The organism is Xenorhabdus entomophaga (genome assembly GCF_037996725.1).
Taxonomy (GTDB): domain Bacteria; phylum Pseudomonadota; class Gammaproteobacteria; order Enterobacterales; family Enterobacteriaceae; genus Xenorhabdus; species Xenorhabdus khoisanae.
The window spans coordinates 1-57,671 of the sequence record NZ_JBBMXH010000010.1; the positions used below are offsets into that span (position 1 = coordinate 1).

The window sequence follows — 57,671 nt, forward strand, 5'->3', positions numbered from 1 at the left end:
ATATATGTGGCAGCTCATCAAAAGAGTTAAGATTTTCTTGAATGCCGCTTCAGCAAATAGTTGGAAAGGAATAGGAAATATGAAATTCTCATAATTATGAAAAGTTATATAGAAATGGTAACTAAATATTACATTAACAACAAGAAATCAATCCGATTTTCGGGGGGTATGACATCACGATACAACGTATGTTATTAAATTCAATTACAAATATGGTCATGCTATATGGAAATAGTGACAGATAACTTTATTGAGAAAGCATACCTGTATTAATCATTGAATACACAACAGCATCTAAGATTATTAAGCATCAAGCGATTTATGCTTCATGTGGAATATGGCAATTATCCTTTCATTATAAATAGTTGTTTATAAATATTTCCGAACATGATTTTTCTATAATTTAATTAAATTAATCCGGAAATATTGCAACTTATCAAATTAATTTATAGGAAACACCATGAATAATATTCAAGATAAAGATCAATTTGGGTCTGAGAATACTTTTTTTTTCTAATGCCCATAATTTTCAAAGTGCTGCTGCGGGGAAGGTTGATCCGCGTACGGGGTTATTTAACTATTTGATGCCGGTTGCTCATCTAATAGGAAACAATCAATTGGGGCCAGAACAAACAATAGCACTCTCTTATAGCCCAATGAATACCCAGGATATTGGTTTTGGTCAGGGATTTTCTATCGGGTTGACCCTGTATGATGCTAATAATCGGTTGTTAATACTGTCAACGGGTGAACGCTATAAAGTGGATGAAACCAAGGATATGGTTTTTTTAAAACAGTATAAACAAGGGGTTGTACGTTTTGAAAAGGATGTGACCCAAAATATCTACCGGGTGATCCATAAATCCGGTCTGGTTGAAATATTGACGGGGCCAAAAAATGCCTTTGATCTCAAAGTACCTGTACAACTATTTGATCCAATGGGACATTACCTAAAACTTAGCTGGAATTATGATTCAAATTCTTTTCCCCAGCTTGCTTCTATTTCGGACGCAGAGAAAGTGCTATTAAGCGTACTCTATGAACCCGATATCTATACCTCTATCACAGTCTGGCCAGAGGCCTCTGAATCTTATGATATTAAATTGTTCTTTGAAAATAATCGGGTCACCGAGATCCAAAATAATACTCCCAACCAAACGTTGAGCTGGACGTTTGATTATGACGAAGACAGCAAATTCTTAATTCAGGTTTCATCCCCAACGGGGTTAATAGAATACGTTAGCTACATTTCTGACGGCCATCAGTTTCCAGAAGACTCAGGTCTTGCCCCTTTGCCCTATGTCACCCAATACACGCAAAATTCGGGACATGACCCAAATATTGTGCGGAGCTATCAATATACTGATTATAATTTCCTCGGTCACGGAGGAGAGGGAGATTGGGGCAATGATGACGACTATCTCTACGGTGTCTTGAGCGATTACCAATATGGTTCGACCGAAATTTGTAACGATGGTACAACACAGCGTTCTGTTACCCGGTATTACAACAACTATCATTTGCAGGTTTCTGAAACAATTGAGCAAGGGGAATGCAAGCGCGTACATCAGACTAAGTATTATGCCGTAGTTGGGAGTGTATTTGAGCAACAACCCCCCCAATTCCAGATGCCGAAAATGGCGACGGTTTGCTTTAATGACTCATCTGACAAGGAGACAACTCATACGCAGTTTGATGAAGCCGGCAACCCTACCGTGCAGATTGCACCAGATGGTACCCGCACAGAGTGGACTTATTATCCGGCTGAAGGCGAGCCTGATTTCTGTCCGGCCGATCCTCACGGTTTTGTGCGCTATGTCAAATCCAAAACCGTTACGCCGGGCAAGCCTTCCACCCAAGGCACCTATGAAGATGCACCTGTGCATACAGTGCTCTATCGTTATGCCCAATTGCCCGCCCCTATCGGTGCTCCCAGTCCTTACGCAGTGGTACAAATCTATCAGGGTTTGTACAGTTCAGATAAGCGGCCTATCTTCAATGGAACCCCTCCATTTGCTACTGTGGAGCGTCCCTGCCAGAACTCGCACGATATCGGCCAATTGCTGCATGAAAGCCTGCTTCACTATATCCATGATGTGAACTCTCCGGATCATGGACGTGTTCACCGCATTGATGAAACGATATACACCTATCAGGACCAGTAGGATAAGAAAGGAACAACTTTGTCTTCTCAGGATGAAGAAGGCACAGGTTTACCTTCAAGCAAGGCATGGACATGCCAGCAGACCTTCGACTATAGCGTTCAGAATGAAACCTTGGTGAAAAACATTCAGTTGGCCGGATATGACCAGTTCAACTTGACTGCCCAACGCATCCAATCACGTTTCAGTGGCAAGTTATGGCATGAAATAGATACTCAAAAACGCAAAGTCCAATATGACTATGATGATATTGGACGCATTACCAAACTTACCAATAATGCCGATACTGATTATGCCCGTGAGATCACGTATGCCTACTCCATTGAAAAAAACGGATCGCTGACGACAGTACAAACCGATACGTGGGGCAATCAGCTACGAACCCGTTTTGACGGGCTAGGGCGTCCTTATCAGCAAGAGATACTGGAAAAAGGGAAAGAAGAACAAGGCTGGCAATTGGTGCAAGAGGCTGAGTATGACAGTTGGGGGCGAGTGGTGACTCAAATCGGTTACGACTGGCTGCCCGTGGACACAGACAAGAAAGGGAATAGTCAGGGAGAAGAAAATATAACACAAATTATCTCCCACCAGCGTTTTGAATATGACAACTGGGGACAGCGACACCGGATTATCCAAAATACGGGGAAGTGCATCCAGCAGGATTATGATCCGGTGACCCGTACCGCGAAGTATACAATACAGGCGGAGGGGTTGCCCCTTAGCCAGCAGACCGTGGTGTATGATAAATGCCAGCGGCCAATCATCGTCACTCTATACGATAGCCAGCAAAGGCTCTATAACCGACAAACGCACCATTATGACGGGCTTGGGCGCTTACGGGCTACCATTGATGTGTTAGGACAAAAAACTGAGTATACCTATGATTCGTTTGGCCGGGTTTCAACCATCAAACACAGTGATGGCACAGTGATCCGGAAAACCTATGCCCCTTTTATTGCCAGTAACTTACTGACACAGATTGAAGTTAATGATCACGTTCTGGGCACCCGCAGTTTCGACAGTCTGCAACGCCTGATTTCCACTACCAGCGGCGGACGTACCTATCAGTATATTTATCAGGGAAGTAGTCTTTATCCCAGCCAGATCACCGATCCGCAGGGACAAACTGTGACGTATGACTATGAACCGTTGCTGGGTAACGCCACGACAAAAATTGACGCAGGGGGGATCGTACAGCGTTTTGGTTATAACACCAAAACTGGTGTGATGACACAGGCTGAGGCAGTCGGTATGGCCATCCACAACATGAGTTATACAGCCTCTGGCCATCTGGATAAAGAAACCTTCCGCTTTGATGATGCAGGTACTGGCACTGAACGGGAGGCCTGTTACACCTATTCCCCCACAGGATCGTTGACAGCCTACCGTGATGTGGCAGGCAAAAACCGTCGGATGCGCTTTGATAAATTTGGGCGCCCTATTGCGCTCCGAGACGCCGATATTGATGTCACCTTAACCTATGATGCAGCCGACCGGATTATCCACTGGAAAGTGCATGACCAGCAACACAATCAAACCCTGACAACCTCGCTAACCTTTGATGATTTTAGCCGTGAAATCACCCGTCAAATCAAAACGGAAACAGATACCCTGACCATTGCTCAGACTTATACCATCCGGGGACAAATAGCATCCCGTACCACCTGTTCACAACAGTCTGGTTTGTTACGACAGGAAACCTATACCTATGATCCCGCCCGCAGCTGGTTGACTGCCTATCACTGCAGCGGCACTGATCAGCCGCGTGATGCCTATGGCACGATTATTGCCAGCCAGACCTTTAGTTATGACATACTAGGTAATATGCTCACCTGCATCACAGTAGCTAATGACGGCAGCAGTGATACGGCCACTTTTACCTACAGTGAGACTGATCCTTGCCAGTTGTTGGCTATAACCCATACCCATCCCATTTATCCGGCAAACATCACGTTGGTTTATGATAAGTCTGGTCGTCTGATTCAGGATGAAGCCGGGCGTCACTTAACCTATGATGCACTGGGGCGCTTGACCACGATGGGCTTCAATAACCAGACCAGTGCTTATTATTATGACGCCACCAATCGTTTGGTACTGCAACGGATTGGCACGGATAAAACTCATGAGCTTTACTACCAGGGAGAATATCGCGCGGCTGAAATCCTGCGAGAAAGTGGGGATATAACCCGCCTGTTGCGTACCCACGGGGGAACAGTTGCCTGTATCACGGACAACGATACGAATTTACTGGGCACAGACGAGCACCACAATGTGCTATTGAGCCACAGGGGAGATGGTACTGAAACTCACTACCGTTATTCCCCGTATGGGCAGCAGGTGGCAGATGAGCGCGCCCCTGTTCCCCCCGCCTATAATGGTGAATGTCTTGATCGACTGTGGGGGACATATCATCTAGGTAATGGCTATCGTACCTATGATCCTGTGTTAATGCGATTTACTGCACCAGACAGCCTGAGTCCATTCGGTGCCGGTAGTATCAACAGCTACGCTTATTGCCTGGGAGATCCGATAAACCGGAATGACCCGAGCGGGCATATGAGCTTGGGCAGTATTTTTGGTCTTCTTTTAGGTACAGCAGGAATTATAGCTGGCGTTATTTCAGCGATCCCTTCAGGTGGGGCATCTTTGGCTCTGGAAGGCGCGATCATTGCCGGACTCGGACTGAGCAGTGATGTAACAGGAGTTGCCAGCATATTGACAGAAGACAACAATCCGCAGGCTTCTTCTATTCTTGGCTGGATTTCTATGGGGCTGGGTGTTGTTAGTTTGGGAGCCAGTGCGCTCAAAGGCATCGTCAGGGGTATGCAGCAAGTGGGTGAACAGTTGATAACCAGTTTTCGATCCAGCGGTGGGCTGAGTGGAAGAGGTTCGGCAGAGGCCCCTATGATAAATAGTGCACAAGCCGCTTTTCAAAGAGCAGTAAACAAGGGATGGGTTCAAGAAATTGAACATCCTGCGGGTAGTGGTTTTCATACGTTACAGCTTACAATATCTTCAATTGAAGATGAATGGGAGGCCCTCAGAGTAATAAATGAAGACTGTCCGTTTTTGACGCGTCTAGGGTTTAATCCGGGACTATTGGTAAGTCAGATTGATAATTCTGTTGTGTCTTTCGGGAGACTAACTTATGTAGATATTAAAATAAATACGGCGGATAATTTATATATGCGATTCATAGACGAAAATACGGATAACGCTGTTGGTAGAGTAGTTATCAAGTTACTCAGTGACGATATACATCTTCGTTTAAATCCTAATGCGTCTATGTATTTCCAGGAATATACTCCGCAATATATTAACACCTTAGAATCCTTATGGACAGACGTTCGGTTGACAGAAAATCCAAGCGCATGGCTAGCGGCCGAAGCAATGTATCAGAACCCAACTCGTCCAAATCTCAACAACTTAAATATGTTCCAATTCTATAATCGGAATATATTCTCCGGACTCCAACCACGCTAATATTACTTTATACGATCGTGCCAGTTCTGCATGACAGTCTGGCGCAAATGTAAAAAAAATCCCCGGGCCTTTCAGTCTGGGGATTGCAGGCTTTTTTGTTAATGATCGATCTTATTAACGAACCAAATGCAAAAAGTGAATGTGTTTTTCGTATTGATCCAAAATATCATGGATGATCTGCTCCTGAGTCCATCCCATTAAATCGTAATCCTGTCCACCTTCTTTAAGGTAAACTTCCGCACGATAATATTTCTGTTCCTCGCTTCTTTCATCATCTTCAAAGCCTGCAAGGGCGAATGCAGGTTGAATATAACCCCTTAGACGCACTTCATACACAAAATTGAGGTTTTCGCCAAAGTCCACTTCAAAATGAATGCGATCGTCCGTTTCATCATTGATCACCACAATTTTGTTCTGCTTATCCAACTCTTCGGCTACCATTTCCATTGCTTTCTGGATGATTTCGTTCATAAAACGTTTCACCTGTGAGCATTTAGGATAATAGACAATGTTTCTCAATCTCCGTTGCCACGGAATCGGATTGCGACTGGCTGGCGGGGCGATTGTGGTCATTTGCTGGCTATCTTTCTTGTATGCGTCAATCCGTAATGCTTTGAGTAAGCCATAGATGGATATCAATAGAATAATCGAGAAAGGAAGCGCACTGGCAATCGTGACGGTCTGCAAGGCAGACAAGCCCCCTGCAACCAATAATGCAATGGCAACAACTCCCATCAGCCCTGCCCAGAAAATCCTTTGCCAGACAGGTGTATGATTAGCGCCACCAGAAGCCAGTGTATCAACCACCATTGCGCCAGAATCCGCTGAGGTAACAAAAAACATCACAACCATTGCCATGGCAATGAATGACAGAACAGCAGGAAACGGGAAATGTTCCAAAAAGTTAAATAGCGCCAGAGAGACATCTGTCTGTACGGTATGGGCTAACTCTTTTGCTCCTTTATTGGCAATCAGGTCGATGGCGCTATTACCAAATGCCGTCATCCACATCAGCGTGAACCCACTGGGTACAAACAGAACACCTGTCACAAATTCTCTGATTGTCCGGCCCCGGGAAACCCGTGCGATAAACATGCCAACGAATGGAGACCACGATAACCACCATCCCCAGTACAGCAATGTCCATCCCCCTAACCAATTACTGGATTTGGGTTCATAGGCATAAAGGTTAAACGTTTTGCTGACAATTTCCGAAAGGTAGCCCCCCGTGTTTTCCACAAAAGATTTCAGCAGGAGTACGGTTGGTCCCAAAGCCACGACCAGAACCAACAATAAAACCGCTAAACCCAAATTCAATTCAGATAGAATGCGAATGCCTTTATCCAGGCCGGAAACAACGGAAAGGGTAGCCAGTGCGGTAATCAGAATAATCAATACCACCTGCACTGTTTCATTGATAGGCAAACCAAACAGATGGTTAAGACCCGCATTGACCTGAAGAACGCCATACCCCAAAGAGGTGGCAACACCAAATACTGTGCCAATAACAGCAAAGATATCCACGGCATGACCAATCGGCCCATAAATCTTATCGCCGATAATCGGATACAGCGCAGAGCGCAGTGTTAAAGGCAAACCGTGTCGATAACTAAAAAATGCCAGAATTAAAGCCACAATGGCATAAATTGCCCACGCATGAAGCCCCCAATGGAAGAAAGTCAGTTTCATCGCTTGTTTGGCAGCAGCAATACTTTCAGGCGTCCCCACCGGGGGTGACAAATAATGCATGACGGGTTCAGCCACGCCAAAAAACATAAGCCCGATCCCCATGCCCGCAGAAAACAGCATGGCAAACCAAGAAAAATAACTGAAATCGGGTTCAGCATGGTCAGGGCCGAGTTTTATATTACCGTATCGGGACAAACCCAGATAGGTGACTGAAAGTAAAATTAAAGCAACAGCAAGGATATAAAACCAACTGGCATTAACAAATATGTCCTGCTGTAAAGCCTTAAACCATCGGTCGGCAAGTTTGGGTTTCAAACCAGCGAATGTCACCAGTGCAATGACTAAAAACGCCGAGCAGAAAAAAACTGGTGGGTTAATGGAAGTTTTAGTCTTTACCTGTCCAGTATTATCTTGACTCATAATTATCCTTCAAAATTAGTATTCGACACTATCTCCTATTTACTCCAATAAGCAATATTTTGTAGAGATTTCTATGGCATAAAGATAAGCCCGATAAAGGGTTATCTACCTTGCAGACATCTTGTGTTCATAATTCACTCAGCCCACATGACGGGCCACCTTAACATAAAAGTAAAAATAACTGTACTTACAGAGGGGCATATCGAATGATGGTGAAAGGAACTTCGACGATGAAATAAAAATCAATAAAATTATGGAGATCACAAAAATACGTATCAAATCTAGTTTTATAACAAGCAGTTAGTTACATTTTTATTCAAGATCCACGTTAATTTAAATCCATTTGGTGTAATTATTTTGTCCAGATATAAAATAAAAAAACATGATGAGAAAATATTCAGTGAATTGCGTAAATTAGATAATCTTGCGACCTTAATATTTTTCATAATCCCTCTGGTCCTCTATCTTATCGGTGGAAAAGGAATAGCCAAAATTACTCTCATTATTTGGCCTATCTATGCCCTCATTTATATATGGATATTTCGCAGATTATCTGCATGTTTTCAAGGAAAAGGAGTGCGGGAATTTGTTAATACATCGTGGAATACATATACTTTTTACGGATTTTGCAGATTCATCCTTTACTTACCCATTTTTTTTCTTGTGTTTATTTTGGTTCGTATCATCATTGGAAAGTAAACAACAAATCTATTGAATAGAAGGCGGGATCACTCCCGCCGCCCTCTGTAGTAGCTCAAAATATAGACATGCATTATGACCAATAATAGAAAATATCCTTCAAAGAGTCTGGTCGGAAACGTGTTTTCTCCCAGAAAAAACCAAGGAATATTTATACCGGAATGCCTTCGAAACACCACAAGTAAAATCATATAAAAACAAAACGTTGGAGTAGCGCTTTGAAAGGCTTAATTCTTAATATCCTGTAAATGAGACTGCTTTAATCTGAGAAATTAAATCCAAGTAGAAATCTTCCGTGCTTGCTGTCTAATACGAATTCATCCCAGCGAATTGCATGCCACATGGGAGGAGTCATATTTAATTTATAAATCGAGGCTGTTGTAACATAGGACTGTAATAGATCTAACAATCCCGGTACTAAATTTGGTACTGATTGCTTCCATTTTTCAGCAACATCCGTTCTGAAAAACCATTTTTCTATACCTGCTTGCAAGTCCTCTTCACTTATTTGTTCTAACGTTACATACCAATACTCAATAGGAAATTTATCACAATCGTTTAGAATAGATACGTTGACTGAATCTATTAATGTCTTTCCGTCAGGGAGCTTGACGAAGAAATAATCTGAAGCGACATAATCATCGTGATTCATTAATCCGACTGCCTCCAAATAACCATTTATCTTTTCTATATCTAAAGTGATTTTCTCATCCAGCATTTTCATAGTTGAAAGTTTCCTTTTTAAATTTTAAGGAATTCTATTTCAACTGGTTATTAGATTGAAGTTTATTTTCACTGTTTGTGATTGCCTGCATATTTAACCCCCTCAGGTGGCAGTGGTTCCTCGGCATTCCCTAATGCCAAGTATTCGTTTATAACTTAAGCTTCCAAATTTTTAAAGGATATTAATTGTGAGCAAGCCAACATAAAGAGTACCGCTGGATTAACGCAATAAGTGCAATCGCTACCGGAAGGATTGATAGACTGTTCTCTGTTCTGACTTTCATCTTCGGCTTTGCTATTGTCCTGAAAGCCAACCCCTTTGTTTTTGGTGTCCTAATTGTCATTCTCACAGAAATACAGACAACCTATCAATTTGGCAGAAACTCAGGGGCAACCAAAAAGAGAGCGATTGCTTATTTGATACTGCATACTGCTGAATCAAAATATGATGATGAAGACCTGAAAGATAGAATGATTGATATTGAATCAAGGGATGAAATAATTTGGTCGTCATTACAGCATATTGCTTTGTTGAAAACTCAAATAAAACTGAATATTGTAACTGAGCAACGAGAAAAACTCTCTTTATTCGAGAAATTAGTGAAAGTTCTTCTTTGTTAATTCCTCATTGAATAATTCTAAACCTCCGGCTGGAGGTTTATATTTTTAAAGTTTGGCTCTCCTCTCCCCCCTCATTATTATTTGTGATTATTCTTCTTTCGGAGAGTAATTCCAACCGGATGAGCCGCCAAAAGTTGCTCCACCATATCCACTACTTTGAGTGCCTAGCGTGCCTGAAGATTTAGCACCAACACCAAGTGCTCCTTGTGTTTTCCCCGCGCCATCTAAAGGAACTAATCCTTTAGTGTTTCTCATCTGTTGCCTAAAACTCCAGGTAACATCAGTGATAACCATACTTTTCTTAAGCGTATCAATATCATTCATGTACACTCTTAATGAATATGGAATGGTAAAATCCTCGGTATAATTTACAGAAAATATATTCTGCCTTCGAAAGACCGAGCTACCTGCGTAGTTAAGCGCCTTAACAGAGTGAGTTGTACAGTTAACTCCAGTCACATCATAAACATCAATGATTTTCCCAAATTTTTGGGTGGACTCAGACACTGAATTACCACCTATTTTTGTACCCGTGTGCCATAGGCTTTTAAAATATCCCATTATTGCGATAATATCGGCATCTCTGATATTATAAACCTGAGCTTCCATTCTATAAAGTTCGGTTGACATATATTCAATTGCTTCATTATCCTGCAGCCAAATTAAAACGCCATCACCAGTTATTCCTAATGGACCGGTATCGGCATAACGACCATAGGTAAACACATTTATTCCATTTTCGGTATGAACAGAAATAAAGGTATGGCCTGTTCCCTTTGTTTCTACCCATAAAAAAACACCCTTAGGTAACCATCTGCAGGTAGTGCCATATATATTTAACGTATATATATCAAGTTTATCCAAGAGTCTTGATTGCCTAATTATATCTCTATTGTTCATTTGCGCTCTTCCTTGCAAGAATATAAATAATCATCATTGAGAAAGGAAATAAAATAAATATCCAGTTTAGTTCTCGATTTGTAATAAATTGAAAAAGAGTTGAGAAATTCAAAATATAAATAAATGTGGCAACGTTATTCAATAGGCCGATTAAAAAGGTAGAAAAAAGCATGCGTAAGCTGCGCTTTAATTTGTTTCGAAACAAAAACATTGCAGTACAGAGAATAAACAACAAATTGTTAGTCAGCATCACATAATCAGTGGCGTGAATAAAAAAAGATAGATCAGACGAGGTGTATTCCTTGCTTGACCATAGAGTTATTATTTCTTTGATAGTTAAATCAAGAGAAATGAATCCCGCATTGCTAATAACAAATAAAACTATTATTATCAGCATATTGAACAATGACTTAATCTGCATTCATCCCTCCTTATCACTTTTTGTCAAATCGAAAACCAACCTCAGTGAGAAAATTATTTGCCTTATCCATGATAATTTTACACTTGTGATACACCACAAGGCAGGATATACCAGAATTATTTATCTACTCCAGTGTGATTAACGATAAAGCGGCAAAATCGTGATTAACATTGTATATTAAACAAATAGATATGGTTACCTATGTTACATTTTGCTTAAGACAATATATTCAAATCACACTGACGCGCTCGCTTGTCTACTCCGTGTTACCGGTTAATGTATTAGCTCGGTAACACGGAAAGTTGGAAAAACAAGGCAACCGTATGAATGCTGATGTGGTCAACAAAAAAAAAGACCCAGCCAATCATGACTGAGTCTTTAAAGTTTAATTTTCAGGTTATTGTCTTACAAACCGCTTTTCGCCAACTGAACAATATCAATTAACGGTTGTGGCCATACACCGAGGATCAGTACCAGTAGTCCGGTAAGCAGTACAACAATCCCGCCAGAGGTGAATGCCCAATTATGTGGTGTATCGCGGTTCAGCGTTTTCGGTGCCGGCAGGTACAAACTCACCATTACACGCAGGTAGTAGTAAAGGCCAATGGCACTACCCAGAACAACTGCGCCAGTCAACCACCATAACCTTGCTTCAACACCAGTTGCGATGACGTAGAATTTACCGATAAAACCAAAGGTTAATGGTATCCCTGCCAGTGACAGCATCATGATAGTCATAACGGCTGACAGGATGGGCTTATGCCAGAACAGGCCACGGTATGAAAACAGTGAATCTGCATCTGGCCCTCTGTATGGGCTGGACATTAAGCTGACGACACCGAATGCACCGATACTGGCAAGTAAATAACCCACCAGATAGATACCTGCTGTCTCTTCTGCCAATGAGTGATCTTTGATGGCAACCAGCACCACCAGTAAATAGCCCAGATGTGCAATGGACGAGTAACCCAGCAGACGCTTGATATTGCTTTGTGTCAGAGCCAGCAAGTTACCAAACAGGATAGAGGCAATAGCAATTACCGTCAGAACAATACGCAGGGTTGCACTATCCGTCACTGGTGCTTCAAGGAATAAACGCATAACCACAGCAAAGATAGCAACTTTGCTTGCCGTCGCCAGAAAGGTCGATACCGGTGCCGGCGCGCCCTGATAAACATCAGGTGTCCACAATTGGAAAGGCACAAGGGAAAGTTTAAAGCCCAGTCCCACAATCATCATGCCCAATCCTGCCAGAACCAGAGGCTCATGCAGCTTACTGTCACTCAGACTCTTACCCAGTGATGCGAAGGATAAGTCACCGGATTCTGCATACAGCAGCGCAATACCGAAAAGCAAGAACGAAGATGCCGCCGCAGACAGCAGCATGTATTTGATACTTGCTTCCAGAGAACGCTTCTGGCGATACGCATAGCCCACCAAACCAAACAGAGGCAGGGTAATCAGTTCAATCCCGATAAACAGTGATGCCATATGATTAGCCGAAGAGAGCAGAATTCCCCCGACAGCAGCAATCAGCACCAGCAGATAAAACTCTTCTTTATTATCGGGATAGTTCTCCAGCCATGAATAAGCAAATGTCGTCGTTGCAAGGCTCGCAATCAGCACCAGTGCTGTATAGAACATCGCAAAACGATCCACATGAATCAGGGGCGTGACATCCATTGGCTCCTGCTGTCCCACAAAGTAGAGAGAAAGCAGGGCCATGTTAAGACCAATCACCGTCAGGGCGACATTGGTGAAATGATCGCGTCGCCACGCAATGGACAGCATCACAACCACCACCGTCAATCCGACGATTAATAGCGGCAACAGTGCGATCAATTGTTCAGAAGTTATTGTCATGGCGAATTACGGCCTTGTAGTTAAAAGTGAAGCTGAATACCAATTCTGGATGTTACTCATCGCTGCGGCAGAGGTATCAAGGACTGGCTGCGGGTAAACACCCAAAATTACCAGCAAGACAACCAGCAGCAGCAAAATGGAAATTTCACGAGCATCCATCTGCGGCAAGGGTTTATCAGTTTTCGGCGTTCCGTAATAAGCTTTCTGCATCAGATACAGCGCGTAAACAGACGCAAAAACCAGACCGAACACGGATACCGTAGTAATCAGGGTGAATTTGCTGAAGCTACCAAACAGGATCATGAATTCACCGACAAAGTTACCGGTTCCCGGCATACCCAATGTCGCTACCGCGAAAAACAGGGATATCGCAGGCAGAAGTTGAATTCTTCCCCACAGGCCGCCCATTTGACGCATGTCACGAGTATGCAGACGTTCATATAACTGACCACATAGAATGAACAGACCGGCAGCCGATAGACCATGTGCAATCATCTGAATGACCGCTCCCTGGTAAGCCAGTTGGCTACCGGTATAGATGGCGATAAGTACGAATCCCATATGGGAAACACTGGTATAAGCAATCAGACGTTTGATGTCAGTCTGGCTAAAGGCCATCCATGCACCGTAGAAGATACCAATGACACCCAGCCACATCGCAATTGGCGCAAAATCCGCAGAAGCTTGTGGAAACAGGGGTAAACCGAAACGTAACAGACCATATGCCGCGGTTTTCAACAAGATCCCCGCGAGGTCAACTGAACCCGCTGTTGGTGCCTGACTATGGGCATCCGGCAACCAACCGTGCAGAGGAACAACCGGCATTTTCACTGCGAATGCAATGAAGAAGCCCAACATCAACAAATACTGGATGGTATATGACATCGGCGTATTCAACAGTTTTTCATAGTTGAATGACCATTCACCCGTTGCATCATGGTGAATGAAGGCCAATGCCAGAATCGAAATCAACATCACCAGACCACTGGCTTGGGTATAGATGAAGAATTTCGTTGCCGCTGTGATACGGGTTTTACCTTCTGAACCTCTATGACCCCAAAGTGCGATCAAGAAGTACATCGGTACCAGCATCACTTCCCAGAAGAAGAAGAACAGGAACAGGTCGATGGCAAGGAAGACCCCCATCACCCCACCGAGTATCCACAACAAGTTCAGGTGGAAGAACCCTTGGTATGGCTGGTTTTCATTCCACGAACAAAGGATAGCCATCAACCCCAGTAATGCAGTCAATACCACCATCAGCAAGGACAGACCATCCAGTGCCAGATGAATGCTGATGCCAAAACGTGGGATCCACGGAAGCAGAAACTCTGATTGCCACTGTGGAATACCCTGAGGGTTGGTGAGTGTATAACCGCCCTGCAACCACAGTTGCAGGGAAAGTAACAACGTCAGCCCCATCGCCAGAAGCGCTATCCAACGCGGCATACGAGTGCCGAAGCGCTCCGCCTGCCAGCACAGCAGGCCTCCGATGAAGGGCAGTAGAATTAGCCAAGGTAATAGCATGGCGCAATGTGTCCCTTAATTAAACCAAAAGCAGCAGAGCTAAAACCAGCACTGCACCCAACCCCATAGAGGTAGCGTACCAACGGACTTGCCCGTTCTCACTCCAACGCAGCCCTTTATTACCCCAACGGGATAATATGGCTGGAATGTTCATCAGTGAGTTCAAAGGATCATTCTGCAACAAGCGGGTAATGCCTTTGAATGGTTTCACGAATACCCAGTCATACAGTGCATCAAACCCCCAAGCATGGAACCACCATGTGGAGAAGAAACGCCCCGGCGCACTGTTTGCAGTGGCATTGACCACATTGCGTTTGCCAAGATACAGCGCTGCCGCCAGCAAAATACCGACAACGGCAACGACACCAGAAATAATTTCCAGTGTCACTTTGCCATCATGTCCTGCGTTGCTTTCTGGCAAAACGCCCGTCAGAGGTAGTGTAATTAACGCACCAACAAAGGTGGACAGCACCAACAATACTGACAGTGGTAAGGTGTGGGTAATGCCTTTAACTGGATGAGCATGGGTATTTTCTTCACCGTGGAACACAATGAAGATCATGCGGAAGGTGTACAAGGAGGTCATCAATGCCCCAGCCAACCCTGCCAGCATCAGGTTCATATGACCATTTGCCAGTGCGCCCCACAAGATTTCATCTTTACTGTAGAAACCTGCGGTCAACAGTGGCAATGCCGACAGTGCCGATCCACCGACAAGGAAGCAGGCATAAACAAACGGAATTCGCTTGCTCAAGCCACCCATTTTGAAGATGTTCTGTTCATGGTGGCAGGCCAGAATCACAGAGCCGGAAGCCAGAAACAGCAATGCCTTAAAGAATGCGTGGGTCATTAAGTGGAAGATAGCGGCATCCCAGGCTTGTACTCCCAGCGCCAGAAACATGTAACCAATCTGGCTCATGGTTGAATAAGCCAGTACACGTTTGATATCAGTCTGTACCAGCGCGGCGAAACCGGCCAGTAACAGAGTCACTGCACCAATCACACCAACCAGATGCAGAACATCTGGTGCCATTAAGAACAGGGCATGGCTGCGGGCAATCAGATAAACACCCGCAGTTACCATCGTCGCGGCATGGATCAGCGCAGACACTGGGGTCGGGCCAGCCATCGCATCTGCCAACCATGTTTGCAATGGCAACTGCGCTGATTTACCGACTGCACCACCCAGAACCATCAGGGTTGCCCAAGTGATCGCGGTAGAGCCTGCTTCGATATGTTGTGGAGCCAATACCGCCAGCTCGCGGAAGCTCAACGTACCCAATTGGTCGTAAAGGATAAACATCCCAATGGCAAGGAACACGTCACCCACCCGGGTCACGATGAAGGCTTTCATTGCCGCAGCACCATTGGCCGGGGTTTTGTAGTAGAAGCCGATCAGCAGGTAACTGCACAGGCCTACCCCTTCCCAACCGAGGTACATTAACAACATGTTATCTGCCAGCACTAATACCACCATGCTGGCGATAAACAGGTTGGTATATGCGAAGAAGCGAGAATAGCCCTCTTCACCCCGCATGTACCATGAGGCGTAAATGTGGATCAGGAAACCAATGCCGGTCACCACACCCAACATAGTCAGTGACAGCCCATCCAGTACCAGATTCACGGGGATACTGAAATTATCCACGTCCATCCAGTTCCACAATGTCTGGCTGTAAACCAGCCCCCCTGCTTCATTCTGGGAAAGGAAATCGATCCCTGCCCAAAGCGTAACCAGTGCTGCCAGCCCAACAGAACCGATCCCAATAGTGGCTGACAAATTTTCAGACCAGCGGCCACGGGAGAATGCCAATAGCAAAAACCCCAGCAGTGGCAACAGAATTGTTAAATAGAGTAAGTTCATCCGCGCATCTCACTGACTGTATCAATGTTCAGGTTCTGGCGACGACGGTGCAACTGTAGTAACAGTGCCAAACCGATACTCGCCTCGGCTGCTGCCAGAGTAATGGCCAAAATGTACATCACCTGACCATCAGGCTGGAGCCAGTAGCTGCCGGCAACCACAAATGCCAGCGCTGAAGCATTGATCATAATTTCCAGCCCGATCAACATGAATAACAGGTTACGGCGGATAATCAGGCAGGCGAAGCCCAACGTAAATAAAATAGCCGCCAGAATAAGACCATGGTGTAACGCTATCATTGTTGGTCCTCCACTCGATTGCTGATCACTTCACCTTGTCGATTTTCACGGCCAACGTGGTAAGCCACCACCATTCCCGCCAGAAGCAGCAAAGATGCCAGCTCAACTGCCAGAACATAAGGGCCAAACAAGCTGATGCCCACTTCTTTAGCACTGACCACTTCACCGCTAATTTCAGCAGGTGGCAGCGTGCTGATGGCATAACTCAACACAATCAGCAGCACGATAGAGAGAATAGACGGGCCGATCCAAGCCCGGGGCTGTAACCATGCCCGCTCCTGCTCGACGACCGATTTCCCTAAATTCAGCATCATTACGACGAAAACGAACAACACCATGATCGCACCCGCGTAAACGATGATCTCCAGTGCACCAGCAAAATAAGCGCCCAGTGAAAAAAACACTACAGACAGTGCCAGCAAGGAGATAATCAGGTACAACAGCGCATGTACCGGATTGGTATGGGTTACCACTCTGAGTGTTGCGAGGATGGCAACCAGCCCTGCGACATAAAATGTAAATTCCATGAATATCGCTCCTTACGGCAACAGGCTTTTAACGTCGATAGGCTTGGCTTCGTTGTCGCCTTCACCTTTATCTTTGCCGTCAATCGCCATACCTGTCTTACGGTAAAAGTTATAGTCAGGATATTTGCCCGGCCCTGAAATGAGCAGGTCTTCTTTTTCATACACCAGATCCTGACGCTTGAATTCACCCAACTCAAAATCCGGCGTCAACTGGATAGCGGTAGTTGGGCACGCTTCTTCACACAAGCCGCAGAAGATGCAACGAGAGAAGTTAACGCGGAAGAATTCAGGATACCAACGACCATCTTTATGCTCGGCTTTTTGCAGGGAAATACACCCTACAGGGCACACCGCCGCACACAAGTTACAGGCAACACAACGCTCTTCACCGTCTGGATCACGCGTCAGAACGATGCGCCCACGGTAACGGGGTGGCAGATAAACCGGCTCTTCCGGATACATTTTTGTTTCGCGTTTATGGAAGGCATGAAGCCCTATCATCCAAATACTGCGTACCTGGGTGGCGAAACCGACCACTAACTCTTTCAATGTCATGGTTCAATCACCCCTTTATTGAGCGTTGTATAAAATCACTGCGGCAGTCGCCAGCATATTAAGTAACGTTAACGGCAGACAGACTTTCCAGCCAAACGACATTACCTGGTCATAACGAGGGCGCGGCAATGAAGCACGGATCAGGATAAACATCATCATGAAAAATGCCGTTTTCAGCGCAAACCAGATGAACGGAGGCAAGAGAGGCCCATTCCAGCCACCAAAGAACAGTGTGACGATTAGGGCAGATACCGTCACGATAGCGATGTATTCCCCGACAAAGAACAAACCAAACTTCATGCCGGAATATTCGATGTGGTAACCATCAGCCAATTCTTGCTCTGCTTCCGGCTGGTCAAAAGGATGACGGTGACAAACCGCCACGCCTGCAATGGCAAAAGTCAGGAAACCAAAGAATTGAGGAATGATGTTCCACACATTTTGCTGTGAGTTAACGATATCCACCATGTTAAAGGAGCCGGCTTGTGCCACAACACCCATCATGGACAGGCCAAGGAAGACTTCATAACTCAATGTCTGTGCTGATGCCCGCATCGCACCCAACAGGGCATATTTGTTATTACTCGCCCAACCCGCAAACAGCACGGAATAAACCGCCAGACCTGCCATCATCATGAAGAACAGGACACCGATATTCAGGTCAGCTACCATCCATGTTGGACTCACTGGCACGATCACAAAGGCCAGAAGCAGTGAACAAAACGCAATGACCGGGGCTAAAGTGAAAATAGCCCGATCAGAGAAGCGTGGTGCCCAGTCTTCTTTGAAGAACATTTTGATCATGTCTGCGACGAGCTGTAATGAACCGCCCCAACCCACACGGTTTGGTCCGTAACGGTTCTGGAACAGACCAAGGATGCGGCGTTCAAAGAAGCTCATGAATGCCCCGCAGATAACCACCACCAACAAAATGGCGGCGGATTTCAGAACAGCTATCAGGATTTCAATCACATCGGGAGTCAGCCAGCTCATTATGCAGCCTCCCGTAAGTTATTGATTGACTTGCCAGCCAGAACCGGTGGAATACCCGGCATACCCAACGGCAGACCCACTTGCCCCTGAGCCAGATTGCCACTCAAGCGCACTGCCAGACGCAGTTGCTGTCCTTCACAATCAAACTCCATCACGGTTCCTTCTGTCACATTCAAATGCTCCGCATCTTTATGATTGATCATCACATACGGCTCAGGAGTGCGCTCCTGTATGACATCAGAACGCTGTGATAACTCATCACTGCCGAACAGATGGAAATAAGGCGCAACATACCATTGATTTTTTTGTGCAGTAAATGCCGTTGGAATGCTGTCAAAATAGTTCAACCCACCATCAACCGCTTCAATCAAACGAACACCCGGATCACCGAAACGCAGTTTGCCGCCGACTTCGGCCTGAAATTTATTCCATGCCTGTGGTGAGTTCCAACCCGGCGCCCATGCAAACGGAATTTGCTGGCGAGGGGCATATGGGCTGTTGTTCCCTTCCATCGAGAAGGCAAATGCCGTATCGATATCCTGTGGCTGACGTTGTTCGTGAACACTGACATCAGCCAGCATGGCGGTACGACCACTGTAACGATGAGGTGAGCGGGCCAGTTTTTGCCCACGAATGCGGAAAGTAGCATCCGGTGCTGCATTAACGATGCCTTTAAACTGCGGCATAGCTTTGACACAAGCCTCAATAACGTGGTCAAGTTGCGTCCAGTCAGTCTGGCATTGTGTATACGTGGTATACAGAGAGTGCATCCAGCGCCAGCTTTCCAGCATAACGATAGATTTGTCATAGAATGCAGGTTCGTAGACTTGGAAATAGCGCTGTGCACGACCTTCCTGATTCACCAGCGTGCCATCACTTTCAGCGAAGCTGGACGCCGACAGAATCAAATGGGCCTTATCCATAATCGCGGTACGCTGATGGTCAACGACGATCAAATTTTTCAGGCTATCAAGTGCGCTATCAATTTTATCCGCAGGTGCATGACGATAGAGATCGTTCTCCATCACAATAACGGTATCTGAATCCCCTCTGTCAATACGTCGTAAAGCAGCATCTAACGGCTGCGCTTCCATCATCGCCAGACCCAGGCTATTGGCATAAGCCGCCACATAGGAAAGCCCAACATTGGCACCTTTATCTTTCAATGCCCACGCAATATTAGCGGCAGCCTGAATCAAAGTATCACTACCCGGATTGCTGCCACTGATAATCAACGGCTTTTTCGCTTCGCGCAGTGCCTGGGCAATGATTGCTACTTTTGCTTTCAGCTCATCCGGCAGGTCACTGACAGCAGGAGCAATGTTGTTCAACGCGTGCGCCACCGCAAAACCAAAGCGAGCCTGATCATCAACAGGCGCACGGTAACTCCATGCTGCGACATCATCCAGTTTGGTCTCATCGACGCTGGTCAGGAACAGAGGATATTTGGCATGTTGACCAATATTCATGACCGCAGCGATTTGCCAGTCTGCCACTTTTTGAGCGGCGGCCATTTCGCGAGCCTTGCCCTTCACTGCCTGACGCACAGATAATGCCATGCGGGCAGCGGTTTGAGTCAGATCTTCCCCTAATACCAATACGGCATCATAACCCTCAATGTCACGCAATGATGGGGTGTAAACGCCACCTTGTTGGAGAATTTCCAGCATCATATCAAGACGATGTTGTTCTTCCGATGAAATACCGCTGTAGAAGTTTTCCGCTCCGACTAATTCACGCAAGGCAAAGTTACTTTCAATGCTGGCGCGCGGTGAGCCGATACCAATGGCATTTTTTGCCTGACGCAAAATATCCGCGCCCCCTTGCATAACCTGCTCGGCATTCAGTGAGATCCATTGATCGCCACGCAATTGTTGTGGCTGGCGGGGACGGTCGTCACGATTGACATAACCGTAGCCAAAACGCCCGCGATCACACATAAAATAGTGGTTAACCGTGCCGTTATAACGGTTTTCGATTCGGCGCAATTCACCGTAGCGTTCACCGGGGCTGGTGTTACAGCCGATACTGCATTGCTGGCAGATACTCGGCGCAAACTGCATGTCCCACTTACGGTTATAGCGTTCTGAATGGGTCTTGTCGGTAAATACCCCTGTCGGGCAGATTTCGACAAGGTTACCGGAAAATTCACTTTCCAAAGTGCCACTTTCAGGACGGCCAAAATAGACGTTGTCATGTGCGCCATAAACGCCAAAGTCCGTCCCATCCGCATAATCTTTGTAGTAGCGAACGCAACGATAGCAGGCGATACAGCGGTTCATTTCATGAGCAATGAATGGCCCCAGTTCCTGGTTTTGGTGAGTTCGTTTGGTAAAACGGTATTTACGGAATGAATGCCCCGTCATGACCGTCATATCCTGCAAGTGACAGTTTCCCCCTTCCTCACAAACAGGACAGTCATGAGGGTGGTTGGTCATCAACCATTCAACAACACTTGCGCGGAATTGTTTTGCTTCTTCATCATCAATGGAGATATACGAGCCATCTGATGCGAGTGTCATACAAGACATCACCAGACGACCGCGCGTATCTTCCGCGTTCTGATATTGCTTGACCGCACACTGGCGGCAAGCGCCAACGCTTCCCAGCGCCGGATGCCAGCAAAAATAAGGTATATCAAGCCCCAATGAGAGGCAGGCTTGCAACAGGTTATCAGCCCCGTTTACATCATAATCTTTGCCGTCTACATGTATCGTAGCCATAGTCAGCATGCTTCCCAATGGCCTGCCAGTGGCAGGCGTTAATCAAAATTCTGCTTTAGCACTGTTTTTGCTTGCAAAGCCAGCTTTACCAACGTTGCTTAAGCAGGTTTGGTTGAATACCCGCAATCAGGCTGGTATTGCCGTAGTCTTTGGTGACGATTCCCGCTTCAAATTCTTCACGGAAGTATTTGATAGCGCTTTGCAAAGGCTCTACTGCTCCGGGTGCATGGGCACAGAAAGTTTTACCCGGGCCAAGGAAACGGCAGAGTTGTTCCAATGTTTCGATATCGCCCTGTTGGCCTTTACCATTCTCAATGGCACGGAGAATTTTTACACTCCACGGTAAGCCATCACGACATGGTGTACACCAGCCACAAGATTCACGGGCAAAGAATTCTTCAAGATTGCGAGTCAGGGAAACCATGTTGATCTCATGATCCACTGCCATCGCCAGCGCAGTTCCTAACCGACTGCCCGCTTTAGCGATGCTTTCGAAATCCATAGGCAAATCAAGGTGATTTTCTGTCAGAAAGTCGGTTCCGGCACCACCCGGTTGCCATGCTTTGAATTTCAGGCCATCCCGCATCCCCCCCGCGTAATCTTCGAGAATTTCACGAGCCGTCGTACCAAAAGGCAGCTCCCACAACCCCGGATTTTTGACCCGACCGGAAAAGCCCATCAGTTTAGTGCCGGCATCTTTACTTTTGCCTTCACTCAGACCGATGTACCACTCTTTCCCATGTTCGAGGATAGCCGGAACATTACACAGTGTCTCAACGTTATTGACACACGTTGGTTTACCCCAGACACCGGATGTCGCAGGGAACGGAGGTTTTGAGCGGGGGTTTGCACGGCGCCCTTCAAGGGAGTTAATCAATGCGGTTTCTTCCCCGCAGATGTAACGTCCCGCGCCGGTATGAACAAACAGTTCAAAATCAAAGCCACTGCCCAAAATATTCCTGCCAAGCAGGCCAGCCGCTTTTGCTTCTTCAATCGCTTTGCGTAAATGAACAGCCGCCTCGACATACTCACCACGCAGGAAGATGTAACCACGATAGGCTTTCAGCGCAAATGCACTGATTAGCATACCTTCCACCAGCAAGTGCGGCAGTTGCTCCATCAGTAAGCGGTCTTTGTAAGTGCCGGGCTCCATTTCATCCGCATTACACAGCAGGTAACGGATGTTCATGCTTTCATCTTTTGGCATCAGGCTCCATTTCAAGCCTGTAGAGAACCCCGCACCACCACGGCCTTTTAAGCCAGCATCTTTTACCAGAGCGATAATGTCATCTGGAGCCATGCCCTTCAGTGCTCTTTCGGCTCCCTGATAACCATTTTTGCTTCGGTATTCATCCAACCAGACAGGTTGTTGGTCATCACGCAACCGCCATGTCAGGGGATGAGTTTCCGCTGCGCGGATAATTTCTTTCACTCCTGAATGCGTTGTCATTGATACTGCTCCAGTAATTTTTCAATTTCTTCTGGTTTCACGTAACTATGGGTGTCCTCATCAATCATCATGGTCGGCCCTTTGTCACAATTACCCAGGCAGCAGGTTGGCAACAGAGTGAAACGCCCATCTGCCGTGGTTTGCCCCGGACGAATGTTCAGGTGCGATTCTATCGCTGCCTGAACGCCCTGATAGCCCGTGATGTGACATACAACGCTGTCACAGTAGCGGATAATGTGGCGACCTACTGGCTGACGGTAAATCTGGCTGTAAAACGTCGCCACACCTTCCACATCACTGGCTGGAATGCCTAACACCTCAGCAATGGCATAAATGGCGCCATCCGGTACCCAGCCACGGTGTTTTTGCACAATTTTCAGTGCCTCAATTGACGCAGCACGCGGATCTTCGTAGTGGTGTTTTTCTTGCTCGATGGCATCACGTTCTTCAGTGCTCAGCACAAACTTATCCGGTGTCTGAGCGTCCGTTACGTTAACCACATCAAGACGTGCTTGCTTGTTTGCGTTAAATTCACTTTGCATCGTTAGCGATCCACATCAGACATAACAAAATCGATACTGCCCAGATAGACGATAAGGTCAGAAACCAGACTGCCGCGGATCACCGACGGAATTTGCTGCAAGTGAGCAAAGCTTGGTGTGCGGATACGGGTGCGGTAACTCATGGTGCTACCATCACTGGTCAGGTAATAACTGTTGATCCCCTTAGTCGCTTCGATCATCTGGAATGATTCATTGGCAGGCATGACCGGTCCCCATGACACCTGCAAGAAGTGGTTAATCATGGTTTCGATGTGCTGCAAAGTGCGCTCTCTTGGTGGTGGGGTAGTCAGCGGATGATCAGCCTTGAATGGGCCTTCTGGCATATTTTTCAGACACTGTTCAAGGATGCGCATACTCTGACGAATTTCTTCCACTTTCAGCATCACACGGTCATAGCAATCGCCGTTGTAGCCGGTCGGTACTTCAAAATCAAAGTTTTCATAACCGGAATACGGACGCCATTTACGCACGTCAAAACTGATGCCGGTTGCACGCAGACCCGCGCCAGTCACACCCCAGTCCAAAGCCTGTTTCGAATTATAGGAAGCAATACCCACAGAGCGTCCTTTCAATACACTGTTTTTCAGCGCGGCTTTGACATAGGAGTTCAAACGTTTCGGTAACCAGTCCAATAATTCACGCAGAAGTTTATCCCAGCCGCGTGGCAGGTCATGGGCAACTCCGCCGATACGGAACCATGCCGGGTGCATGCGGAAACCGGTGATTGCTTCAACCACATCGTAAACTTTCTGTCGGTCAGTAAAGGCAAAGAAGACGGGAGTCATCGCACCAACGTCCTGAATAAACGTACTGATATACAGCAGGTGACTATTGATACGGAACAACTCGGACAGCATGACACGGATGGTTTTCACCCGATCCGGTACCTCAATGCCTGCCAGTTTTTCAACTGCCAGTACATAAGGCATTTCGTTGACGCATCCCCCCAGATATTCAATCCGGTCGGTATAAGGGATATAGCTGTGCCATGATTGACGTTCACCCATTTTTTCAGCACCACGATGGTGGTAGCCAATATCGGGAACGCAATCTACGATTTCTTCACCATCAAGTTGCAGAATAATGCGGAATGCACCGTGAGCAGAAGGATGGTTAGGGCCGAGGTTGAGGAACATAAAATCTTCATTATCGGTACCCCGCTTCATGCCCCACTCTTCTGGTTTGAAAGTCAGCGCTTCCATCTCCAGATCTTCTTTCTGCTTGGTCAGCATGAAAGGATCGAATTCCGTAGCGCGAGCGGAGTATTCCTTGCGTAACGGGTGACCTTCCCATGTTGGCGGCATTAAGATGCGACGCAAATTTGGATGACCGTTGAAGGTAATGCCAAACATTTCCCAAGTTTCACGCTCATACCAATTGGCATTCGGAAAAATTGACGTCATCGTTGGGATATTCAGATCTTGTTCAGCAAGCGCGACTTTCAACATGATGTCGCGGTTACGCTCAATGGAAATCAAGTGATAAAACACTGAAAAGTCGGCAGCAGGCAAGCCGTGCCGGTGAGAGCGCTGACGCTCATCAACGCCATGCAAGTCAAACAGCATGACATAAGGTTTAGGCAACTTTTTCAGGAATGTCATTACTTCCAGTAATTTTTCCCGTTTGAGCCAAACAACAGGCATGCCGGTACGGGTAGGCTGGAAAGTAAAGGCATCCGGGCCAAATTGACGATTAAGCTCGCTAACAACAGGATCATTAAGATGATCTTGTGTTTGCCAAGCTGGCCGGGCGCTTTCTTGCGCTATCTGATCTGTCATCATTCTTCACCACAACGCTTGATCAGGGTTTTTGTGATCGCAACACATTGCTCTGGTTACGCTATATGGCTAAAAGCCTTAAATTTCGTCTGGAGTACGCAGGTTTTTCACTGCAATACGTTCACCGCGCTTCCGTTCTCTTTCTGATTGCATATTGGCACGGTAAACCCCCTGATCACCGACAACCCATGACAATGGGCGGCGTTCTTTGCCTATGGATTCCTGCAACAGCAACAATGCCTGCATATAGGCTTCCGGGCGGGGAGGACAGCCGGGAATGTAAACATCGACAGGGATAAACTTATCAACACCCTGAACCACGGAGTAAATATCGTACATCCCCCCAGAGTTTGCACAGGCTCCCATGGAAATAATCCATTTTGGTTCCAGCATTTGATCGTAAAGACGTTGAATGACAGGGGCCATTTTGACGAAACAGGTTCCGGAAATCACCATGAAGTCAGCCTGACGGGGAGATGCCCGCAATACTTCTGCACCAAAACGTGCAACATCGTGGACTGCGGTAAATGACGTCACCATTTCTACATAACAGCAAGAAAGCCCGAAGTTATAGGGCCACAGGGAATTTTTTCTTCCCCAATTCACCATGTCATGCAAAGCATGTTCTAATTTTCCCATATAAACACTACGGTGAACGTGCTGTTCCAGGGGATCGCTAACAATTTCCTGTTTTTGCAGGGGATAACGGTCATTCTCACCGTTCGGATCTATGCGGGTGAGCGTATAATCCATCTTTCATGCCTCGCTATTACTGCATATGACTGTTGTTGGTATAGGTGTCAACACTCGGTTTACTGACTTGGCGTTTTGAACGTGCCGGAGTCCAGTCCAATGCACCGATGCGCGCCAGATAAACCAAGCCTGCCAATAACACCAAAATGAAAATGCTTGCTTCGACAAAGCCCAACCAACCGCTCTCTTTGATTGAGACGGCCCAGGCATACAAGTAAAGGGCTTCAACATCGAAGATGACAAAGAACATGGCAACCAGATAGAATTTTGCCGACAGACGCATACGAGCACTGCCGACAGAATCAATACCTGATTCATAAGGTACGTGTTTTGCCCTGGCTTTCGCCCTGCCCCCCATGAAGTATCCGCCCAGTAACATGAACGCACACAACCCAAGGGCACCTATCAGGAAAACCGCAAATGCCCAGTGATGGGCTAAAATTCCAGTGGATGTAGACATACTCGTTGCTTACTCATCAAAAGTGGTGTCAAGGTGTCTGCTCTTTTAGCTGGCAGTATTGCACCACATCGATTCATGGGAAGGGATAACAACCAAATATGAAGCAGCGCTAATCAATATCTTTTGGCGCTTGGATCGTCTTGGTTTTTATTCCTCTCAACAATATTTTGCCACAAGGGCAAAAAGCGCTTACCTATTTATTTACAAACAAAAAACCATTAATTAACAGATTGTGCTGGTATATCGCTAAAACGTGTCAGTCGTATAAAAAAACAACCCCCTGACATGACTAGTCTAACCGATAACTCGACTTTACTACACCATTATCGCAGGAAAAACCTGTCTTTCCACTGTACTGTCTGGGGTATTTTTATGATCAAGCGCACATTTTCATTGAAAAACATTCAATACATGAACGTAATTTATTCAACTCTTAATAAATTGTTTCTAAAAAGAACTATTTGATTGCGATAACGCCGTTATTTCTAAAAACGGATTTATTTTATCAATTTAGCAAAATGAAATTTGTTAACACAGCAACATTCTTTTAACTAAAATTCGAAAGTGATAGGAAAATTAGTAGAGTATATTTCTTAATGGAAATATCAGAAATGGGAATGAAAACCTGAGAGGATTATTAATACACAATTAGCAAATAGGCTAATATCTCCACAAATAAAATGGAAATATTAGCCTATAAAACACATAATACTTAAATACTTATTCGTCTATATTTTCGACGGAAGTTTCATCAAGTGACTCAGCCGATTTAGTAATATCAATGGATTCAATAGATTCATCCATTTCATTAGGTTCATCGGATTCGACAGGCGTCACGGTATAAGGTGTTTTCTTATTTTCTATAGCATCAAAAACAGTCAGGACAGATTCATTCTGTTCATTACTGTTGCGATATAGGTAGAATTGAATTTCCGGCAAACGTGGTAACCCTTCACTTTCACCCAAAATTCTAAGGTCTGCATTATGCATTTCCAGAGGGCGGGCTGTGATGCCAACTTCTGCATTTACAGCAGCACGCACGGCAGACAGGGAAGCCGCTTCATATGCGATACGCCATGAGATGCCTGCCATATCAAGCGTATCCAGCGCAATCTGGCGGAATGGATTGGTTTCATCCATGACAACCAATGGCACGGGTTCATTTGTTTGTAATTGGAAATCCGGCGCGCAATGCCATAAAACAGGCGAAGAGCGTAGGGCTGTTTTGGGGTGGTGGTTAATTTTTGCTGTGGTTAATGCCAAATCAATCTCATGGTTATCCAACATGCTTTCTATAAACTGAGCGCGCTTAATCCGCACATCAACAGCAACACGTGGATAGACTGAGGCAATACGGTTCAACAAGAAGGGAAGCAGTGTATCAACAGCGTCATCTGATACGCCTATTCTCAATTCACCGTCTGCATCATTGTAGGTTAATGATGCTGTTGCATCGTCATTGGCACGAAGAATCTGACGTGCGTAACCAAGAAGTTGAAGCCCGTGCTCGGTCAGAAGCTTATTGCGGCCGTGGCGAGCAAATAATTCTCTCCCCACGAGATGTTCCAACCGCTGCATTTGCTGACTCACAGCTGACTGCGTTCTAGAAACAGCTGCTGCTGCTGCTGCAAAAGTATTTAAGTCAGCAACGGCAACAAAAGTTCTTAGCAGATCGAGATCGAGGTTTATTATCTGACGATTTGCATTTATCATTGTTTATTCATCACTTTTTTTTGATTTTAATTACTAACTAACCTGGTGTTTTTACTTCAGCAGTATCAAATAAAATAATACCGATTGTGACATTACTCTACTCTATTAAATAGGGCAAAGGTTTACTGCATTTTTTTCACTATTTAGAACATCACGGGTTTTATTTTCTCCTTTCTTAACAAAATTTATGCAACCCAAAAAATAAATTAGAGATAAAACCCTATTTACATCACATAATCCCCAATTTCCAGTACAAATATCCTTTTTCTGACTTGCTTCAAAGAATAACGTAACCTGAATTAGGAAAACTTAATGCGCCAAGATAATATAAGTATTTTTAATGAGTTAACATTTTTACAAAATAAGCCCAAAAATGTTATGGGTAAAAACTCAAAAAAATTATCAAACTATCATGTGATAAAAAATCTAAATTAACTTTACGTAAGCCAAAGATAAATTATAAGAATACATTATACAAACCTTCTTACTTTTATTGACAATTCGAGATTTACCTAACCAGTTTGACCAAAGAACCATTGTCAAAATGTCATCTGCTGCACTCTCAGGCAACTAAAAAAATGCCATTATTCAGAATATAGCTTCATCCTAACATTAAAACAAAGAATAAAATACCAATAAAAACGACAGTTTTAGATAGCAGGCTTATACATTTATTATTAAAACAACCGTTTTAACCAAAGATATCAAAGGCTCTTCAAAAGACAGACTGAGAAGAGTACATTGAATATCACACTTTTTATGCCGGGTAGTATCCATTTCGTCAAAGAGGTTAGGGCATCCTATGTTTTCCATTAATAAATCCAGCAAATTAGATAATGTCTGTTATGACATCAGGGGGAAGACCCTCAAAGAAGCCAAGCGACTCGAAGAAGAAGGCAATAAGGTACTGAAATTAAATATTGGCAATCCGGCACCATTTGGCTTCGAAGCACCCGATGAAATTTTAGTCGATGTTATCCGTAACCTGCCGACTGCCCAGGGTTATTCCGATTCAAAAGGGTTATATTCTGCACGCAAGGCGATCATGCAGCATTATCAGGCAAGAAATATGCTGGATATTACTGTTGAAGATATTTTCATCGGTAATGGTGTGTCTGAGCTTATCGTTCAATCCATGCAGGCCCTGTTGAATACAGGCGACGAAATGCTGGTTCCTGCGCCTGACTACCCTCTTTGGACAGCGGCCGTATCACTTTCCAGCGGTAATGCCGTACATTACCTGTGTGATGAGCAACAAGGCTGGTTTCCTGATTTAGATGATATCCGCCGTAAAATTACCCCGCGTACCCGTGGGATTGTGATTATTAACCCGAACAACCCAACCGGGGCGGTATATAGCAAAGAGTTGTTATTGGAAATCGTGGAGATAGCCCGACAGCATAATCTGATTATTTTCGCCGATGAAATTTACGACAAGATCCTGTACGACGATGCCCAGCACCACTCTATCGCCGCATTAGCGCCTGATCTTTTTACTGTCACCTTTAATGGCCTGTCCAAAACCTATCGCGTTGCGGGTTTCCGTCAGGGCTGGATGGTATTGAATGGCCCGAAAAAACAGGCTAAAGACTATATTGAAGGCTTAGAAATGCTGGCATCAATGCGCCTTTGTGCCAACGTGCCAATGCAGCACGCGATTCAAACGGCATTGGGTGGCTACCAAAGTATCAGTGAATTTATTTTTCCGGGTGGCAGGCTTTATGAACAGCGCAATCACGCATGGGAACTGATAAACCAAATTCCCGGGATTTCCTGTGTGAAACCGATGGGCGCACTATATATGTTCCCTAAAATAGATACCAAACGTTTCAATATTTATGATGACCAAAAAATGGTATTAGATCTTTTATTACAGGAAAAAGTTCTGCTGGTTCAAGGTAGCGCATTTAACTGGCCAGAACCAGACCATTTCCGCATTGTCACATTACCGCATGTCACTGACTTGCAAATGGCTATTGAAAAATTTGCCCGCTTTATGGGTAACTATCGCCAATAAATATAATATTTATCATTTAGGGCTTACTCTTATGACTATTAATAACATAATGAAGTAAGCTCTTATTTGATACAAGAAAGCTTATTTCTTACTGATAACCATTTCTCCATAAATGATTTTCTCAGAAATGAATATTCCTATTGTTTCTCAAATCACTATTTAAAAGATAAAAGAGATATATTGGTGAAAATTGATACTGAGTAGGTTTACTTCCCTTTCCCATCCGCTCACAATTAACCATATCATTCCGTTGAAAGAGAAAACTATGAGCCATTTTTTCGCCCAATTGTCCCGCCTGAAATTAATCAACCGTTGGCCTCTGATGCGAAATGTGCGCACAGAAAATGTTTCAGAGCACAGCTTGCAGGTTGCTTTTGTCGCACATGCACTGGCCGTTATCAAAAACCGCAAATTTAACGGCAAAGTTAACGCCGATCGGATCGCCCTGCTGGCCATGTATCACGATGCCAGTGAAGTCATCACCGGAGATTTGCCAACCCCAATTAAGTACTATAACCCGCAAATTGCCCATGAATATAAAAAAATAGAGAAGATAGCCCAACAAAAATTATTGAATATGCTGCCGGCAGAATTACAAGATGATTTTCGTTCTATCTTGGATGAGCATCTGCATACCGAAGAAGAAACGCACATTATTAAACAGGCTGATGCACTGTGTGCTTACTTAAAATGTTTGGAAGAGATTTCGGCGGGCAATACTGAATTCAATCAGGCCAAAACCCGGTTGGAAAAAACACTGGCAGAACGCCACAGCGAAGAAATGGATTATTTTATGAACGTATTTGTCCCCAGTTTTAATCTTTCTCTTGATGAGATCAGTGTATAGATATCACCCTCTATGATAACGATCATCCAGTAGTGCTAATCTATCACTATGATGCAGCGCTTTATCACATTGAAACTGCGTCATGGAGTCATTAGAACGGGAAAAGTATTGGGATAATCGCGACACTGATCCCCATGACAATTAACGTAAAAGGTATGCCAAGTTTCAGGAAATCTGCAAATCGATATCCACCCGGCCCCAATATCAATGTATTAACAGGAGATGAAACCGGTGTCATGAATGCTGCTGAGGCCGCCACACCAATAATCATGGCGAAAGGCAAAGGCGAAACAGACATTTCGTTCGCCGCCGCAATCGCTATCGGAGCCATTAATACTGCCGTCGCCGTGTTAGAAATGAACAATCCGATAACAGCGCAAAGCACAAACAAGCACATCAACATCACCCGTGGCCCCATATTACCCGCCACATCCATCAACCCACGGACAATTAAGTCTATGCCTCCCGTTTTCTGCAATGCCAGCGCGAAAGGCATCATGCCGACAATCAAAATAATGCTCGGCCAGTGAATGGCACGATAAGCGCTTTCCATATCGATGCAGCGAAATTTGCCCATTAGCAGGCAAGCAACCAACGCAGCGATAAAGTTGGGAATTTCATTGGTGAGCATCATGGCAACCATCAAGGCAAGACAGAGTAACGCATGGGGGGCTTGTGATGCGGCAGGCGCTGCACTTTCCACTTCGATGGGTAAATTTAGCACAATGAAATCAGGCGTCTTAGTTTTCAATGCACGAATCAGTTTCCAGTCGCCAATCACCAGCAACGTATCACCAAGCAGTAAAGACTCGTCAACCAACTTGCCTTCCAATGCCTTGCCGCCACGACGAATGCCGACAACATTAAGGCCATAACGGGTACGGAATTTCATACCACGCAGCGATTGCCCCAATAAATCGGACTCAGGGATCACGGAAACCTCTGCCATACCGACCTCGCGGGATTGTTCCGAAAAATATTCCCCGCGCAATACCATCGGCTCCAGCTGTTGCTCGCTGCAAAACTCCCGTAAATCAATATCACTATCAGACATATCCACCAGCAACACATCGTGTTCCCGTAATTCCATATCGCCAGTGGCTGCCGCCATCACCCGACGGAACTTACGCCAGCGTTCAATACCAATCACATTGGCACCATAACGTGCGCGCAATCCTAATTCATCCAGCGTATGACCAACCAAAGGCGAACCTTGGCGGATAGCGAGCCGGCGGGCGCGACCTGACAATTTATAGTCACGGATTAAATCACGAAATGTGCGTTGATAACGTTCATCCGCTGTCTGATGGGCTGTTCCTCCCAACCAACGACGGGCAATCAACATATACACCACACCGACCAGCAAGACTAAAATACCAATCGGTGTAATGGAGAAAAAATCAAACCCCCGCAAGCCTTCGCGGACCAGCTCACTATTGACAACCATATTGGGGGGCGTTGCAACCAACGTCATCATGCCACTGATCAGGCCGGCAAACCCCAATGGCATCATCAACCGCCCCGGCGAGATTTTCATTCTGGCCGCCACACTCAGGACAACAGGAATAAAGATTGCCACAACCCCGGTTGAACTCATAAAAGCGCCCAGCCCCGCCACCGACAACATTAACCAGGCCAACATCTTAGTCTCACTGTTACCGGCAACCCGAACCAGCCAATCCCCCATCTGATAGGCAACACCTGTCCTCACCAGCCCTTCGCCAATGACAAACAGGGCAGCAATCAATAAAACGTTAGGATCACTAAAACCGACAGTGGCTTCACTTAACGTCAGTGTGCCACTCAGGACAAACGCAATGATCACCAATAAAGCCACAACATCCATTCTGACTTTATTGGTGGTGAAAAGCACAATAGCTATCAATAGCAGGGTCAATACCCACAACAGTTCGCTATTCAATCTGGCCTCTGTCAACGATACCTTTAAAATGATACAAACGTTAATGGGCCAAGTAGAGCATTTTTCTCAGGGAAAATCCCACGTTACGATCAAGAATCTTCCTGATTTGTGGTGTAAATCGAAACATAACCGCCGGATTTGACAATTTCAATATTTTCCAGATTAGTAATCGTCAAATGCGTTTCATCACGGCGTGGAATATCTGGCGCATCATGGACTACGACGACCTGACAACCTGCGTCCAGCCCGGCATGAATTCCTGCAATGGCATCTTCAAAAACCACACATTCTTCTGGCAGTAAGCCCAGTTTTTGAGCACCCAACAGATAAGGTTCAGGGTTTGGTTTCCCGTTCTTAACAGACTCCGCCGTCACCCAATGAGCCGGCTCTGGTAACTCGGCGACCTGATGGCGCGCAGTAGCAAGAGGAACAGTTCCCGATGTTACGATTGCCCACGGAATATCCAGCGCATTCAATTTATCAATCAAAGCAATGGCACCGGGCAAAGCGGTAATGCCTTCTGTATCTTCTGTTTCGGTCTTTTCAATCCACTTGAACGTGCTGGCAATCTCTTCTTCACTGGCATCAGGCATAAAATGACGTAATGATAATATCGCTGGCGTACCATGCACATAACTCAACACTTCATCACGATCGATCCCCATCTTATCAGCAAACTTAATCCAGGCCCGCTCAACCGCAGGTAATGAATCAATCAGCGTACCGTCCAAATCGAATAAAAAACCCCTACATTTCAGTACCAAACCCGGCTCCTTCAAACGCAGCTATGCGTTAATAATCTGACCAATCTCAACAGCGCTCAGATGGTATTGGCGAGGGCAAGAAAGCCAAAGCGCCAACATACGCTGATACTTATCCCACATCGGTACTTGGGCATTAAAGCCGTGACTACCGGAATCAAGATGAGTATAGCGCCCCTCTGTATTCACCATAAAACGAACATAAGCGAGATAATGCGGCTCGGTTGCCGCATCAAAACCTAAAAATATAATGCGACGCTCATCCAGTTCCCGTCTCTCTTTAAGATTACTTAATGAAACGTGCAGCGCATGATACATTTCCATAATATTAATGATAGTACGACAAATCTCTTCAGATAACTCGCCAAAATCACGATCCAGCTCACGCAATTGCAAACCAAAACCCCGTTCGATAATGGTCTGGTAACGGCGATAACGTTCAGCATATTCAGGTTCAAGCAGGGACATGAGTTTGTATTGGTTGGAGAGGATTAAACGTTGTGTATGGGTCATTTCCATTGTGGAACTCCTTAAAGGAAGGGATCTATCTTGACCACATCATCGCATTACCCAATTTTTGGGAATAGCGCAAAACAACCATTTATTGATCTGAACAGGGGATTTATCGGTTAATTGATTCAGCAACGGCCGGAACAGGCGTTCCGGCGGTTTAAATGTCATCAAGAAAAGAGTTGTCCAGCTGCTTAAATGCCCGTTTAAGCAATTCAGCCAACGAGAGATAAGTCGGGACATTTTCCACTGGCGTCATTGCAATACCCGCTTCTGCAAATTTCTCCCGAATTTCATAAAACCATTTCAGCAACCCTTCGGGCAAAGGTGTCGCCGCACGTTTTCCCAGCCACCACAATCCCTGCAACGGCAGGCTACAGGCAAACAGTGCCGTTGCGACCGATGGTCCCAATTGACCACCCAGTGCGATCTGCCATGTCAGCGTAAAAATGGACAATGGCGGCATAAAACGAATACCAAAGCGAGTCGCCCTAATCACACGATTTTCAGGAAAAACAGGCGCAAGCTGCTTTTCCAGTGGCCATGTTTTTAAATATTGCTGGCCTAATTGCATTCGCTTGAACCAACCTTGGTTAACAGGCGGTGTCGTATTCATCATGACCTCAATCAATTAAAGGTATACTTCTTAAAAAATCCCTACAAAAGATAAAATCTTTTTTGTAATATTAATACTATTAAGTATATTTTGTCTTTATTGCTAGCAAACGGTATCCTACACAGACTTTTATGTTGTTGCAGCAGCAAAACAAAAATTTTGACCTCTTGCGCAACAACTGGATTCGAATTGTTAACAAATTGCTTTATTTTTTAACACTTTTCTTATTTAAGATTAGATCACAACAAGATAATAGGTATTTCCATGTCAAGTAAGCTGGTACTGGTTCTTAATTGCGGTAGCTCCTCCCTGAAATTCGCTATCATCGATCCTGCCAATGGTGAAGAATATCTTTCTGGTTTAGCCGAGTGCTTTACCCTGCCTGAAGCCCGTATTAAATGGAAAATGGATGGCGCAAAAAATGAAGCTGCTTTAGGTGCCGGCGCAGCACACAGCGAAGCGCTGAACTTCATTGTTAATACTATTTTGGCTGAAAAGCCAGAACTTTCTGCACAGATTTCATCCATCGGTCACCGCATCGTTCACGGTGGTGAGAAATTCACTTCTTCTGTGATTATCAATGATGAAGTTATCAAAGGCATTGAAGCGGCTATTCCGTTCGCACCACTGCACAACCCTGCTCACCTGATCGGTATCGCAGAAGCGCTGAAAGCATTCCCTCATCTGATTGAGAAAAACATTGCCGTATTTGACACTGCATTCCACCAGACTATGCCTGAAGAAGCATACCTGTATGCACTGCCTTACAACCTGTACAAAGAGCATAGCATCCGTCGTTACGGTGCGCATGGTACCAGCCACTTCTATGTTTCCCGCGAAGCAGCTAAGATGCTGAACAAGCCTGTTGAAGAACTGAATGTTATCACTTGCCATCTGGGCAATGGTGGTTCTGTTTCTGCTATTGTTAACGGTCAGTGTGTTGATACTTCTATGGGCCTGACTCCGCTGGAAGGTCTGGTGATGGGTACTCGTAGTGGTGATATCGATCCTGCTATCGTATTCCATTTGCATGATGCAATGGGCATGAGTGTTGCTGAAATCAACACCCTGCTGACCAAAGAATCTGGTTTCCTGGGTCTGACTGAAGTAACCAGCGACTGCCGTTACGTAGAAGATAACTATGAAACCAAAGATGATGCAAAACGTGCAATGGACGTTTACTGCCACCGTCTGGCTAAATACATCGGCGCTTACAGCGCATTGATGGAAGGCCGTCTGGATGCGATTATCTTCACTGGCGGCATCGGTGAAAACTCTGCGCTGGTTCGTGAACTGACCATGAAGAAAGTTGCACTGCTGGGCTTCGAATATGATCACGAGCGTAACCTTGCTGCACGCTTCGGCAAGTCAGGCGTTATCACCACTGATAATGGCCGCCCTGCTCTGGTTATCCCAACCAATGAAGAATTGGTCATCGCTCAGGATTCAGCACGCCTGACCGCATAAGCAATATGACTTTCAAGAACCGCCAGCATTGCTGGCGGTTCTTGTTCATGAATACATTGAGTAATATTTCCTTAATAAATATTGCGTTGGCTCATGGATCATATTTCGTCTATTCATATAGCATGAATATATTGCATTGAGTCACATTTATTGACTGACGAGCAACCGTTAAAGAGGTTTCCGTGTCCCGTACAATTATGTTGATCCCTACTGGCACCAGTGTTGGTTTAACCAGTGTCAGCTTGGGTGTTATCCGCTCCATGGAGCAAAAAGGCGTTCGTCTGAGCGTTTTCAAACCTATCGCACAACCACGTCACACTGGTTCTCAGGATCAAACCACTTCCATTATCCGTTCACATTCCAGCATTCATACTGCTGAACCTCTGGATATGGCTCATGTGGAATCCCTGCTGACCACTGACAAGAAAGATGTACTGATGGAAGAGATCGTGGCGCGTTACCACGAAAATTCCAAAGATGCAGAAGTGGTTCTGATTGAAGGCTTGGTTCCGACCCGCAAACATCCATTTGCCCAGTCCCTGAACTATGAAATCGCCAAAACCCTGAACGCTGAAATCGTATTTGTCACTGCACTGGGCACTAACTCCCCTGAGCAGCTCAAAGAGCGCATTGAACTGAGCCGCGCAGAATACGGTGGCATCAAAAACCAAAACATCATCGGCGTTATTGTTAACAAACTGAATGCCCCTGTTGATGATCAAGGCCGTACTCGCCCGGATCTGTCCGAAATTTTTGACGAATCCACTAAAGCGACCATCGCACACGTTGATCCAAAAACTATCTTCAAAAACAGCCCGCTGCCGATCCTTGGCTGCATTCCATGGAGTTTTGACCTGATCGCCACGCGTGCGATTGATATGGCAAAACACCTGAAAGCTGACATCATCAATGCAGGTGCCATTGAGAGCCGTCGCATCAAATCCGTGACTTTCTGTGCCCGCAGCATCCCTAACATGCTGGAGTACTTCCGTCCGGGTTCTCTGCTGGTGACTTCTGCTGACCGCCCTGACGTCCTGATCACGGCATGTCTGGCTGCCATGAATGGTATTGAAGTGGGCGCAGTATTGCTGACCGGTGGTTACTCTATTGATGACTCCATCCGTGAATTGTGCGAACGTGCATTCAACACTGGCCTGCCAGTGTTCACCGTGAAAACCAACACATGGCAGACTTCTCTGAACCTGCAAAGTTTCAGCCTGGAAGTTCCGGCCGATGACCACGAGCGTATCGAAAAAATACAGAACTACGTTGCACAGCACATCAGCAGCGAGTGGATCGATTCTCTGGCTGCCGCATCAGAACGTCCGAACCTTTTGTCTCCACCAGCATTCCGTTATCAACTGACCGAACTGGCTCGTCAGGCTGGCAAGCGTATCGTTCTGCCAGAAGGCGACGAACCACGTACTGTCAAAGCCGCAGCGATCTGTGCTGAACGTGGTATTGCAGAATGTATCCTGTTGGGTGATCCAGAAGAAATCCGCCGTGTGGCAGCCGCTCAAGGCGTTGAGCTGGGTGCTGGCATTGAAATCGTTAACCCAGCAGCAGTACGTGAGCGTTATGTTCCGCGTCTGGTTGAACTGCGTAAGAGCAAAGGCATGACCGAGGTTGTTGCCCGTGAGCAACTGGAAGACAACGTTGTTCTGGGTACAATGATGCTGGAACAAAGTGAAGTTCATGGCCTGGTTTCCGGTGCGGTTCACACGACAGCGAACACCATTCGTCCGCCATTGCAGTTAATTAAAACTGCACCAAACAGCTCACTGGTTTCTTCCGTCTTCTTTATGTTGTTGCCAGAGCAAGTATTGGTTTACGGTGACTGTGCAATTAACCCAGATCCAACCGCAGAGCAATTGTCTGAAATCGCTATCCAATCCGCAGATTCTGCGAAAGCATTTGGTATCGAGCCTCGCGTAGCAATGATCTCCTACTCTACCGGTAACTCGGGTGCAGGCAGTGATGTTGAGAAAGTTCGCGAAGCAACCCGTCTGGCACAGGAAAAACGTCCGGATCTGATCATTGACGGCCCATTGCAGTATGATGCGGCTATCATGGCCGATGTGGCAAAATCCAAAGCACCAAACTCTCCGGTTGCAGGTCAGGCGACGGTATTTATCTTCCCTGATCTGAACACAGGTAACACCACTTATAAAGCGGTACAACGCTCTGCGGATCTGGTCTCCATCGGGCCAATGCTGCAAGGTATGCGTAAACCTGTAAACGACCTGTCCCGTGGTGCACTGGTTGATGACATCGTTTATACCGTTGCACTGACTGCAATTCAGGCAACTCAGCAAGAAAATGCGTAATTTTCTGGCTAAATAGCTAAGCGAAATAACTATGCAAAATAACCTCATGCCAAAAGTATGGGGTTATTTTTTTGCCTGTTGTTGTTGATCATCTAAAATCAGGTTCCTATAAATTGATAACGATCTTGTTTCAACACCCATTGCGGGCTTTTAGAAGGTTCCAGTAACAATAGGAGATTTCTCTGCATCATAGGTATAAAACCCATACTAGTGTAAGCATTTTTCGCACTTGTTATCGATAATACTTGCACTTTTCCCTCTTTCTCCAGATTTTTCGATTCATTTACTGCGCATTCCATCAGTAAAATCCCACAGCCTCGGATACCAGGATGGGTCACCAGCAACATAACTTCAGGTATGTCAGATACATGTTTCCCTTCTGGAGAAAAGATCACTGCACCCACAGGAACTCCTCTAAAATAAGACACAAAATACCTATATTTTTCCTGATCATCTTCATTTTTTAAAAGACTACCTACTCCCCATTGAATCATGGAAATTGTATTGCTACTACGTTGATTCCATTTTATTTTCTCTTCATATGATTCTTTATCCAGCTCTTCATCTAACTCTTCAAATTCTTTATTTTTATATCCCCATTTGTCTTGTAAGGTATGAATTTTTATTGTATTAACAGAATTTAATACTTCCCGGAAAGAAACCGGTTTAGACATTAACGATGCTCTGGCATTAAAAGAGAGTGAAGCCAAATTAGGGCTGGATTGGTTACGACTCAAGGAAGAAACTTTTTCCGGCATATTGATATTGAATGATTTTGTTCTATACATCATGACATACCTCTATATAACAATACCTGGACCTGATATAACATCGTAATACCAAGATATAATAAAAAAGCATTACCACAGATATATTTAAAGATTAAATCAGATTAATGAATAAAATATTCAATAATCATACACAACTTGCCTTAAAATAGTATTCCCCCGCCCAAAACCCCCATTTATCACTTTTAGCGGGTTCTAATACCATGTAACCTCCTTGATATCCAAATCCATATTGGAAATAAACACCTCTCGCAGCAGGCGCTGGTATTAGTTTGACGTTCCCATTTTTACCAAGTGTTTTTGATTTATTTATCGCATATTCCATTAGCAAAACCCCACAATTTCTTACACCTACATGAGTAACGAACTCTACAATACTGGAAGGTTCTGTGGCTTTCGCCTTGTTATTGGAAAATACCAACATACCAATTGGTGTTTCTTGAAAAAACATAACAAAGAAATAATGTTCTATTGAGGCTGAAACACCCTCAAGTTTACTTTCTAAGATAGTGGAAATTTGTGTAAGTATTCCATACGTAGCCTTATATCTTGAATTCCACCGTTCCTGATCCCGGCTTAATTGTCTGCTCTGATTAGAACCTATGAACCAATCACCATTAATCATGTTCGTTCTTATTCTATTAGCAATACATAAAGCATCTTGAAGCCCAACTTCTCTGATAGAGATAAAATTTTTAACATTAAATACCCTGGAAGCCATATTTATTAAATTTGATTCATTACGCGTCAATGGCCCCGCTATATCTGAGTCCAGAATGCTAAAAAATTTTGATTTAAGTATCATGATATGCCTCCCAATAACAATATAAAAAATATATTCAGAGGATTTGGTTAATTTAATTTACCATTTTTTCCCGGGTTTGCTGTTGTTCCCGATGTTTTCTCATTCGCCAGAAGACTTCTAAGATCACAAACCAGACCGGAGTACCATATAACGCTACACGCGTATCATAATCAAATACCATGATCACAACCGTAAAGGCAAAAAATATCAAAGTACACCATGTCATCGGGATACCCAGTGGCATTTTATAGACGGATATTTTATGCAGGTCAGGGCGTTTTTTCCGGTAAGCCAGATAGGCAAACAATATCATGCACCAACTGTAAATAACCATGATAGCCGCCACAGTTGATACAATCGTAAATAATTTCATGACATCTGGGATGACAAATAACAGGAATACACCACTCGCCATGCAGATAACAGAGAATATCAAACCAAAAATGGGAACCGCGCTGCTCACTGAAAGTTGCCCGAACTTATTGTGTGCCAGCTTTTCCGTAGACAGGCCATAAAGCATACGGGTACAAGCGTATAACCCACTGTTTGCCGAAGACATCGCTGAAGTCAGGGCCACAAAATTAATGACCGCTGCCGCTGCCGGCAAACCGGCCAGTGCAAACAACGTCACAAATGGGCTGACCTCCGGTGAAATATGCGCCCATGAAGTCACGGCAATAATGCACATCATGGAGAGCACATAAAAGATAAGGACCCTGATCGGAATACTATTGATGGCTTTCGGTAAAATTTTCTCCGGTTCTTTGGTTTCCGCCGTCACTGTGCCAACCAGTTCAATCCCCGTAAAGGAAAAAATAGCAATCTGAAAACCCGCTAAAAATCCAAATACCCCGTTGGGCAGGAATACCTCAGGCTCCGTCAAATGGCGTACAGAAGCGGTTACGCCATTGGGTGAAGTCCATCCCACCAGCACCATACCAATGCCAACGATAATCAAGGCAACTATCGCCACAACTTTAATCATGGCAAACCAGAATTCTGTTTCACCAAATAACTGTACTGAGAAAAAGTTACATAAACACATTAACCCTAAAATAAACAGGGCCGTTAACCAAAGCGAACTGTCAGGAAACCAATACTGAATATAGCCACCACACACGACAACATCTGCAATACAACTGACTATCCAACTCATCCAGTAAGTCCAGCCCAGAAAATAGCTGGCTTTATCGCCAAGATAATCCGCCACAAAATCCGCAAAAGTCCGATAGTCCAGTTTAGTGAGCAACAGTTCTCCCATTGCCCTCATTACCATAAAAGCGAAAAAACCAATCAACAAATAAGTCAGGATAATTGAAGTGCCTGATACCGCAATAGTTTTTCCTGTTCCCATAAACAAACCCGTACCAATGGCACCGCCAATGGCAATCAGCTGAATATGACGTTTACCTAATCCACGGTGAAGCTTCTGCGCACCTGTGGATTGTCCCACAGGTGTTTTTAATGATTCCGTCATCAATAACCTCCACAGCTTTTTTTGTATGAATTGATTATGTTAACTGCGCCAGCAATAGACCTGCCCTCAGACCGATGGCAACACGGGCATTAGGAAATAGAATAAAATTAGCAGGAGATGTGATTTTCCAAGTTTGATTCTGCTGACAGGCAATGTCGAATCCTTCCGGCAGTTCAGTGAAGTTTTTGGTATCCTCTGGAATATTGAGCTCAAAATTGTCGTGCTGTTTGATAATGGCATCCACTACACGATAACGTTTGAGCGCCACTTTATTTCGTTTGATTGAAAATAAACCTGCGACCAAATCCTGCAAAGCTGCCGCAATATTACTGAACCTTGCCAGATCGTTTTGCCCGAAGGGCCGTGCCTTGCCAATCTCTAATGTGCAACTGTCTGCATTGAAATGTTCGCTGGTAAAATTGCTGAATGTGCCTCCCCCCGAGTTATGAAATACCAAGGCGTCAATATCACTCTCTTCCAGCCATTGTAAAAAATCAGCAGCATAGCCACGGGACTGGTACGGCAACAGAGCAAACTGCTCATGACAAGATCCCCTAATTGCAGTGTGAAGATCCAAGTGCCGATATCTGGTTGAGGCCATGACTGCCGGTTCACTAAAGAATTGGCGGACAACCGATTCCAACTCCATTGCACGACCCGATTCATTCCCCAATGGAAAATGCTGGTGGCGGCCACCGAACATACGGTTAAGATCATGATCAAGGTATCGTTGTCCTGCGCGCATGGCGGGCAGGTTACCGAAAATCAACAAGAGGTTATGCCGTAATGCCAGACTTCCCTGTGCCAGTTGCGACAATATCCGGATCAATATTTCTACGGGAGCGGTTTCATTACCATGTATTCCGGCTGAAAGAATCAGCGTATCGGCTTTTTTCTCCTGCGAAAGGTCCTGTGGCAATAACTGCAATACGCCTTCTGCCAACCATGATGACTTGATCGTCGGCGGAAAATGCAGGCTATCCTCAAGTTTGTTCTCAAGCAATAAAGTCAATAAATCCATCGTCCCTCCTGATTAACGTTGAAACTCATAGATCGGACCGAGCTTGAGGATCTGTGTCAGTTCATCAAGGGCAGAATAAACTTCATCCAACAATTGTGGATCAGCCAGATCAGCCACATACAGAGAATCCCGATAATAGCGTTCTACCCATGTCGTCAGCCGCTGATACAGTGCCGGTGTCATTAAGGTGGCCGGGTTGGTCGCCGCCAGCTCTTTTTCGCTCAATACGACCCGAAGACGCAGACAAGCCGGCCCTCCGCCATTGCGCATACTTTCCCGTAAATCGAAAAAGTGGAGTTTATTGATGGGAGAATTTCCCTCAGCAATCAATGATTGCAGATAGGACGAGACGTTATGATTACGGCGGCACTCTTCCGGTAAAATCAGCATCATGTTGCCATCAGGCTGGCTCAACAATTGGCTGTTAAAAAGATAGGAACCCACAGCATCCTGAATGGTGACTTGTTCAGCAGGCACTTCAACCGTTATCAGTGTTTGCCCGAGCCGGGCCATTTTTTCCCTGAGTTCAGCCAATACCGATTGCTGGTTCAGGAAAGCCTGCTGGTGATAGAAAAACACATTGCGGTTACTGACCGCGATGACGTCGTTATGAAACACGCCACTATCAATGGCAACCGGATTTTGTTGGGCAAATACGGTTCTTGCTTCCTCGAGTTGATGCAGGCGGGCCACTGCCTGACTCGCTTCCAGCGTTTGCCGTGCAGGGTAGCGTTCGGGCGCAATACCTTCTTGCAATGCTTCGCGGCCGTAGACAAATAGCTGTACACCCGCTTCACCATATTCACCGCAAAAACGATTATGATTCGCCGCCCCTTCATCTCCCCAATCCACATGCTGCGGCAAAGGATCATGATGAACAAAGTGGTTCTGATCAGAGAAGGTGGCTTTTAATGCCCGCGAAGTCTCCATACTTTCCAGAGAACGATGTAACTTTTTATTTAAATTGGCAACGGTGAAATGAACGCGCTGATCCGCACTATCCGCTGAAGGGGAGACTGTTGCCGCATTGGCTGTCCACATAGAAGAAGCAGAACTCAGTTTGGACAACAATAACAGTGAATACTGTGCGGCCTTGTTTAATACCTGTTCATCACTGCCCGTAAATCCCAGCAGGCGCAATGTCGGAAGATTGGGGCGCTGCTGTGGAGGCAATACCCCCTGCACCAGCCCCATATCAGACAATGCCTTCATTTTCATCAATCCCTGAAGTGCGGCTTTGCGGGGATTGGATTCCTTCCCCCGATGAGTCATGGAAGCCTTGTTACCCATTGATAGCCCGGCGTAATGGTGCGTCATTCCCACCAAGCCATCAAAATTTGCTTCAATTCCCGACATAATCACCTCTGACATCCTATTTATTAATGGAAAAAATCATGAACGAAAGAAACCAAGCCCCGGCGCGGGTGTTTCAGGCAGAACTAAATTATCAGCCATCAAAGAAGCCATCGGCCAGGCGCAATAGTCCGCTGCATAGTAAGCGCTGGGTCGATGATTACCCGATGCCCCGATGCCGCCAAACGGGGCTTTGCTGGATGCGCCTGTCAGTGGTTTATTCCAATTCACGATCCCTGCCCTCGCCTCCTGTAATAACTTCTCGAACAGGGAAGCATCAGGAGAAATCAAGCCGGATGCCAGACCAAACCGCGTATCATTCGCGATGGAAATAGCTTCGTCGAAAGTGTCATAGCGTCTCAGGGTCAGCAAAGGGCCAAAATATTCTTCATCAGGAACATCTTTGGCATTGGTCAGGTCAATGATGCCCGGAGTCATAAAGGTTGAATGAGGATCAGGCTGCGTTAAAGCGAGCAAAGAGACACCACCCAGTGCCAGCAATTTGGATTGAGCCTCCAGCAAACTTTCTGCCGCCGCCAGAGAGATGACGCCCCCGATAAAAGGCTGTGGCTCTGCATTCCAGTGAGCAGGCACAATCTGACCTGTGGCATCAAGCAGCCGTTGGATCAACGCATCCCCTTTTTCCCCTTGTTTCACCAGCAATCTACGGGCACAAGTACAACGCTGCCCTGCGGAGATAAATGCGGACTGGATAACGGTGTAAACGGCGGCCTCAATATCATCATAATCGTCCACAATCAGGGCATTGTTGCCTCCCATTTCCAGCGCCAGCATTTTTTCCGGCTGACCTGCCAATACACGGTGGAAATGGAACCCTGTCGCCGCACTGCCGGTAAACAGCACACCATCAATTTCGCGGCTGTCCAACAACGCACCGCCGGTTTCTTTACTGCCCTGCACCAGATTCAGCACACCAACAGGCAACCCTGCCTTGATCCACAGTTCAACCGTTTTCTCTGCCGTCATCGGCGTCAGTTCACTGGGCTTAAACACCAACGTATTACCCGCGATCAATGCAGGCACAATATGCCCATTCGGTAAGTGTCCGGGAAAATTATAGGGGCCGAAAACCGCCATCACACCGTGAGGGCGATGCTGCAATACCGCTTTGCCATCAGGCATGGAGGTTTCAGAATATCCTGTCCGTTGTTCCCATGCCTCAATAGAAATGGCAATTTTGCCAATCATTGACTGAACTTCCGTTCGCGTTTCCCATAACGGCTTACTGGTCTCTTCACTGATTACACGGGCGATATTTTCTTTTTCCTGTGTCAACAAATCAGCAAATGTCTGAATAACTGCAATGCGTTTTTCAACCGCCAACCCTGACCAAGCAGGAAAGGCTTTGCGGGCAGATTGGCACGCTTCATCTACCTGACGGGCAGAAGCGCCGTTTGCCTGCCATAAAACCCGTTGGTCAACAGGAGAGCACTTAATAACAGGCAGACCTTGCCCAACTATCCATTCACCGCCAATGTAATTTGCTTGATGATTCATTGTTAAATCCCTTAAGAGAGAAGAGAGACAAAGCGTACCGGATCGCCATCATCCACCTGAAGTGCCTCCAGCTCTGCGGGTGTAAGCCGCAGTTCATCACTATCCAGCGGATCAGGTATGTGCAGGAGTAACGCCCTAAACTCCTGAAAATGCAGGTTAGAAACAATACATGGCACACCATCCTGCGCACGAGAAACAGAGGGGATTTTCCTGACATGTACGAGCCGGCTGTCTTTGACTGTACGTATATTGTCAATTTCCGCATCCAAAATGGCACCAGCATCAAAAATATCGACCGCATCGTGATAAGCAAAACCCTCTTTTTCCAGAATAGCGCGGGCAGGCAAGGTATGTTCATGCACCTGACCAATCGCCTGACGGGCATCTTCAGGCAACAGAGGGACATAGACCGGATAGAATGGCATCAATTCCGCAATAAACGTTTTCGAGCCAGTCCCCGTCAAATAATCCGCTTCTGCGAAGGGAACATTGAAAAAGTGTTGCCCGAACGCATTCCAGAATGGCGATTCGCCTTGTTGATTTAAGACCCCGCGCATTTCCGCAATGATGGATTTCGGGAAAAGGTGCCTGAATGCGGAAATAAAAATAAAGCGGCTTCTGGAAAGGAAAACGCCATTGCGCCCGCCCTGATAATCGGGATCAAGGAACAACGTACACAGTTCACTGCATCCGGTATAATCCTGCCCGACAATCAACGTTTCAAATGTGTTGTAAATGCCCAATTCCCGGGAAGACCGCACTACTTTCTGCACACGGAAGTTGTAAAAGGGCTCTTCCAGCCCGACAGAAACTTCCAATGCACTAACACCAACAACACGATGCTTTTCCGTGTCCTCCAAGGTAAACAAAAAACCTTGCTGTGCTCGTCCCCTTTCATCGTTGAAAGAATCAATACTGCGTGAAATCCGTGCCGCCAGATATTCCTGATTGTTTGGTAACGTCGTCAGGCCAACGCCAGCACGGGACGAAAGATTAAGGATATCCCCTAAATCTTTATGTTGAACGGATCTAAATAGCATCATGATATCACCTCAAATCGGCTTTATTCCTGAACAAATCGCTTGAGGGCGTTTTCAAGACGGATGAAACCATCATCAATATCCTGCTGTTCAATATTTAATGCAGGCGCAAAACGCAGTACATCGGGGCCGGCTATTAAAGCAATCAATCCCTCTTCTGCTGCGATATTGGTCAGGTTTTTCGCCTTACCTTGATATTTTTTATCCAGTTCGGCCCCCAGCAATAGCCCTTTACCGCGTAATTCACTGAATACCTGATAACGTTGATTGAGTGCAGACATCCGCTGAAGAAATTCATGGTGGCGCTCTTTTACTCCCGCCAGAAACTCCGGCTGATGCACCAACTCAATCACCTTATTGGCGACTGCGGCTGCCAATGGATTTCCACCGAATGTCGTACCGTGTGAACCCGGTTGGAAGGCTTCTGCGATATGTTGCCTGACCAACATGGCTCCGATCGGGAAACCGCCGCCAAGCCCTTTGGCCGTGGTCAAAATATCGGGTTCCACGCCCGTTTCTTCATAGGCATACAAATACCCAGTCCGCCCGACCCCTGTTTGAATTTCATCAAAAATCAGCAATGCCTGATGTTGATCGCACAATTCCCGCAATGCTTTCAAAAATGCCGGGTCAGCAGGAATAACCCCCCCTTCACCGATAATGGGTTCAACAATTACGGCACAGGTTTTTTCTGAAATATGGGCTTTAATGGCAGTAATATCGTTATATGGAAGATGGGTAATTTGCTGCGGCAGTGGAGCGAAGTCCTGAGAGTATTTAGGTTGACCACCGACAGTTACGGTAAATAACGTTCTACCGTGGAAGGAATTCTCAAATGAAATGATTTCGTTTTTATGACTTCCATATTTATCCAGGGCATATTTTCTGGCAATTTTTAATGCAGCTTCATTAGCCTCAGCACCAGAATTACAGAAAAAAACCTTATCTGCAAAAGTGTTCTCAACTAAAGATTTTGCAAGTTTTAACACAGGCTCATTAGTGTAACCGTTACCAATGTGCCATATATTTTCAATTTGAGAAATTAATGTATTTTTTAATTCATCATTGGCATGCCCTAACGAATTAACAGCAATTCCGCCTGCAAAATCAACGTACTCCTTCCCTTCCTGATCCCAGACGCGCGAGCCTTTAGCCTTAACCGGGATAAATTTAGCGGGTGAAAAACAGGGAACCATATACTGGTCAAACCAATTTCTTTGGATCGTACCTGACATTTGTTTTTCCTCAAAGAATTAGGATATTAAAAGAAAAATAAACTTATATATCATTGAAGATAATTTTTAATTAATAGATTCATATAACTTATCTATTTATTATTTTCGAAAAATTTCCAATGATATTATCTCTGTATCTTTCTCATCCTTTTTGATTAGTAATTAATCTCATAATCTCTTCGGGATTTAACAAAGTCAACACAATAAAATCACAATCAATTTACTTTATGATGTTTTTCACAATTTATAGAAATGAATTTATTGTCAATTTATGCACCATTTATGCATAAAAAAATAAATAAAAAGAGGAATGGAATTGGAGATAACGGAATGGAGGTATTCTTGTTCAATAATTATTCATAGAGCATGAGCATAAATTATACCCATACTCTAAAAAATATATTTGCAATTAACAACTTTTACCCTATACATCAATAATTTTATTTAAAATCAAACTATTAAAAAACAATACACTTATTTTTCCACCCTTTTGGCAAGTTCACTCAGACAAACTCTCAGGCTAAGAGGCATGGACCTCTCAGCTTGCTTTTACAGGCAACCTGTAACATAGGTTGATTTCTGAGCAAATCTACTGCTCCCGGAGAAACAGGATAGCAGCCGGATGTTTGAACTGATCACCCTGTCTTATAAGATTCAGCCTGTTAGTAGGATATTATTTATTAAAAAATATTACTCACATATCTTACCCCTTTAATTAAGTAAAGTGCCCACTTACACGACCAGTGATTTTTATCACAGTTATATTTATTAATATTGCCATGCCATAAATCACGCTTGCAGTTTCATAAGAAAAAAACAACCATAATGGATTGAGTAAACAGATATATGAATTTTCATATAAATTATAACCTTCGACAATGGCTTTTTTTTATGACTCTAATAGCTTATTTATATCGTCAATCCTGGGTATTATTGCTTGTATCGACAATAAGCGCATTAATTAGTGGGTTCGCAGGTGCTTCGATAGTTGGCATGATTAGTCAAGGTGTAACAGAAACCATTAATCTCACCCCATTTCTTTGGAGCTTTTTTGGTATCTGTTTTATTTTTTTTATTACTAAGACTATATCAGAAATTACGTTATCCCATTTAGCTCAAGCAGCTATCTTTTCATTACGCCTCAGTTTAAGTAACAAGATATTGCGTGCACCACTCAAAAAGCTGAATAAAATCGGGCGGCACGGTCTTTTAGCAGTTTTAACTAAAGACGTCGATGTTTTCGTACACTCTTTTATGCTGGCACCCAGTGTTTTTGGTAATGTCACCCTAATCATCGCCTGTTTTAGTTATCTGGCCTGGATGTCCTGGCAATTGTTTGTCATTTTGGCGGCACTCAGTCTTATTGCAATGTACATGTTTTATATTTGGGAGAAATACCCATTAAGTTTGATGACCTCAATGCGTGATCAGGTGGATAAAATATACCTTAATTTTCAAAGCCTGATTAATGGCAGCAAAGAGCTGAAACTCAATAAACAAAAAGGCAATCTTTTTGTCGATAGAGTTATCGCTCCTGCCGCCAATGTATTCAAAGAAATCTGCATTAAGGCGAATTCCAGTTATGCCTGGCTCATCAATGCCAGTTCCGTCACCTTCTATATCATTATTGGTATCAGCATTTTTATTGTCCCCATCTGGATCCCTCAAGAGCCATCAACCCTGTTCACGGTAGCGCTGCTTGTACTCTTTTTATCAGGCCCTATTAGTGAAGTTATTGGTGCAATCCCGGAATTGAGAGAAGCTGAAGTTTCGTTGAATAAAATGCGCCGCCTTGATAATGAACTGGAAGAATCACTCTCCGAACAAATCGAAGGCCCTAACCCATTCCATAATAAGCTGCCAATAGAACTTGAACTGAAAGATGTTATCCATCATTACACCACGGATAAAGAGGACCGTCAGTTTGCCCTCGGCCCATTAAGCCTGAAAATATCGCAAGGCGAAATTGTTTTTATCGTTGGGGGTAATGGCAGCGGGAAAACAACACTCGCGATGTTGCTTGTTGGCTTGTTTGAACAAGAATCGGGTTCTGTCTCGCTAAATGGCATACCGGTAACATCAGCTAATAATGAGCATTATCGCCAGTTCTTTTCTGCTGTTTTCTCCGATTATCACCTCTTCGAACAACTACTCAATAGCGATGCAGATGTTACTGAAAAAGCGACGCATTATATTGAATCATTAAATATGTCACACAAAGTCAAAATCGTTGATGGTGGTTTTTCCACAACCAATCTTTCTGCTGGTCAACGGAAAAGACTGGCATTAGTTTCGGCCTATTTAGAAGATCGTCCTATATACCTGTTTGATGAATGGGCCGCAGACCAAGACCCCGTATTCAAACGTTTATTCTACACTGAACTACTGCCTGAATTAAAAGCTAATGGTAAAACTATCATCGTTATCAGCCATGATGATGGTTATTTTGATTCTGCCGATCGCATTATCAAATTAGAAGATGGCAATATTAAAGAGATCAGTAATAAAATTCATTAGTTCATTAAAGAATAAAGTGAAACGCATTACAAAGAGCCTATTTCATTAGGCTCTTATTTCACTCTACTCATCCATATAAGTTTTGTTTTATGGAGTGAACACAAAATCACTAAAACTAATAAACTTTGATACTTAATACCTGTAATAAAATTAGATACATTAGAAAAACATTATTATAAATGTGGAATTAAATGATCTAATGTAAAATTATCTAATATAGTAAAGATTATAATTTCTTTCAGTAATGAAAAGGAATTGAGCAAAACATTAAGAATTAGACTGTTCTTTTTTATCAGAATGGTCGGCTATTTTTATGCCACTTGCTCTGGATAACGACTACTTTTCCTGACAGGAATAGATATATCGCCTATTCCATGGAAATATTTTTTATTAGTTCAACCCCGAGTGTGATTTTTTGTTTTATCAGTTCTGTTTTTATTTTTAATGTACCCATAAAAAGGGAGCTATAGAATGAATTACCCTGAACAATTGAAACCATTCCCTCTATCGGAAGCGCAAAGCAGTCGCTGGTTTCAATATCAAATAGACCCTGATAAACGTGGTCAGAATAATAGTGCATTTTGTGCTCGCATTAAAGGCTTAACAGCGAAACAACTAGAAGAAGCTCTCAATAAATTAGTGCAAAGACACCCGATGCTGCGAGCAAGTTTTGGACTATATCACGGTAAACCGGGCTATTGCATTGCAGATAGTTCTGAAATCGCACTCACAGTACATGATGCACAACATCTTAGTGAAGAAGCGCTTCAGCAGCGTGTCCAGGACGACTGCTGGCATCTTTTTGATTTAACACACCCGCTTCGGTTTTACGCCAGTTGGTATCAGTGTAATCAGCAAGAAGGCGTAATGGTACTGACCTTTGATCATCTTGCCGTTGATGGCTGGTCTTACTGGGTACTGTTAGATGAACTTGATGCCCTGCTTTCTGCACGCCCTCTGGAACCTGCTCCAGAAAATAGCTTTCACGACTATGTGGAATGGCAGCAACAATGGTTAAAAAGCGCCAGCGCAAAAAAACAACAACAATTCTGGCAAAATACCTTGGCTGGTCATTTAACTGTAACGCAATGGCCCGCTAAAAACAGCCCTGCGCCTGATACAGGGAAAATCTCTTTATATAAAAAAGTACCCAATTCTCTGGCAAATAAACTGCAAACTCTGGCAACGAAATATGATAACAGCCTGTTTGCCATTTTTCTGGCCGCCTACCAAATCCTCCTTAGTCGCTATACCGGACAGGATGACATTATTATCGGCTCTATCATGCCGGGCCGGGGGCGTGCCCGCTGGGGAAAACTGGTCGGTGAGTTTATCAACCCGATAGCGTTACGCAGCCAGATAAAGGGAGAAATGACAGTTCAGGAGCACATCACACAGGCAACAAAAACCGCCCGGCAGGGCATTGAAAACCAGAAATATCCGTTTTCCAGGGTATTGGAACAATTGCAATTACAACGTAATGCAGAAATCCACCCTGTTTTCCAAACCATCATGATATTTCAAAAGGCCAGATATATTGGTGACTTACCCTCACTCTGGATGGCGGAAGACAACAATGTGATGGTGCCGTGGGGTAATGCTGAATTGAGGCCTTTCCCTCATCCATACTACGCCGACGTTCCTGTTCCATTAATGGTGAATGTTCTGGAAGTCGATGGTCAGATCCGTTATGCCTTTTATTTCGATACCAAGGTGTTTGATACTGAACTCATCTCTCAGTTAATGCAGAATCTCCTGAATCTGCTGGAGGCAATGGCCGATGACGAACAACAAACAGTTAATCGTTTGCCCTTAATGGATGAGCAAGAACATCAGCAAGTCATCCATGATTTTAACAATACAAACAGACCCTTCCCGAAACACGCCTTAATCCATCAATTTATTGAACAGCAAGTGGAGCGCAGCCCGACGGCAACTGCACTGCTGTATGGTAATAATAAACTCAGTTATTCAGAGCTGAATCAGCGAGCCAACCAACTGGCCCACGCCCTTGTTGAAGCAGGGATCCGTCCCGATGATCGTGTTGCCATTTGCATGGAACGCAATCCGGATATGATCATTGCCCTATTGGGGATTTTAAAATCTGGTGCCGCTTATGTGCCGCTCGATCCTGAATACCCTACCGACAGGCTCGCCCATGTTTTGTCAGACAGTAATCCTTCACTCCTGCTGACCTATCAGGGTCTGCAAGAAAAACTGCCTGTGACTGAAATTCCAATCTGGTTTTTGGATAATCCAACCGTTCAGGCTGGTATCGCCCGTCAGGCCAGCGATAACTTAGAAGCCGCTCGTTTAGGGTTAGAATCGCATCATTTAGCTTATGTCCTCTACACTTCTGGCTCAACGGGTTTACCCAAAGGGGTGATGGTAGAACATATTAATGTGGTTAACCTGCTGCTCTCAATGCAGGAAATATTACAAATTTCTGCCGGTGACACGATGCTCGCCTCCACAACCATTGGCTTTGATATCGCCGGACTGGAACTCTATTTGCCTTTGTTCAGCAGCAACTGCATTGTTTTAGCGCCATCAATGGCGGCTAAAGATCCTAAGCAATTGGCAGCCTTGATCGCATTGCATGACATCAGAATTGTACAGGCAACCCCCACTTCCTGGCGAATGATGCTCGATTCCGGCTGGACAGGCGCAAACATCAAAGCATTAAGTGGCGGAGAAGCGTTGCCTCACGAGCTGGCACAACGCTTGAGCGAAAAAGTCAGTAGCTTGTGGAATCTATACGGGCCGACTGAAACAACTATCTGGTCAACAGCTTCCACCGATCTGTTGAAAGGGCAGGACAACCATCACGCTAAATCTCAAATAACAGTTTCTCAAATAACAATTGGCCGCCCGATAGCCAATACCCAGATCTATTTACTTGATAAACACCACCAGCCCGTTCCCGTTGGTGTCATCGGTGAAATTCACATTGGTGGCGTCGGAGTTACCCGTGGTTATTTGAACCTGCCTGAACTGACCGCAGAGCGTTTCATTACCGATCCATTCAGTCCCGATCCTGATGCCCGTCTATACAAAACAGGCGATCTGGGACGCTGGCTGCCTGATGGCAGTATCGCCTATCTGGGACGCAATGATTTTCAAGTTAAAATTCGCGGATTACGTATTGAATTGGGCGAGATTGAAACCTGCCTGATCCAATGTACTGATATTCGTGAAGCTGTAGTCGTTGCCCGTGAAAATGACACGGGAGATAAACGACTCGTCGCCTATTTGATCCCTAATAAGGATTGCACACCGACTATCTCTCAACTGCGCGGGCAATTGAGTAAGCATCTCGCTGATTACATGATCCCGAGCGCATTTGTGATGATGGACGCTTTTCCTCTCTCCCCAAATGGCAAACTCGATCGCCAATCTCTCCCTGCTCCTGATCATTCAGCCATGTCTACCCATGAGTATGTCGCCCCGGAAGGCGAAACCGAGGAGCAATTAGCCATCATTTGGCAAGAATTACTAGGGTTAGACCGGATAAGTCGCTATGACAACTTCTTCGAATTGGGCGGTCATTCTCTGCTGGTATTGCAGCTACAGTCGCAGATCGAGAAAACATTTGATGTTGAGTTATCCGTTTATCAACTGTTCTCACACCCAACCCTCTGTCAGCTTGAAGAATGCATTATCGATGCGCTATTGCTGCAATTTGATTCAGAGTCTTTACAAGATATTTATAAATCAATGAATTAGGTCTTACCTCATATTGTTTTAAATGGTGATAAATAAATGAATAATAACGAGCTTTCATCTCTACCATTAGCTGAACGAAGAAGACTACTTGAGTTAGCCAAATCAGCAAAATTGACCCGCCAGTCTACTCAGAAAACAGAAATCAGGCCCCAGTCTCGTGATAATGGTGTGCCATTATCCTGGGCACAACAACGTTTATGGTTCCTTGCTCAATTAGATCCTGCCGCACAAACGGCATATCACATGTCAGCAGGTTTGAACCTAAAAGGCAGGCTGAACCTGAACGCCCTACAAGCTGCATTGGATTGTATTGTGGCGCGCCATGAAATTCTGCGTACGACTATCGTGACGGTAGAAGACGAAGCACAGCAAATCATCAGTGATGAAAATTGTGGTTTTCCTTTAATACAAGAAGATTTCAGCCAACTATTCTCAGAACAAGAAAACGCATCAGAGCAGCAAGCGGCAATTGAAAAAGCCGCCTATCTTGAGGCAAACCATCCTTTTGATTTTGTTAATGGCCCTTTGGTTCGTGGACGATTGCTAAAACTGGCGGAAGACCAGCATATCCTGCTGTTGACCCAGCATCATATTATTTCAGATGGCTGGTCAGTCAGTGTCTTAATGCAAGAGCTGTCCACGCTTTATCACGCATTCAGTCAGGGGCTGCCTGATCCAATGCCAGCCCTGACAATTCAGTATGCTGACTACGTTCTCTGGCAGAAAAACGGGTTGCAGGGAGAAGTGCTGGAAAAACAGGTTGAGTTCTGGCGTAACACCTTGAAAGGCGCTCCCGCCTTGCTGGAATTACCCACTGATCAGCCGCGCCCGGCGAAACAAAGCTATACTGGCGGACGCGTTAATATTGTTTTCCCTCCCGCATTGCAGGCAGGTTTAAAAGATCTCAGCCAGCGTCACGGCACAACCTTATTTATGACACTATTGGCCGGATGGGCTACTCTGCTTTCCCGCCTCAGCGGTCAGGATGATATTGTGATTGGTACGCCCGTCGCCAATCGTCAACAACCTGAATTGGCCCCTTTGATCGGCTTCTTCGCCAACACCTTGGCATTACGGGTGCAACTGCATGATAACCCCAGTGTCAGCAAACTCCTGACACAGGTGAAAGAACAGGCTATCAATGCGTTCGCCCATCAGGATCTGCCTTTCGAACAACTGGTCGAAACCCTGCAACCCCCGCGCAGCCTGAGCCATAGCCCAATCTTTCAGGTTATGCTGGCAACCAATAATATGCCGGGACAGCGGCATTTTGAACTGCCGGGATTGGTATTGGATGAGCGGCCATTAATCAGGGACAGTGCTTACTTTGACCTGACATTAACGCTGGATGAAACCGAAAACGGATTAACAGGGGATCTGGAATATGCCAGCGACCTGTTCGATCACGCCACGATTGAACGCATGGTCAGCCATCTATACACCTTACTTGCAGCCATGGTGGCAGATGATACTCAACACGTGGCTGAACTGCCGTTGATGGAACCACCGCAGCTCAAACAATTGCTGGTGGATTTTAACGACACAGCACTGGATTACCCACAGGATAAGTTGATTCACCAACTGTTTGAACAGCAAGCAGAGTCGATGCCTGACGCTATCGCCCTGATATATCAGGACACTCAACTGAGTTATGCAGAGCTGAACCAGCGCGCCAACCAACTGGCACATAGCCTGATTGCATTTGGTATACGCCCGGACGATCGCGTGGCTCTGTGCGTGGAGCGCAGCCCCGATATGATCATTGGCATGTTGGGCATCCTCAAAGCAGGTGCGGGCTATGTTCCCTTTGATCCGGAATACCCTGCCGAGCGTTTGGCTTATCAATTGTCAGACAGCACGCCGATGTTATTACTGACTCAACAACACTTACAAACGAGTTTGCCCGCAACGGAAATGCCGGTTTGGTGGTTGGACGATGAAAATCATCGGAATACCGTGGCACAACAGCCAACACATAATCCTGATGCCAGTCAATCGGGGCTTATGCCACATCATCTGGCCTATATTATTTATACCTCTGGTTCGACCGGATTACCCAAAGGGGTAATGCTTGAGCACCGCAATGTCGTCAACTTTATCCATGCCCAACATCAAATCAGCCAACCTCAGCCGGGGGATCGCATCCTGCAATTTGCGACCATGGCGTTTGATACCTCAGTGTCTGATATTTTTCCAACGCTGGCAGCGGGGGCGACTTTAGTCCTGCGTCCTGCTCATGTCCGCGTGCCTGATGCTGCATTTATTGATTTTTTACAGCAGCAGAAGATCACCATTATGGATGTACCCACTGCTTTCTGGCATCAATGGGTACAGGAGATAAAAGCAGGCCGCACCGGTTTCAGTCCTTACCTTAATACCGTGATTGTCGGTGGAGAAAAAGCGGAGTATCGCCATTTGGCAGACTGGCAATCCCTGCCAGAGACTCAGTTCTGCCGCTGGATCAACACATATGGCCCCACTGAAACGACCGTCATTGTCACTTCATTAACACTTGAGGAGGGACACTCTTCTGAAATCGTGAATAACATTCCGATTGGCCGCCCTAATGCCAATTCCCGCATTTATATTCTCGACCCTCTCGGTCAGCCCGTTCCTGTGGGTGTCAGTGGAGAAATTCATATTGGTGGTGCCGGTGTCGCACGTGGTTACCTGAATAAGCCGGAACTGACGGCAGAACGCTTTGTTCCCGATCCGTTCAGTGTCGATCCATCTGCCCGCATGTATAAAAGCGGCGATCTGGGACGCTGGTTACCAAATGGCACTATCGAATATCTGGGACGCAATGATTTTCAGGTTAAACTACGTGGCTTCCGTATTGAATTGGGAGAAATCGAGGCGCAACTGGCGGTTTGCAGGGGCGTTAAAGATGTTGTCGTTGTTGCCCGAGAGGAATCAACCGGCGATAAACGTCTGGTCGCTTACCTGATACCCCAACCTGATGTCACACTCACCCCTTCCGATCTGCGTGAACAGCTAAGCACTCACCTGATGGAACACATGATCCCCAGTGCATTTGTCATACTGGACGCCTTCCCGCTGACCGGGAGTGGCAAGTTGGATCGAAAAGCCCTGCCTGCCCCCGATCGCGCTGCGATTGCCAGCCGTGAATACGAAGCACCCCAAGGGGAAATCGAACAGAAAGTGGCGGAAGTCTGGCAATCCCTGCTGGGAATAGAACGAGTGGGACGTCACGATAACTTTTTTGAGCTGGGTGGACATTCCCTGCTAACCGTGCAAATGGCCTCCCGTTTACGCCACGCTCTTAATATTCAGGTGGATTTGCAGGATCTGTTTACCCGTCCTGTATTGTCAGATTTAGCGCAATCGTTGGGCACAACTATCATATCAGGCACATCAGGGCATCAATCCACACAACCGTTGATATTGCCTGCCAACCGGGAGCAAACGCTTCCCTTATCCTGGGCTCAACAACGTCTGTGGTTTCTGGCACAGTTAGATTCTGCGGCACAAACGGCGTACCACATTGCAGGCGGATTGCGTCTGAAAGGCCACCTGAA

General features: G+C 45.3%; 39 protein-coding genes (1 of these 39 running past the window's edge). 10 read left to right on the forward strand and 29 right to left on the reverse strand.

The window, feature by feature from the left end; genetic code table 11:
- Window positions 1-617 precede the first annotated feature (617 nt).
- Together AAC854_RS03365 and AAC854_RS03370 are read left to right on the forward strand one after the other, a co-directional pair.
- Window positions 618-2,165: a hypothetical protein gene (locus tag AAC854_RS03365; protein WP_340615877.1), complete on the forward strand. Its 1,548-nt coding sequence runs from the start codon at window positions 618-620 to the stop codon at window positions 2,163-2,165.
- An 18-nt stretch (window positions 2,166-2,183) separates the two neighbouring features.
- Window positions 2,184-5,645 carry an RHS repeat domain-containing protein gene (locus AAC854_RS03370; protein WP_340615878.1) on the forward strand — a complete coding sequence of 1,154 codons (3,462 nt, stop codon included), beginning with the start codon at window positions 2,184-2,186 and terminating at the stop codon, window positions 5,643-5,645.
- A 114-nt stretch (window positions 5,646-5,759) separates the two neighbouring features.
- Here AAC854_RS03370 and betT read toward each other — a convergent pair whose 3' ends face one another.
- The 17 genes from betT to hexA all read right to left on the reverse strand — a co-directional run bounded on the left by betT (window position 5,760) and on the right by hexA (window position 28,186).
- Complete coding sequence (betT, locus tag AAC854_RS03375) at window positions 5,760-7,754, reverse strand: choline BCCT transporter BetT (protein ID WP_340615879.1); 1,995 nt, start codon at window positions 7,752-7,754, stop codon at window positions 5,760-5,762.
- Window positions 7,755-8,712: 958 nt separating this feature from the next.
- Window positions 8,713-9,177 (reverse strand): hypothetical protein, encoded by a 465-nt coding sequence (locus tag AAC854_RS03380; RefSeq protein ID WP_340615880.1) that lies wholly within the window; start codon window positions 9,175-9,177, stop codon window positions 8,713-8,715.
- Window positions 9,178-9,884: 707 nt separating this feature from the next.
- On the reverse strand, window positions 9,885-10,697 hold the full coding sequence (locus AAC854_RS03385) for a hypothetical protein (protein ID WP_340615881.1): 813 nt from the start codon (window positions 10,695-10,697) through the stop codon (window positions 9,885-9,887).
- Between the two features lie 826 nt (window positions 10,698-11,523).
- Window positions 11,524-12,981, reverse strand: a complete 1,458-nt coding sequence (gene nuoN, locus AAC854_RS03390) for an NADH-quinone oxidoreductase subunit NuoN (RefSeq protein WP_340615882.1) — start codon at window positions 12,979-12,981, stop codon at window positions 11,524-11,526.
- A 6-nt stretch (window positions 12,982-12,987) separates the two neighbouring features.
- The gene (gene nuoM / locus AAC854_RS03395; RefSeq protein WP_340615883.1) at window positions 12,988-14,508 is read right to left on the reverse strand and encodes an NADH-quinone oxidoreductase subunit M; all 1,521 of its coding nucleotides are present in this window, start codon (window positions 14,506-14,508) and stop codon (window positions 12,988-12,990) included.
- A 19-nt stretch (window positions 14,509-14,527) separates the two neighbouring features.
- Window positions 14,528-16,372, reverse strand: coding sequence for an NADH-quinone oxidoreductase subunit L (nuoL, locus tag AAC854_RS03400; RefSeq protein ID WP_340615884.1), 1,845 nt, complete (start codon window positions 16,370-16,372; stop codon window positions 14,528-14,530).
- Complete coding sequence (gene nuoK, locus AAC854_RS03405) at window positions 16,369-16,671, reverse strand: NADH-quinone oxidoreductase subunit NuoK (RefSeq protein ID WP_047961372.1); 303 nt, start codon at window positions 16,669-16,671, stop codon at window positions 16,369-16,371. The genes nuoL and nuoK overlap by 4 nt, the downstream gene beginning before the upstream one ends.
- Window positions 16,668-17,198, reverse strand: a complete 531-nt coding sequence (nuoJ, locus tag AAC854_RS03410) for an NADH-quinone oxidoreductase subunit J (RefSeq protein ID WP_340615885.1) — start codon at window positions 17,196-17,198, stop codon at window positions 16,668-16,670. Before nuoJ ends, nuoK begins: the two co-directional genes overlap by 4 nt.
- A gap of 12 nt (window positions 17,199-17,210) precedes the next feature.
- Complete coding sequence (gene nuoI / locus AAC854_RS03415; protein WP_047961374.1) at window positions 17,211-17,753, reverse strand: NADH-quinone oxidoreductase subunit NuoI; 543 nt, start codon at window positions 17,751-17,753, stop codon at window positions 17,211-17,213.
- Window positions 17,754-17,768: 15 nt separating this feature from the next.
- Window positions 17,769-18,746, reverse strand: coding sequence for an NADH-quinone oxidoreductase subunit NuoH (gene nuoH, locus AAC854_RS03420; protein ID WP_340615886.1), 978 nt, complete (start codon window positions 18,744-18,746; stop codon window positions 17,769-17,771).
- On the reverse strand, window positions 18,746-21,469 hold the full coding sequence (nuoG, locus tag AAC854_RS03425) for an NADH-quinone oxidoreductase subunit NuoG (protein ID WP_340615888.1): 2,724 nt from the start codon (window positions 21,467-21,469) through the stop codon (window positions 18,746-18,748). Before nuoG ends, nuoH begins: the two co-directional genes overlap by 1 nt.
- Before the next feature lie 85 nt (window positions 21,470-21,554).
- Window positions 21,555-22,919: an NADH-quinone oxidoreductase subunit NuoF gene (nuoF, locus tag AAC854_RS03430; protein ID WP_340615889.1), complete on the reverse strand. Its 1,365-nt coding sequence runs from the start codon at window positions 22,917-22,919 to the stop codon at window positions 21,555-21,557.
- Window positions 22,916-23,461 carry an NADH-quinone oxidoreductase subunit NuoE gene (gene nuoE / locus AAC854_RS03435; RefSeq protein ID WP_340615890.1) on the reverse strand — a complete coding sequence of 182 codons (546 nt, stop codon included), beginning with the start codon at window positions 23,459-23,461 and terminating at the stop codon, window positions 22,916-22,918. The genes nuoF and nuoE overlap by 4 nt, the downstream gene beginning before the upstream one ends.
- 2 nt (window positions 23,462-23,463) lie before the next feature.
- A complete protein-coding gene (gene nuoC, locus AAC854_RS03440) occupies window positions 23,464-25,263 on the reverse strand; it encodes an NADH-quinone oxidoreductase subunit C/D (RefSeq protein ID WP_340615891.1) in 1,800 nt (599 codons plus the stop codon).
- A 75-nt stretch (window positions 25,264-25,338) separates the two neighbouring features.
- On the reverse strand, window positions 25,339-26,013 hold the full coding sequence (locus tag AAC854_RS03445) for a NuoB/complex I 20 kDa subunit family protein (RefSeq protein WP_340615892.1): 675 nt from the start codon (window positions 26,011-26,013) through the stop codon (window positions 25,339-25,341).
- 16 nt (window positions 26,014-26,029) lie between these two features.
- Window positions 26,030-26,473, reverse strand: coding sequence for an NADH-quinone oxidoreductase subunit A (locus tag AAC854_RS03450; RefSeq protein ID WP_340615893.1), 444 nt, complete (start codon window positions 26,471-26,473; stop codon window positions 26,030-26,032).
- A 720-nt stretch (window positions 26,474-27,193) separates the two neighbouring features.
- Entirely contained in the window at window positions 27,194-28,186 is a 993-nt protein-coding gene (hexA, locus tag AAC854_RS03455; RefSeq protein WP_340615894.1) for a transcriptional regulator HexA, read from the reverse strand.
- A 312-nt stretch (window positions 28,187-28,498) separates the two neighbouring features.
- Between hexA and AAC854_RS03460 the strand changes: the two genes are divergently transcribed.
- From AAC854_RS03460 to yfbR, 3 genes are all read left to right on the forward strand, one after another.
- Entirely contained in the window at window positions 28,499-28,621 is a 123-nt protein-coding gene (locus AAC854_RS03460) for a hypothetical protein (protein ID WP_340615895.1), read from the forward strand.
- Window positions 28,622-28,988: 367 nt separating this feature from the next.
- On the forward strand, window positions 28,989-30,203 hold the full coding sequence (locus tag AAC854_RS03465) for a pyridoxal phosphate-dependent aminotransferase (protein WP_340615896.1): 1,215 nt from the start codon (window positions 28,989-28,991) through the stop codon (window positions 30,201-30,203).
- A 265-nt stretch (window positions 30,204-30,468) separates the two neighbouring features.
- Window positions 30,469-31,050 carry a 5'-deoxynucleotidase gene (gene yfbR / locus AAC854_RS03470; RefSeq protein WP_340615897.1) on the forward strand — a complete coding sequence of 194 codons (582 nt, stop codon included), beginning with the start codon at window positions 30,469-30,471 and terminating at the stop codon, window positions 31,048-31,050.
- Between the two features lie 91 nt (window positions 31,051-31,141).
- Here yfbR and AAC854_RS03475 read toward each other — a convergent pair whose 3' ends face one another.
- From AAC854_RS03475 to yfbV, 4 genes are all read right to left on the reverse strand, one after another.
- Window positions 31,142-32,971 carry an SLC13 family permease gene (locus tag AAC854_RS03475; protein WP_340615898.1) on the reverse strand — a complete coding sequence of 610 codons (1,830 nt, stop codon included), beginning with the start codon at window positions 32,969-32,971 and terminating at the stop codon, window positions 31,142-31,144.
- Between the two features lie 89 nt (window positions 32,972-33,060).
- Complete coding sequence (locus AAC854_RS03480; RefSeq protein ID WP_340615899.1) at window positions 33,061-33,735, reverse strand: sugar phosphatase; 675 nt, start codon at window positions 33,733-33,735, stop codon at window positions 33,061-33,063.
- A gap of 21 nt (window positions 33,736-33,756) precedes the next feature.
- Window positions 33,757-34,251 carry a YfbU family protein gene (locus AAC854_RS03485; protein WP_340615900.1) on the reverse strand — a complete coding sequence of 165 codons (495 nt, stop codon included), beginning with the start codon at window positions 34,249-34,251 and terminating at the stop codon, window positions 33,757-33,759.
- Window positions 34,252-34,402: 151 nt separating this feature from the next.
- Window positions 34,403-34,858 (reverse strand): terminus macrodomain insulation protein YfbV, encoded by a 456-nt coding sequence (gene yfbV / locus AAC854_RS03490; protein ID WP_340615916.1) that lies wholly within the window; start codon window positions 34,856-34,858, stop codon window positions 34,403-34,405.
- A 264-nt stretch (window positions 34,859-35,122) separates the two neighbouring features.
- Between yfbV and ackA the strand changes: the two genes are divergently transcribed.
- Both ackA and pta read left to right on the forward strand, forming a co-directional pair.
- Window positions 35,123-36,325 (forward strand): acetate kinase, encoded by a 1,203-nt coding sequence (ackA, locus tag AAC854_RS03495; RefSeq protein ID WP_340615901.1) that lies wholly within the window; start codon window positions 35,123-35,125, stop codon window positions 36,323-36,325.
- Between the two features lie 182 nt (window positions 36,326-36,507).
- On the forward strand, window positions 36,508-38,652 hold the full coding sequence (pta, locus tag AAC854_RS03500; protein WP_273547479.1) for a phosphate acetyltransferase: 2,145 nt from the start codon (window positions 36,508-36,510) through the stop codon (window positions 38,650-38,652).
- A gap of 98 nt (window positions 38,653-38,750) precedes the next feature.
- Here pta and AAC854_RS03505 read toward each other — a convergent pair whose 3' ends face one another.
- From AAC854_RS03505 to AAC854_RS03540, 8 genes are all read right to left on the reverse strand, one after another.
- Entirely contained in the window at window positions 38,751-39,443 is a 693-nt protein-coding gene (locus AAC854_RS03505; RefSeq protein WP_340615902.1) for a GNAT family protein, read from the reverse strand.
- A gap of 124 nt (window positions 39,444-39,567) precedes the next feature.
- Window positions 39,568-40,245 (reverse strand): hypothetical protein, encoded by a 678-nt coding sequence (locus AAC854_RS03510; protein ID WP_340615903.1) that lies wholly within the window; start codon window positions 40,243-40,245, stop codon window positions 39,568-39,570.
- A 52-nt stretch (window positions 40,246-40,297) separates the two neighbouring features.
- Complete coding sequence (locus tag AAC854_RS03515) at window positions 40,298-41,722, reverse strand: amino acid permease (protein WP_340615904.1); 1,425 nt, start codon at window positions 41,720-41,722, stop codon at window positions 40,298-40,300.
- A gap of 34 nt (window positions 41,723-41,756) precedes the next feature.
- Entirely contained in the window at window positions 41,757-42,743 is a 987-nt protein-coding gene (astE, locus tag AAC854_RS03520; protein WP_340615905.1) for a succinylglutamate desuccinylase, read from the reverse strand.
- A 12-nt stretch (window positions 42,744-42,755) separates the two neighbouring features.
- On the reverse strand, window positions 42,756-44,099 hold the full coding sequence (gene astB, locus AAC854_RS03525) for an N-succinylarginine dihydrolase (RefSeq protein WP_340615906.1): 1,344 nt from the start codon (window positions 44,097-44,099) through the stop codon (window positions 42,756-42,758).
- Window positions 44,100-44,135: 36 nt separating this feature from the next.
- Window positions 44,136-45,614, reverse strand: coding sequence for a succinylglutamate-semialdehyde dehydrogenase (gene astD / locus AAC854_RS03530; RefSeq protein ID WP_340615907.1), 1,479 nt, complete (start codon window positions 45,612-45,614; stop codon window positions 44,136-44,138).
- 11 nt (window positions 45,615-45,625) lie between these two features.
- Window positions 45,626-46,657 carry an arginine N-succinyltransferase gene (gene astA / locus AAC854_RS03535; protein ID WP_340615908.1) on the reverse strand — a complete coding sequence of 344 codons (1,032 nt, stop codon included), beginning with the start codon at window positions 46,655-46,657 and terminating at the stop codon, window positions 45,626-45,628.
- A 20-nt stretch (window positions 46,658-46,677) separates the two neighbouring features.
- Window positions 46,678-47,889: an aspartate aminotransferase family protein gene (locus tag AAC854_RS03540; protein WP_340615909.1), complete on the reverse strand. Its 1,212-nt coding sequence runs from the start codon at window positions 47,887-47,889 to the stop codon at window positions 46,678-46,680.
- Between the two features lie 891 nt (window positions 47,890-48,780).
- On the opposite strand from AAC854_RS03540, the gene AAC854_RS03545 reads away from it, so the two are divergent.
- The 3 genes from AAC854_RS03545 to AAC854_RS03555 all read left to right on the forward strand — a co-directional run.
- Window positions 48,781-50,406, forward strand: a complete 1,626-nt coding sequence (locus tag AAC854_RS03545) for a cyclic peptide export ABC transporter (protein ID WP_340615910.1) — start codon at window positions 48,781-48,783, stop codon at window positions 50,404-50,406.
- A gap of 471 nt (window positions 50,407-50,877) precedes the next feature.
- Window positions 50,878-54,132 carry a non-ribosomal peptide synthetase gene (locus tag AAC854_RS03550; protein ID WP_340615911.1) on the forward strand — a complete coding sequence of 1,085 codons (3,255 nt, stop codon included), beginning with the start codon at window positions 50,878-50,880 and terminating at the stop codon, window positions 54,130-54,132.
- A 36-nt stretch (window positions 54,133-54,168) separates the two neighbouring features.
- On the forward strand, window positions 54,169-57,671 hold the start of the coding sequence (locus tag AAC854_RS03555) for a non-ribosomal peptide synthetase (protein WP_340615912.1). It continues 6,535 nt past the right edge of the window; the window shows 3,503 of its 10,038 coding nt (coding positions 1-3,503); its start codon is at window positions 54,169-54,171; the stop codon falls past the right edge of the window.

Coding starts and splice junctions, on each gene's coding strand:
- betT (WP_340615879.1), bottom strand. CDS start 7,754: ATGAGTCAAGATAATACTGGACAGGTAAAGACTAAAACTTCCATTAAC.
- AAC854_RS03380 (WP_340615880.1), bottom strand. CDS start 9,177: ATGAAAATGCTGGATGAGAAAATCACTTTAGATATAGAAAAGATAAAT.
- AAC854_RS03385 (WP_340615881.1), bottom strand. CDS start 10,697: ATGAACAATAGAGATATAATTAGGCAATCAAGACTCTTGGATAAACTT.
- nuoN (WP_340615882.1), bottom strand. CDS start 12,981: ATGACAATAACTTCTGAACAATTGATCGCACTGTTGCCGCTATTAATC.
- nuoM (WP_340615883.1), bottom strand. CDS start 14,508: ATGCTATTACCTTGGCTAATTCTACTGCCCTTCATCGGAGGCCTGCTG.
- nuoL (WP_340615884.1), bottom strand. CDS start 16,372: ATGAACTTACTCTATTTAACAATTCTGTTGCCACTGCTGGGGTTTTTG.
- nuoK (WP_047961372.1), bottom strand. CDS start 16,671: ATGATAGCGTTACACCATGGTCTTATTCTGGCGGCTATTTTATTTACG.
- nuoJ (WP_340615885.1), bottom strand. CDS start 17,198: ATGGAATTTACATTTTATGTCGCAGGGCTGGTTGCCATCCTCGCAACA.
- nuoI (WP_047961374.1), bottom strand. CDS start 17,753: ATGACATTGAAAGAGTTAGTGGTCGGTTTCGCCACCCAGGTACGCAGT.
- nuoH (WP_340615886.1), bottom strand. CDS start 18,746: ATGAGCTGGCTGACTCCCGATGTGATTGAAATCCTGATAGCTGTTCTG.
- nuoG (WP_340615888.1), bottom strand. CDS start 21,469: ATGGCTACGATACATGTAGACGGCAAAGATTATGATGTAAACGGGGCT.
- nuoF (WP_340615889.1), bottom strand. CDS start 22,919: ATGACAACGCATTCAGGAGTGAAAGAAATTATCCGCGCAGCGGAAACT.
- nuoE (WP_340615890.1), bottom strand. CDS start 23,461: ATGCAAAGTGAATTTAACGCAAACAAGCAAGCACGTCTTGATGTGGTT.
- nuoC (WP_340615891.1), bottom strand. CDS start 25,263: ATGATGACAGATCAGATAGCGCAAGAAAGCGCCCGGCCAGCTTGGCAA.
- AAC854_RS03445 (WP_340615892.1), bottom strand. CDS start 26,013: ATGGATTATACGCTCACCCGCATAGATCCGAACGGTGAGAATGACCGT.
- AAC854_RS03450 (WP_340615893.1), bottom strand. CDS start 26,473: ATGTCTACATCCACTGGAATTTTAGCCCATCACTGGGCATTTGCGGTT.
- hexA (WP_340615894.1), bottom strand. CDS start 28,186: ATGATAAATGCAAATCGTCAGATAATAAACCTCGATCTCGATCTGCTA.
- AAC854_RS03460 (WP_340615895.1), top strand. CDS start 28,499: ATGCGCCAAGATAATATAAGTATTTTTAATGAGTTAACATTTTTACAA.
- AAC854_RS03465 (WP_340615896.1), top strand. CDS start 28,989: ATGTTTTCCATTAATAAATCCAGCAAATTAGATAATGTCTGTTATGAC.
- yfbR (WP_340615897.1), top strand. CDS start 30,469: ATGAGCCATTTTTTCGCCCAATTGTCCCGCCTGAAATTAATCAACCGT.
- AAC854_RS03485 (WP_340615900.1), bottom strand. CDS start 34,251: ATGGAAATGACCCATACACAACGTTTAATCCTCTCCAACCAATACAAA.
- yfbV (WP_340615916.1), bottom strand. CDS start 34,858: ATGAATACGACACCGCCTGTTAACCAAGGTTGGTTCAAGCGAATGCAA.
- ackA (WP_340615901.1), top strand. CDS start 35,123: ATGTCAAGTAAGCTGGTACTGGTTCTTAATTGCGGTAGCTCCTCCCTG.
- AAC854_RS03505 (WP_340615902.1), bottom strand. CDS start 39,443: ATGATGTATAGAACAAAATCATTCAATATCAATATGCCGGAAAAAGTT.
- AAC854_RS03510 (WP_340615903.1), bottom strand. CDS start 40,245: ATGATACTTAAATCAAAATTTTTTAGCATTCTGGACTCAGATATAGCG.
- AAC854_RS03515 (WP_340615904.1), bottom strand. CDS start 41,722: ATGACGGAATCATTAAAAACACCTGTGGGACAATCCACAGGTGCGCAG.
- astE (WP_340615905.1), bottom strand. CDS start 42,743: ATGGATTTATTGACTTTATTGCTTGAGAACAAACTTGAGGATAGCCTG.
- astB (WP_340615906.1), bottom strand. CDS start 44,099: ATGTCGGGAATTGAAGCAAATTTTGATGGCTTGGTGGGAATGACGCAC.
- astD (WP_340615907.1), bottom strand. CDS start 45,614: ATGAATCATCAAGCAAATTACATTGGCGGTGAATGGATAGTTGGGCAA.
- astA (WP_340615908.1), bottom strand. CDS start 46,657: ATGATGCTATTTAGATCCGTTCAACATAAAGATTTAGGGGATATCCTT.
- AAC854_RS03540 (WP_340615909.1), bottom strand. CDS start 47,889: ATGTCAGGTACGATCCAAAGAAATTGGTTTGACCAGTATATGGTTCCC.
- AAC854_RS03545 (WP_340615910.1), top strand. CDS start 48,781: ATGACTCTAATAGCTTATTTATATCGTCAATCCTGGGTATTATTGCTT.
- AAC854_RS03550 (WP_340615911.1), top strand. CDS start 50,878: ATGAATTACCCTGAACAATTGAAACCATTCCCTCTATCGGAAGCGCAA.